54 protein-coding genes (2 of these 54 cut by a window edge) are annotated in these 57,671 nt (G+C 47.5%); 36 read left to right on the forward strand and 18 right to left on the reverse strand.

Features of this window, described 5'->3' with window-relative positions; all coding sequences use genetic code 11:
* The 11 genes from fabD to IYN85_RS05900 form a co-directional block, all read left to right on the forward strand.
* Positions 1–176, forward strand: the 3' portion of a protein-coding gene (gene fabD / locus IYN85_RS05850) for an ACP S-malonyltransferase (RefSeq protein ID WP_370592161.1). 754 nt of this gene lie to the left of the window's left edge; the window shows 176 of its 930 coding nt (coding positions 755–930); its start codon lies off the left edge, out of view; its stop codon occupies positions 174–176.
* 3 nt (positions 177–179) lie between these two features.
* Positions 180–923, forward strand: coding sequence for a 3-oxoacyl-ACP reductase FabG (gene fabG / locus IYN85_RS05855; protein WP_196157882.1), 744 nt, complete (start codon positions 180–182; stop codon positions 921–923).
* 102 nt (positions 924–1,025) lie between these two features.
* The gene (gene acpP / locus IYN85_RS05860; protein ID WP_008043529.1) at positions 1,026–1,262 is read left to right on the forward strand and encodes an acyl carrier protein; all 237 of its coding nucleotides are present in this window, start codon (positions 1,026–1,028) and stop codon (positions 1,260–1,262) included.
* Positions 1,263–1,362: 100 nt separating this feature from the next.
* The gene (gene fabF, locus IYN85_RS05865; RefSeq protein WP_196158499.1) at positions 1,363–2,601 is read left to right on the forward strand and encodes a beta-ketoacyl-ACP synthase II; all 1,239 of its coding nucleotides are present in this window, start codon (positions 1,363–1,365) and stop codon (positions 2,599–2,601) included.
* 35 nt (positions 2,602–2,636) lie between these two features.
* A complete protein-coding gene (gene pabC / locus IYN85_RS05870; protein ID WP_196157883.1) occupies positions 2,637–3,443 on the forward strand; it encodes an aminodeoxychorismate lyase in 807 nt (268 codons plus the stop codon).
* On the forward strand, positions 3,437–4,489 hold the full coding sequence (gene mltG, locus IYN85_RS05875) for an endolytic transglycosylase MltG (RefSeq protein ID WP_196157884.1): 1,053 nt from the start codon (positions 3,437–3,439) through the stop codon (positions 4,487–4,489). Before pabC ends, mltG begins: the two co-directional genes overlap by 7 nt.
* Complete coding sequence (gene tmk, locus IYN85_RS05880) at positions 4,486–5,106, forward strand: dTMP kinase (RefSeq protein WP_196157885.1); 621 nt, start codon at positions 4,486–4,488, stop codon at positions 5,104–5,106. The genes mltG and tmk overlap by 4 nt, the downstream gene beginning before the upstream one ends.
* Complete coding sequence (gene holB / locus IYN85_RS05885; RefSeq protein ID WP_196157886.1) at positions 5,099–6,058, forward strand: DNA polymerase III subunit delta'; 960 nt, start codon at positions 5,099–5,101, stop codon at positions 6,056–6,058. The genes tmk and holB overlap by 8 nt, the downstream gene beginning before the upstream one ends.
* The gene (locus IYN85_RS05890; RefSeq protein ID WP_196157887.1) at positions 6,055–6,408 is read left to right on the forward strand and encodes a PilZ domain-containing protein; all 354 of its coding nucleotides are present in this window, start codon (positions 6,055–6,057) and stop codon (positions 6,406–6,408) included. The genes holB and IYN85_RS05890 overlap by 4 nt, the downstream gene beginning before the upstream one ends.
* Before the next feature lie 53 nt (positions 6,409–6,461).
* Complete coding sequence (locus IYN85_RS05895) at positions 6,462–7,076, forward strand: TetR/AcrR family transcriptional regulator (RefSeq protein WP_196157888.1); 615 nt, start codon at positions 6,462–6,464, stop codon at positions 7,074–7,076.
* Positions 7,076–7,600 carry a DUF1285 domain-containing protein gene (locus IYN85_RS05900; RefSeq protein WP_196157889.1) on the forward strand — a complete coding sequence of 175 codons (525 nt, stop codon included), beginning with the start codon at positions 7,076–7,078 and terminating at the stop codon, positions 7,598–7,600. Before IYN85_RS05895 ends, IYN85_RS05900 begins: the two co-directional genes overlap by 1 nt.
* Before the next feature lie 42 nt (positions 7,601–7,642).
* Here the strand turns inward: IYN85_RS05900 and IYN85_RS05905 are convergent, their stop codons facing one another.
* Positions 7,643–9,298, reverse strand: coding sequence for an electron transfer flavoprotein-ubiquinone oxidoreductase (locus IYN85_RS05905; protein WP_196157890.1), 1,656 nt, complete (start codon positions 9,296–9,298; stop codon positions 7,643–7,645).
* Between the two features lie 354 nt (positions 9,299–9,652).
* On the opposite strand from IYN85_RS05905, the gene IYN85_RS05910 reads away from it, so the two are divergent.
* Both IYN85_RS05910 and IYN85_RS05915 read left to right on the forward strand, forming a co-directional pair.
* On the forward strand, positions 9,653–10,405 hold the full coding sequence (locus tag IYN85_RS05910) for an electron transfer flavoprotein subunit beta/FixA family protein (RefSeq protein ID WP_196157891.1): 753 nt from the start codon (positions 9,653–9,655) through the stop codon (positions 10,403–10,405).
* Entirely contained in the window at positions 10,402–11,328 is a 927-nt protein-coding gene (locus tag IYN85_RS05915) for an electron transfer flavoprotein subunit alpha/FixB family protein (protein WP_196157892.1), read from the forward strand. The genes IYN85_RS05910 and IYN85_RS05915 overlap by 4 nt, the downstream gene beginning before the upstream one ends.
* A gap of 81 nt (positions 11,329–11,409) precedes the next feature.
* Here IYN85_RS05915 and IYN85_RS26120 read toward each other — a convergent pair whose 3' ends face one another.
* Positions 11,410–11,724: a LysR family transcriptional regulator gene (locus IYN85_RS26120; protein WP_196157893.1), complete on the reverse strand. Its 315-nt coding sequence runs from the start codon at positions 11,722–11,724 to the stop codon at positions 11,410–11,412.
* 86 nt (positions 11,725–11,810) lie between these two features.
* Positions 11,811–13,145, reverse strand: a complete 1,335-nt coding sequence (locus tag IYN85_RS05925; RefSeq protein ID WP_196157894.1) for a substrate-binding domain-containing protein — start codon at positions 13,143–13,145, stop codon at positions 11,811–11,813.
* Positions 13,146–13,406: 261 nt separating this feature from the next.
* On the opposite strand from IYN85_RS05925, the gene IYN85_RS05930 reads away from it, so the two are divergent.
* From IYN85_RS05930 to gorA, 12 genes are all read left to right on the forward strand, one after another.
* Entirely contained in the window at positions 13,407–15,563 is a 2,157-nt protein-coding gene (locus tag IYN85_RS05930) for a response regulator (protein ID WP_196157895.1), read from the forward strand.
* A gap of 313 nt (positions 15,564–15,876) precedes the next feature.
* Positions 15,877–17,346, forward strand: coding sequence for a type II secretion system ATPase GspE (gene gspE / locus IYN85_RS05935; RefSeq protein WP_196157896.1), 1,470 nt, complete (start codon positions 15,877–15,879; stop codon positions 17,344–17,346).
* 4 nt (positions 17,347–17,350) lie between these two features.
* Positions 17,351–18,568, forward strand: a complete 1,218-nt coding sequence (gspF, locus tag IYN85_RS05940) for a type II secretion system inner membrane protein GspF (RefSeq protein WP_196157897.1) — start codon at positions 17,351–17,353, stop codon at positions 18,566–18,568.
* Positions 18,569–18,587: 19 nt separating this feature from the next.
* Positions 18,588–19,004 carry a type II secretion system major pseudopilin GspG gene (gspG, locus tag IYN85_RS05945; RefSeq protein WP_196157898.1) on the forward strand — a complete coding sequence of 139 codons (417 nt, stop codon included), beginning with the start codon at positions 18,588–18,590 and terminating at the stop codon, positions 19,002–19,004.
* A 17-nt stretch (positions 19,005–19,021) separates the two neighbouring features.
* Positions 19,022–19,564: a prepilin-type N-terminal cleavage/methylation domain-containing protein gene (locus IYN85_RS05950; protein WP_255533663.1), complete on the forward strand. Its 543-nt coding sequence runs from the start codon at positions 19,022–19,024 to the stop codon at positions 19,562–19,564.
* Entirely contained in the window at positions 19,551–19,937 is a 387-nt protein-coding gene (gene gspI, locus IYN85_RS05955) for a type II secretion system minor pseudopilin GspI (RefSeq protein WP_196157900.1), read from the forward strand. The genes IYN85_RS05950 and gspI overlap by 14 nt, the downstream gene beginning before the upstream one ends.
* A complete protein-coding gene (locus IYN85_RS05960; RefSeq protein ID WP_196157901.1) occupies positions 19,934–20,638 on the forward strand; it encodes a type II secretion system protein GspJ in 705 nt (234 codons plus the stop codon). Before gspI ends, IYN85_RS05960 begins: the two co-directional genes overlap by 4 nt.
* Before the next feature lie 2 nt (positions 20,639–20,640).
* Positions 20,641–21,645, forward strand: coding sequence for a type II secretion system minor pseudopilin GspK (gspK, locus tag IYN85_RS05965; RefSeq protein ID WP_196157902.1), 1,005 nt, complete (start codon positions 20,641–20,643; stop codon positions 21,643–21,645).
* Complete coding sequence (gene gspL, locus IYN85_RS05970; protein ID WP_196157903.1) at positions 21,642–22,898, forward strand: type II secretion system protein GspL; 1,257 nt, start codon at positions 21,642–21,644, stop codon at positions 22,896–22,898. The genes gspK and gspL overlap by 4 nt, the downstream gene beginning before the upstream one ends.
* Positions 22,898–23,386: a type II secretion system protein GspM gene (gspM, locus tag IYN85_RS05975; RefSeq protein WP_196157904.1), complete on the forward strand. Its 489-nt coding sequence runs from the start codon at positions 22,898–22,900 to the stop codon at positions 23,384–23,386. The genes gspL and gspM overlap by 1 nt, the downstream gene beginning before the upstream one ends.
* Positions 23,387–23,496: 110 nt before the next feature.
* Positions 23,497–24,150, forward strand: a complete 654-nt coding sequence (locus IYN85_RS05980) for an N-acetyltransferase (RefSeq protein WP_196157905.1) — start codon at positions 23,497–23,499, stop codon at positions 24,148–24,150.
* A 153-nt stretch (positions 24,151–24,303) separates the two neighbouring features.
* Positions 24,304–25,689 (forward strand): glutathione-disulfide reductase, encoded by a 1,386-nt coding sequence (gorA, locus tag IYN85_RS05985; RefSeq protein WP_196157906.1) that lies wholly within the window; start codon positions 24,304–24,306, stop codon positions 25,687–25,689.
* A gap of 18 nt (positions 25,690–25,707) precedes the next feature.
* Here gorA and IYN85_RS05990 read toward each other — a convergent pair whose 3' ends face one another.
* Positions 25,708–26,970 (reverse strand): site-specific integrase, encoded by a 1,263-nt coding sequence (locus IYN85_RS05990; RefSeq protein ID WP_196157907.1) that lies wholly within the window; start codon positions 26,968–26,970, stop codon positions 25,708–25,710.
* 31 nt (positions 26,971–27,001) lie between these two features.
* A complete protein-coding gene (locus tag IYN85_RS05995) occupies positions 27,002–27,697 on the reverse strand; it encodes a metallophosphoesterase (RefSeq protein ID WP_196157908.1) in 696 nt (231 codons plus the stop codon).
* Between the two features lie 106 nt (positions 27,698–27,803).
* Between IYN85_RS05995 and IYN85_RS06000 the strand changes: the two genes are divergently transcribed.
* The 4 genes from IYN85_RS06000 (at position 27,804) to IYN85_RS06015 (ending at position 31,310) form a co-directional block, all read left to right on the forward strand.
* Entirely contained in the window at positions 27,804–28,955 is a 1,152-nt protein-coding gene (locus IYN85_RS06000; RefSeq protein ID WP_230390610.1) for a sensor histidine kinase, read from the forward strand.
* On the forward strand, positions 28,952–29,626 hold the full coding sequence (locus IYN85_RS06005) for a response regulator transcription factor (protein WP_196157910.1): 675 nt from the start codon (positions 28,952–28,954) through the stop codon (positions 29,624–29,626). The genes IYN85_RS06000 and IYN85_RS06005 overlap by 4 nt, the downstream gene beginning before the upstream one ends.
* A gap of 115 nt (positions 29,627–29,741) precedes the next feature.
* On the forward strand, positions 29,742–30,476 hold the full coding sequence (locus tag IYN85_RS06010) for a hypothetical protein (RefSeq protein ID WP_196157911.1): 735 nt from the start codon (positions 29,742–29,744) through the stop codon (positions 30,474–30,476).
* 90 nt (positions 30,477–30,566) lie between these two features.
* Positions 30,567–31,310, forward strand: coding sequence for an SDR family oxidoreductase (locus tag IYN85_RS06015; protein ID WP_196157912.1), 744 nt, complete (start codon positions 30,567–30,569; stop codon positions 31,308–31,310).
* Positions 31,311–31,329: 19 nt separating this feature from the next.
* On the opposite strand, the gene IYN85_RS06020 is transcribed toward IYN85_RS06015, so the two are convergent.
* The 3 genes from IYN85_RS06020 to putP all read right to left on the reverse strand — a co-directional run bounded on the left by IYN85_RS06020 (position 31,330) and on the right by putP (position 39,680).
* Entirely contained in the window at positions 31,330–34,128 is a 2,799-nt protein-coding gene (locus tag IYN85_RS06020; RefSeq protein WP_196157913.1) for a CHASE domain-containing protein, read from the reverse strand.
* Between the two features lie 161 nt (positions 34,129–34,289).
* Positions 34,290–37,937 carry a bifunctional proline dehydrogenase/L-glutamate gamma-semialdehyde dehydrogenase PutA gene (gene putA, locus IYN85_RS06025; protein ID WP_196157914.1) on the reverse strand — a complete coding sequence of 1,216 codons (3,648 nt, stop codon included), beginning with the start codon at positions 37,935–37,937 and terminating at the stop codon, positions 34,290–34,292.
* 276 nt (positions 37,938–38,213) lie between these two features.
* Positions 38,214–39,680 carry a sodium/proline symporter PutP gene (gene putP, locus IYN85_RS06030; protein ID WP_196157915.1) on the reverse strand — a complete coding sequence of 489 codons (1,467 nt, stop codon included), beginning with the start codon at positions 39,678–39,680 and terminating at the stop codon, positions 38,214–38,216.
* A gap of 422 nt (positions 39,681–40,102) precedes the next feature.
* On the opposite strand from putP, the gene IYN85_RS06035 reads away from it, so the two are divergent.
* From IYN85_RS06035 to IYN85_RS06045, 3 genes are all read left to right on the forward strand, one after another.
* Positions 40,103–40,579 carry an Lrp/AsnC family transcriptional regulator gene (locus tag IYN85_RS06035; protein ID WP_196157916.1) on the forward strand — a complete coding sequence of 159 codons (477 nt, stop codon included), beginning with the start codon at positions 40,103–40,105 and terminating at the stop codon, positions 40,577–40,579.
* A gap of 417 nt (positions 40,580–40,996) precedes the next feature.
* Positions 40,997–41,914 (forward strand): AEC family transporter, encoded by a 918-nt coding sequence (locus IYN85_RS06040; protein ID WP_196157917.1) that lies wholly within the window; start codon positions 40,997–40,999, stop codon positions 41,912–41,914.
* 153 nt (positions 41,915–42,067) lie between these two features.
* Complete coding sequence (locus IYN85_RS06045) at positions 42,068–42,580, forward strand: glycine cleavage system protein R (protein WP_196157918.1); 513 nt, start codon at positions 42,068–42,070, stop codon at positions 42,578–42,580.
* Positions 42,581–42,739: 159 nt separating this feature from the next.
* Here IYN85_RS06045 and IYN85_RS26125 read toward each other — a convergent pair whose 3' ends face one another.
* Complete coding sequence (locus IYN85_RS26125; RefSeq protein ID WP_255533666.1) at positions 42,740–42,862, reverse strand: hypothetical protein; 123 nt, start codon at positions 42,860–42,862, stop codon at positions 42,740–42,742.
* On the opposite strand from IYN85_RS26125, the gene IYN85_RS06050 reads away from it, so the two are divergent.
* Both IYN85_RS06050 and IYN85_RS06055 read left to right on the forward strand, forming a co-directional pair.
* Entirely contained in the window at positions 42,848–43,585 is a 738-nt protein-coding gene (locus IYN85_RS06050; RefSeq protein ID WP_196157919.1) for a metal ABC transporter ATP-binding protein, read from the forward strand. The two genes, IYN85_RS26125 and IYN85_RS06050, sit on opposite strands and share 15 nt — an antisense overlap.
* Positions 43,551–44,450 carry a metal ABC transporter permease gene (locus IYN85_RS06055; RefSeq protein WP_196157920.1) on the forward strand — a complete coding sequence of 300 codons (900 nt, stop codon included), beginning with the start codon at positions 43,551–43,553 and terminating at the stop codon, positions 44,448–44,450. Before IYN85_RS06050 ends, IYN85_RS06055 begins: the two co-directional genes overlap by 35 nt.
* Before the next feature lie 54 nt (positions 44,451–44,504).
* On the opposite strand, the gene IYN85_RS06060 is transcribed toward IYN85_RS06055, so the two are convergent.
* The 7 genes from IYN85_RS06060 to IYN85_RS06090 all read right to left on the reverse strand — a co-directional run bounded on the left by IYN85_RS06060 (position 44,505) and on the right by IYN85_RS06090 (position 51,162).
* Positions 44,505–45,539: an OmpA family protein gene (locus tag IYN85_RS06060; RefSeq protein WP_196157921.1), complete on the reverse strand. Its 1,035-nt coding sequence runs from the start codon at positions 45,537–45,539 to the stop codon at positions 44,505–44,507.
* 59 nt (positions 45,540–45,598) lie between these two features.
* The gene (locus tag IYN85_RS06065; protein WP_196157922.1) at positions 45,599–47,170 is read right to left on the reverse strand and encodes a choice-of-anchor L domain-containing protein; all 1,572 of its coding nucleotides are present in this window, start codon (positions 47,168–47,170) and stop codon (positions 45,599–45,601) included.
* Between the two features lie 221 nt (positions 47,171–47,391).
* On the reverse strand, positions 47,392–48,459 hold the full coding sequence (locus IYN85_RS06070; RefSeq protein ID WP_196157923.1) for a hypothetical protein: 1,068 nt from the start codon (positions 48,457–48,459) through the stop codon (positions 47,392–47,394).
* Positions 48,460–48,663: 204 nt separating this feature from the next.
* Positions 48,664–49,311 (reverse strand): hypothetical protein, encoded by a 648-nt coding sequence (locus tag IYN85_RS06075; protein ID WP_196157924.1) that lies wholly within the window; start codon positions 49,309–49,311, stop codon positions 48,664–48,666.
* 101 nt (positions 49,312–49,412) lie between these two features.
* The gene (locus IYN85_RS06080; protein WP_196157925.1) at positions 49,413–50,069 is read right to left on the reverse strand and encodes an RES family NAD+ phosphorylase; all 657 of its coding nucleotides are present in this window, start codon (positions 50,067–50,069) and stop codon (positions 49,413–49,415) included.
* The gene (locus IYN85_RS06085; RefSeq protein ID WP_196157926.1) at positions 50,053–50,511 is read right to left on the reverse strand and encodes a hypothetical protein; all 459 of its coding nucleotides are present in this window, start codon (positions 50,509–50,511) and stop codon (positions 50,053–50,055) included. The genes IYN85_RS06080 and IYN85_RS06085 overlap by 17 nt, the downstream gene beginning before the upstream one ends.
* A 78-nt stretch (positions 50,512–50,589) precedes the next feature.
* Positions 50,590–51,162: a thymidine kinase gene (locus IYN85_RS06090; protein WP_196157927.1), complete on the reverse strand. Its 573-nt coding sequence runs from the start codon at positions 51,160–51,162 to the stop codon at positions 50,590–50,592.
* 84 nt (positions 51,163–51,246) lie between these two features.
* On the opposite strand from IYN85_RS06090, the gene xthA reads away from it, so the two are divergent.
* Positions 51,247–52,071, forward strand: a complete 825-nt coding sequence (gene xthA, locus IYN85_RS06095; protein WP_196157928.1) for an exodeoxyribonuclease III — start codon at positions 51,247–51,249, stop codon at positions 52,069–52,071.
* Positions 52,072–52,113: 42 nt separating this feature from the next.
* Here the strand turns inward: xthA and IYN85_RS06100 are convergent, their stop codons facing one another.
* Entirely contained in the window at positions 52,114–54,156 is a 2,043-nt protein-coding gene (locus tag IYN85_RS06100; RefSeq protein ID WP_196157929.1) for a glycoside hydrolase family 3 protein, read from the reverse strand.
* 159 nt (positions 54,157–54,315) lie between these two features.
* Positions 54,316–57,243 (reverse strand): insulinase family protein, encoded by a 2,928-nt coding sequence (locus IYN85_RS06105; protein ID WP_196157930.1) that lies wholly within the window; start codon positions 57,241–57,243, stop codon positions 54,316–54,318.
* Between the two features lie 176 nt (positions 57,244–57,419).
* Between IYN85_RS06105 and IYN85_RS06110 the strand changes: the two genes are divergently transcribed.
* Positions 57,420–57,671, forward strand: partial view of a helicase-related protein gene (locus tag IYN85_RS06110; RefSeq protein ID WP_196157931.1) — the start only. 2,397 nt of this gene lie beyond the right edge of the window; only the first 252 of its 2,649 coding nucleotides appear in the window; its start codon is at positions 57,420–57,422; the stop codon falls past the right edge of the window.

Raw genomic sequence — 57,671 nt, forward strand, 5'->3', positions numbered from 1 at the left:
TTTATATGCCGGTATTATGGACTCGCTCTGTTGCTGCGATGTCGGAAGCTGGTATCAATGAAATTATCGAGTGCGGTCCAGGAAAAGTCTTGACCGGACTTAACAAGCGAATTGCAACTGAAGTCACCCATACAGCTATTGGCGATCTGGCTTCTTTTGAGAAACGAATAGGGTAAATTATGACGGATGCAAAAAAAGTTGCGTTGGTAACAGGGGCCAGCAGAGGCATTGGTGCAGCCATCGCAGACAAGTTAGGCTGCGAAGGCTATGTGGTTGTTGGTACGGCAACGTCTGACTCTGGCGCTGATAAGATTTCAGCCCGTTTCTCTGAAAAAGGGATAGAGGGCAAGGGGTATTGTCTTAATGTGACCGATGCTGAATCTATTAAAGCCGTTATGGCTCAAATCAAAGAAGATTTTGCTGATCCTGCTATTTTGGTCAACAATGCGGGCATAACTCAGGACAACCTGTTTTTACGTATGAAAGATGATGAGTGGCATTCGGTATTGGATACCAATCTGACGTCGGTTTTCAGTATGAGTAAAGCAGTTATCAAATCCATGACTCGTGCCCGTTTTGGGCGGATCGTCAATATTTCATCCGTTGTCGGGTCAATGGGCAATGCCGGTCAGGCAAATTACTGCGCCGCTAAAGCCGGTGTTGAGGGCTTTACCAGGTCTTTGGCGCGTGAAATTGGCAGTCGCAATATCACGGTCAACTCAGTGGCGCCCGGTTTCATTCAAACGGATATGACACACGAACTACCGGAAACCGTGAAAGAAACTCTATTGAAGCAGGTGCCATTGGCGCGCTTAGGTGATCCGGATGAAATTGCTCATGCGGTCGCATTTTTAGTCAGTGATGGCGCTTCTTACATCACTGGAGAAACACTTCACGTCAATGGTGGTATGTACATGGGCTAATTCCGCAAGGTAAATAGTCTTTTCACTTGCCCAATTGAATAACGTTTATATACACTAGCCGGCACATTAAACGGTGCTAAATACTTTTAGGGAGTTCTCATAATGAGCAGCATTGAAGATCGCGTAAAGAAAATTGTTTGTGAGCAGTTAGGCGCTAAAGAAGAAGACGTTACACCTCAAGCATCGTTTATCGATGATTTAGGTGCCGACTCTTTGGACACTGTAAACTTGGTTATGGCTCTTGAAGAAGAGTTCGAAACTGAAATTCCTGATGAAGAATCAGAAAAATTGTCTACAGTACAGGACGCGATCGACTACGTTAACACTCACCTGGGTTAATTGATCAAGTCAGTTTAAAAGAGCCGTATTGACGTTAAGGCAATACGGCTTTTTTTATGGTTTTAAACCGCTTTTATGTTGGCGGATGTGGAGGTATTCAATGTCTAAGCGACGTGTGGTCGTTACTGGATTGGGCTGTATCAGTCCTCTTGGAAATTCTGTCGAAACAACCTGGGAAGGCATTTTGGCTGGAAAGAGTGGCGTAAACTTGATTGAGAATTTTGATACAGAAAAATTCACAACAAAGTTTGCTGCACAGGTCAAAGATTTTGACCCTGCACAATATATGAACCCAAAAGACACCAAAAAAATGGATGGTTTTATCCAATATGGGTATGCAGCAGCGGTTGAAGCCATTCGGGATTCTGGTATAGAAGCCACCGAACAGAATGCTTCCCGTATCGGCGTTGCAGTGGGTTCTGGAATTGGTGGTCTCGATACAATTGAGAAAAATTTTGCAGCCATGTTGAAAGGCGGACCACGTCGCGTGTCACCGTTTTTTGTTCCAGCGGCCATTATTAATATGATTTCCGGTAACCTGTCGATTGAATATGGCTTTAAAGGTCCGAATATTGCGATAACCACCGCTTGCACCACTGGCACCCATAATATTGGCTATGCAGCGCGCACAATAGCCTATGGCGATGCTGATGCGATGATTGCCGGCGGCGCTGAGATGGCGTCTGGTCAGCTTGGTATGGGTGGCTTTGGTGCCGCGCGTGCGTTGTCTACCCGGAATGATGATCCTACCCGTGCAAGTCGTCCATGGGACAAAGACCGGGATGGTTTTGTGCTGGGTGATGGTGCTGGCGTTATTGTTTTAGAAGAGTACGAGCACGCGAAAGCTCGCGGCGCCAAGATTTATGCAGAACTGACCGGTTTCGGTATGAGTGGCGATGCCTATCATATGACTTCTCCACCAGCAGATGGTGCAGGTGCGGCAGCGGCCATGAAAAATGCTATGAACGATGCCGGCTTGAACCCAGTCGATGTGAACTACATAAACGCACATGGGACCTCTACACCTGCTGGTGATGTGGCTGAATCAAAAGCCGCTAAATCTGTTTATGGCGCTGATGCGGATAAAATTGTCGTCAGTTCGACCAAGTCCATGATCGGTCATTTGTTAGGTGCAGCAGGGGCGGTAGAAGCTATCTTCAGTATTCTCGCTATCCGTGATCAAGTCGCTCCACCGACCATCAATTTGGAAAACCCCGATCCTGAATGTGATTTGGACTATGTGGCTCATACAGCTCGTCAAATGACCATTAACCACGCGTTGAGCAACTCTTTTGGCTTTGGCGGGACAAATGGATCGCTGATTTTCAGTAAAATCTGATACTATCCGGGGCTATCTCTAGCCCCGAACTCTTTATGGAAATATGTTTAGTTAATGGCCAACCCGGTCATATCTCACCTGACCACCGGGCGTTGGCCTACGGTGATGGTTTGTTTGAAACCATTCTTTACCATTCTGGACATCTTGAGTTCCTTGACGATCATTTAGCGCGTCTCATGCATGGTTGTGCTGCGTTGAAATTACATTGGTCGGTAGTTGATCAGACTAGGCTGATTGCGCAACTGACCGAATTAACCGCAGGGTTATGGGAACCACATGTCATTAAAATTATGGCTTTGCGGCGCTATCCGGGAAGGGGCTATGGGTTTGATAAACTGGCTCAGTCAACCGATCTCATTATTCAGATAAAGCCATATCAAAAGCCTGATTGGTGTTTTGCGTTGGCAAGGGTTTGTTTGGCTTCAACGAAGATTTCGGTAAATCCTTCGTTAGCAGGCATGAAACATTTAAATCGACTCGATTCAGTCTTGGCCCGTGCTGAATATGAAAGCTCTCAATTTGATGAAGTTCTGCTATGTGATACTGAAGGCTTTGTGATGGAAGGCAGTATGAGTAATCTGTTTCTTCGGGTGCACGGTCAATGGATGACACCCGATTTATCGCAATGCGGGGTCGCTGGCATTATCCGTAAGCAGCTTCTGGATAAATTTTCTGAAATTCAGGTGGCCAAGTGTCATGTAGATAGTCTTCGAGACGTTGATGCTGCCTTTGTTTGTAACAGCCTTATCGGCGTTGTCCCTGTTGGGCGTTTAAACCAGCGTGACCTATCCGTCGCGGCAGAGATAAATCTATTTAGAGAAAATATAGGTATCCCGTGTTAAAGAAAATATTAATTGGGTTGTTTTTCCTCTCCATAGCGATTGGAGCTGCATTGACCAGCTATTTACTGAAGGAAGTTCAAAAACCAATGCGCTTCAGTGATACAGAAACCAGTTATGTCGTGGAGCGGGGCGCTTCACTAAAGCGGGTTTTGAATGACTTTGCCGTCAGAGGGTGGATAACCATGCCGCGGGTGCATGAAGTTTGGTTACGCTATAACGAACTAACTAAGTTGCAGCGTGGCGAATACATATTGACGTCCGATATGTCATCGACTGAGGCGGTGAAGAAGATTATTGCGGGTGAAAAACTACTTCGGTCCATTCAATTTATTGAAGGAAAAACATTTGCCGATAATCTTCAGGTGTTAAGCAGGAATTCGTTTGTTTTGCATACTATTGGCGATGCCCATCAAGAAGAAATCATGGCTCAAATATCATCAGATATTCAACATCCTGAAGGTTGGTTTTTCCCAGATACCTATTTTTTTGAAACGGGCACAACCGATATCGAAATTCTCAAGTTGGCGTACCAGAGAACGCAAAAAGTTCTCGCCGAAGAATGGGGGAAAAAATCGGCAGAGGCTGAAGTGTCGACGCCCTATGAAGCTCTGATATTGGCATCGATTATTGAGAAAGAAACCGGCGCCGCTTTTGAAAGACCGATGATTTCAGGTGTCTTTACCCGACGTTTAAAGCAGGGAATGCGGTTACAGACCGATCCGACCGTTATCTATGGGCTGGGACCGGATTTTAATGGTAACTTAACCCGCAGTCATTTGCGTGCGGATACGCCTTACAATACATACACGCGCAAAGGCTTGCCACCAACGCCAATCGCAAATGCCGGGCGCGAAGCCATTGCGGCGGCGTTGAATCCTGCAGATGGCAATACCCTGTTTTTTGTCGCCAAAGGCGATGGTACCCATCATTTTTCCGTGACTTTAGATGAACACAACCAAGCTGTCCGGCAGTATCAGCGCTTCGGACGCCGGTCCGACTATCAGTCAGCTCCAACAACCGCCACCAGCGGAGATGAACCTCAATGAACGCGCAATTTATCACCATAGAAGGTTTGGAAGGGGTTGGAAAAACCACGCAAGCAGAAGTGCTTTGTCACTGGTTGGAATCTCGCTCGATACCCTATATACGAACAAGAGAGCCTGGCGGGACAGAAATCGCAGAACACATCCGTACGGTTGTTTTGTCGCATCACGAAGAAAAAATGGATCCAATGACCGAATTGCTATTGGTTTTCGCTGCTCGGCAGCAGCATGTTGAAACCAAAATCAAACCGGCTCTCAGAGCGGGAAAGTGGGTTGTTTCCGATCGTTTTACGGATGCAACTTATGCCTATCAAGGTGGCGGTCGACAGCTCGACAAAGCCATAATCCGTGAGTTGGAGTTATTTGTATTGAAGGACTTTCAGCCCGATCTGACTCTTTGGTTTGACTGTGATGCAGAGCTTGGGTTGTCCCGCGCGCGCGCGCGCGGAGAACTGGACCGAATTGAAACGGAGGCCATTGATTTCTTTAATCGTTGCCGTTCAGCCTATACCGAAAGACAAGCAGAAAACGCTCTGCGCTTTATCCGTTTGGATGCGTCTGCAACAATCAATGACGTTTCAAAGCAGCTGATAAGCGAGTTGGAGAAACGTTATGGATAATCTGCCTGTTTGGTTGAAGACCTCCTTTGACGCCATATGTCAGCAGTATCGTCAGCAAAAGTTACCGCATGGAATGCTGATTGTTGGCCATAAAGGTGATGGTGCTGGCTTGTTCATGCAGCATCTGGTTAATTATTTACTGTGCCTGAACCCAAGCAGCACGGCCTGTGGACACTGCAAATCCTGTCAGCTACAACAAAGCGGTCATCACCCAGACTACTTGGTAATTGAACCAGAAGGTAAGAGTATGACCATTAAGGTCGATGCTATTCGCGGGATGAACAAAAAAGTCTCCGAAACGGCGCAGCAGGGGGGTAATAAGGTTGTTTATATTGAATCTGCCCAAAAGATGAACGCGAATGCCGCTAATGCGCTTCTCAAGGTACTTGAAGAGCCGACCCAAAACACCTTTATTCTCTTGGAAACGGATCAGCTGGGTCAGACGCTACCGACGATCCGTTCTCGTTGCAGGATTGTTCAGCTGGATAAGCCCAGTATCGAACAATCTCTCGACTACCTGGCTACAAAAGGCTTGGCATCAGACCCTTACTCCGCCTTAAGTGTTGCTTTTTTGCGCCCGTTGGAAGCGTTGACGATAGAAAAGGAGCAGCTTGATCGATGGTACGAAGCCGAAAGTAAATTCCTTTCAAATCAAAGTTTTACCGAGTTAAGCCAATACATTTTCACGACCAATATCGATGATTTATACAGACAAATTCTGGTTTGGGTCGATTCTGCGGTCCGGCTGCAACAAAATGCAAAAATAGAGCTTGCGCCGGTTTCAGAAGGGTTGTTAAAGTCACTGCAAAGTCAGAATAGCGTTTCGTTATTCCGTTTTCGTGACTATATTGTAGAAAAAATGACGGCGATGAAGCGGCAATCAAATTTGAATGCCCAACTGTTAGCCGAAGACTTGGCATCCCGTTGGTTGGAAATGAGAGGAATACAATGAACCCTAAATTAGGCGGCGCCCGTAGTGGTATTTTGTCCATTACTATGAAAGACAAAGCCGTTTTATATGCAGCCTACATGCCGTTTGTTAAAAATGGGGGGTTGTTTATTGCAACGAATAAACGTTTCAATATTGGTGACGACGTTTTCCTGCTACTAACCCTGATGGATGAACCAGAAAAAATACCGGTTGCTGGCAAAGTTATCTGGATCACACCCAGAGGTGCGCAGGGAAACCGAGCAACGGGTATTGGAGTGCAGTTTTCTAAGAAGAATGAACTGGCTAAAGACAAGATCGAAACATATTTAGCAGGGGCTTTGAATTCAGACAAGCCAACACACACGATGTAATTTGTTGAGCAATTGCAGAGCCATAATGCTCTGCACACCACAGTTGAATTCCTATGCTCGAAGATCAGTTTACCATTGCCGAACAGAGTCCCTCCGAACGAGCCGTTATTACCTCGGCCCTTAATCTGTTCATTATCCATCATGAAAACACCATTAATGTGGCACAGCTCATGAAAGCGGTGGGTGTGAGCAAAGCTACCTTTTATAAATATTTTGCCAATAAAGAAGATGTCTACGCCGCCATATTGTTGACCGATGAAATGGCATTAACGTCTATGTTAAAAGATTTGCGCGTGTACGGAACTGTTTCGGATTTGCTTGAGCAGTATTTGAAGTTTCGCATTCAGCACGTTGAAAAATATCGGGTACTGGTTCGTCTGGAAAAGTACTTGCTGGAAAAAAAATGCGAATTACCGAGATTTACACAATGGCAGCTTCTTCGACGCCAACATGTCGATGAGTTTTCGTCGATAGTTGAATCGAAACTGTCCCGAATGAAGCCTATTGATAAAGAAAATGTTCGTTTCTACTACGGTCTGGTGTGGTCTATCGCTAATGGTGTTGCGAACTTGTCAGAGTCCGATTTCTTTCATGAACTCATTCTGGATAGGCGAGGTTTTACCCGATTTTTATTGGAATCTGTCAGTTCAATCGGGGAGGGCAAATAGTGCAACGACTAGATGAGTTGTTAAAACAAATATCCGCCCAATCGTCACCTCCAGTAGAGTTGTGGAACCCTGCACATTGTGCCGATATGGACTTGGTTATTCGTCACGATGGTCAATGGGTTCACGAGGGCAGTGTTATAGAGCGCGCACCTCTGATTAAATTATTTGCCTCTATTTTGAAGTACGAAACGGGAGAATATTATCTCGTTACGCCAGTTGAAAAAGTACGCATTACAGTCGAGAACACACCTTTTATCGTTAGTCGTGCCGAGCACATCAACGATCGTTGGTTTATGACGAACAATCTGGGGGAAGTGAAAGAGTTAACGAATGAGGCACACTTAAATGTCAGTGACGATCAGAATCCTGTTATTTTTTGGCGGTCAAATTTAACGGCTCGGATTAATCAGAGTGTAATGTATCAGTGGCAGACATATGCACTGGATCATGAAGGTTTGCAAGATTCGAAGCTATGGTTACACAGTGGTGAAGATTTAATTCTATTGGCAACCGTGGAAGAATAAAAGCCAACTGCAGGGCAGTTGGCTGGTTTGGCAAACAAGCGTTTACATGTTTGGATAGTTTGGCCCACCGCCACCTTCTGGTGTGACCCAGGTGATATTTTGGGCAGGGTCTTTAATGTCGCACGTTTTACAGTGAACACAGTTCTGAGCGTTGATTTGGAAGCGCTGTCCACCCTCGTCCGACGCCACCACTTCATAAACACCAGCGGGGCAGTAACGTTGCGCTGGTTCTGCAAATTTAGGCAAGTTATCCCGAATCGGCAGCTCGGTATCTTTCAGCTGTAAATGCACAGGCTGATCTTCTTCATGGTTAGTGTTGGACATGAACACTGAACTTAACTTATCGAACGTCAATTCTCCATCGTACTTTGGATACTGAATGGGCTGATATGCAGAGGCTGGTTTTAACTGAGCATAATCTGCCACGGGATCTTTCAATGTCCAAGGCAGTTTGCCGCGGAAAATATTCATGTCGATGAAACAGTAAGCTGAGCCTAAAATATTGCCCCACTTATGTTGAGCAGGGCCAAAGTTGCGTTGGAAGTTGAGTTCCTCAGCAACACTACTCTGAGCGAAACGAACAGCGTAATCGCTTAAGTCTTGGCCATAGTCATAACCCTTATCCATTTGCGCCAGAATGGTGTCCGCCGCGATCATGCCGGAACGCATTGCAGTGTGTGTACCTTTGATTTTGGCGCCATTGAGCGTGCCAGCATCGCAGCCAATCAGTAAACCACCAGGGAAGTGCATTTTTGGTAGGCACTGAGGTCCACCTTTGTTTATCGCTCGGGCACCGTATGACAAGCGTTTGCCACCCTTGAGGTATTTGGCAAACAAAGGATGCTTCTTCATGCGTTGAAATTCATCGAACGGTGAGATGTAAGGGTTTTTGTAGCCTAAATCAGTGATCAAACCAATTGAAACCTGATTGTTTTCATCGTGGTACATAAAGGCACCACCGGCGGCTCCGTGTTCTTCTAATGGCCATCCTGCCGTATGAACCACGAGGCCCTGCTCATGTTGTTCAGCTGGAATTTCCCACAGTTCTTTAATGCCAATGCCGAAATGCTGTGCATCTTTACCTGCGGCCAGGTCAAATTTTTCTATAACACGCTTACCCAGATGCCCGCGCACGCCCTCAGCAAACAGAGTCGTTTTGGCATGCAATTCCATGCCAGGCATAAAGCCTTCCTTTTCCGAACCGTCGGCGGCAACACCCATATCCCCGGTGATAATCCCTTTGACAGAACCATCTTCCGCGAATAATACGTCTGCAGCAGAAAATCCAGGGAAAATTTCCACGCCAAGCCCTTCGGCCTGCTCTGCCAGCCAACGGCAAAGGTTACCAAGGCTGATGATGTAATTACCGTCGTTATTCATGGTGGTTGGGACAAACAGGTGCGGTACCCGTATATTTGAAGTCTCCGACCGTAACACATGAATTTCATCGCGCTGAACGGGAGAGTTGAGAGGGGCGCCAAGTTCTTTCCAATTTGGAATCAACTCATTCAATGCGCTGGGTTCCAGTACAGCCCCGGACAGAATATGGGCGCCAACTTCGGAGCCTTTTTCCACAACACAAACCGTTATTTCTTTTCCTGCGTTTTGAGCGCCTTGCATTAACCGGATAGCCGCAGACAGCCCTGATGGACCTGCTCCAACGATTACAACATCAAATTCCATGGATTCACGTTCCATAGAAACCTCCTGAATAGCCACATAACAGATAGCAATAGATGGGAATAAACTGCTACTTGTGAGTTTTTGTTATTAACAACAGTCTTTTACACTGAAAACTGCGCTTTCACCCGGAGTTTAACCCTATCAAACAAAAAATTAAAACAACTGTTTGAAATTTGCGTTTAAAACGGCTTAAATGCTTCTTGTCTCTGACGAGGAGGCCGTTCCATTGACGCAAATAATGCGTTTATCCAATAGTCACGAGTGTTCTGCGAACCTCAGACTGTACTGCGCAATGGAGCCAATCAGGTTCAGAATTCGTTTCCCGATTTTCAATCGTTGCCGGAAATCACAAGAATTATTGAGGACACTATGAAAATTTTGGTACCCGTAAAACGCGTTGTTGATTACAACGTTAAGGTCCGAGTGAAGGCAGATCATTCTGATGTTGATCTGACTAACGTCAAAATGGACATTAACCCTTTCTGCGATATCGCTGTTGAAGAAGCAGTGCGTTTAAAGGAGCAGGGCGTTGCCACTGAAGTGGTGGTCGTCTCTATTGGTGAAGCAAAAGCAGAAGAGCAGATTCGCCGATCCATGGCGATTGGTGCCGACCGCGGAATTTTGATCACCACTGAACAGGCTGCGAGCTCACTGACCGTGGCAAAGCTGTTGAAAGCGGTCGTTGAACAAGAGCAGCCAGGTCTGGTTATTTTAGGTAAACAGTCTATTGATACCGACAATAATCAGACTGGTCAGATGTTGGCCGCATTAACGGGTATGGCCCAAGGTACCTGTGCAAGTAAAGTGACCGTTGAAGGTGATTCTGTCCAGGTGGTCCGCGAAATTGACGGCGGCCTGCAAACGGTGGGTCTGAAGTTGCCTGCAATCGTTACCACCGATTTACGCCTTAATGAACCAAGATACGTTAAGTTACCTGACATCATGAAGGCGAAACGCAAGCCTTTGGATAAAAAAACACCAGCAGATTTTTCTGTCGAAGTGAAAAACACGGTATCGACGTTAAAAGTTGAGCCACCAGCACAACGCGAAGCCGGCATTAAAGTAGGTTCAGTTGCTGAACTTATCGACAAACTGAAAAACGAAGCGAAGGTGTTGTCATGAGCATATTAGTCATTGCGGAACACAATAATAGTGAGTTGGCCCCAGTAACCGCCTCTGTTGTCGCTGCGGCGGCTCAGATTGGTGGTGAAATTACAGTACTTATTGCCGGTAAAAACACGGCTTCAGTCGCGGAATCCGCGGCAAAACTAACCGGTGTGAATAAGGTTTTACATTGCTCTGCGGATCAGTATGAGCATGCGCTGGCCGAAAATGTGGCCGCGTTAGTTGTTAGTGCGGCAAGCGGATATACCCATATTCTGGCCGCTGCGACAACTTCCGGTAAAAACTTCATGCCACGTGTGGCAGCCATTCTGGATGTTGAGCAGATTTCTGAAATTATCTCGGTAGAGAGTGCAGATACATTTAAACGTCCTATCTACGCAGGTAACGCAATTGCAACGGTTCAGTCAAATGACAGTGTTAAGGTTTTAACCGTTCGTGGCACGTCATTTGATGCGGTTGGCAATGAAGGTAGTGCAACCATAGAAGAACTGGCAAGCGTTGCTGATGCTGGTGTCAGCCAGTTTATCAGTGAAGAGTTGGCTGTGTCGGATCGTCCAGAGCTTACTTCAGCCGGTATCGTTGTGTCTGGTGGACGCGGAATGCAGAATGGCGATAATTTTGAGCTTTTGTACAAGGTTGCAGACAAGTTGGGAGCCGCAGTTGGGGCTTCTCGCGCTGCAGTCGATGAAGGCTTTGTGCCAAACGATATGCAGGTTGGTCAGACTGGTAAAATTGTTGCCCCTGAACTTTATATTGCCGTCGGTATATCGGGTCAAATTCAGCATTTGGCGGGTATGAAAGACAGTAAGGTGATTGTGGCGATCAATAAAGACGAAGAAGCTCCGATTTTTCAGGTAGCTGATTATGGCTTGGTCGCCGATTTGTTCGATGCATTGCCTGAGTTGGAAGCTGCGCTTTAAGTCCGGAATGCTATATAACCAAGGCCCGGTTTTTACCGGGCTTTTTTTGTCCCCAAAAAATCAGTTGCTCAGAGTACCGGGTTAGGCGGAATAATTTGAGGTTGAGTAAAGATTGGCCTGGTTGTCGGGCGTATTGGGTTTTTGCATGGTCGAAGACAATAAATCCAGAGCAATTATGACTTGCGGGATTATCTGTTCTGTTTTGTAGGTTGGTCTCATGCGGGTGCCAGAGCGCACAAATAATGGGTCATCGTACAACTTCCGCAAACGGGACAACGCATTACTGACCGCGGGCTGAGTTACCCCAAGGGCTTGCCCCGCTTTGGTTAAGTTACCCGAGACATAGATGGTATGTAAAACGCGGTAAAGATTTAAATCTGACGCCAGATTAGACATGAAGACTACGACCTGTGTTGTTTTTATTTTATAGGTCGATAGCTTAAGAATAACGAGGCAAATTGGAAGAGCAGGAAATCAACCCTCTAGCGTATCCAAACCTCTACCCGTTGATTGCGCAACGCGTATTTAATATCTGCATTTGAGGCGATCGGGTTGATTTGACCGTAGCCGGTCAATGCTGAAGAAACCACACCCAAATTATCCAGCTCGCGCTTAACGGAAATAACCCGGGATTCAGACAATAATCTGGCTTTAAACTCATCCTTCTGCTGGTTTGAAAAACCGATAAGAATCAGCTTCCGATTTTGATTTTCTGGGCGCTTCATGTAATCCGCCAGTCGACCCAGATCGTCTAACGCCTTGTTGTCCAGTTTTTTAGTACCGGGAACAAACCTGAAATTGGTGGTTATACGTTTGGATTTTTCGGTAATCAACGCGTATCCCGCAGGTATTTCCCCTTGGACGGTCATGGGCAACTCTTCAAGATTAAGTGAAATAAACCCAAGCTCCCCAACGGAACTCTGGCCTGCGACGCTTTTTGCGAATTCTAGAAAATCTCTGGCAAATGGGTTGCTGGTGTTGACCTGATACAAATACAGTCGGCGCGCCAAAGGGTAATCTTCGGTCGCAATAGTGGTATGTGTCGGTGCCATTGCGATTCCCTCGCCATCCGCGATTCTCAGTGCTTTCGAGGCACCAAGAGTGGCCACCGATGTAAACCCGATTGCGCCGGGTAAAGAAGCAACCATATTCGCAAGCTCCTGATTTGATTCGTAACGGCTCGCTTCACCAGACAATTGGTAGCCTCGTTTTAACACCAGAGTATTAAAGGTATCAAAAGTTCCAGATTTATCGTCTCGGGCGTGGACACTGATACGCAGGTTTTTACCGCCGAGTTCAGACCAATTGCTTATTTCTCCGGCAAAAATCTGTCCTATCTGATCTATCGTCAGTGAGCCAATACCGTTCCCGGGATGCACGATCACGGATATACCGTCGATTGCAACCACGGTCTCGTGTTCAAAATCGCTGATATCGGTGTTCGGAAATAGGGCATTTTCACTGTCTTTTGCCGGTCTTGATGCTGCGGCAATATCGGCTGTGCCCTGTTTGATTTGAGCAAAGCCCGTTCCTGAGCCATGTGCCGCGATAAAGATTGAAACAGAGCCGATACCTGGTTTTGTCGCGCTGAGTAACTGTTCGTTTTCAGCCAGCGTCGAGCGTTGAATGTCGGTGAACTCATGGTATTGCAACCAGCGCGCCAATAGAGTCGGAGCAAGCTCTGCGCCAATGGTGTTAGAACCATGTATTTCAAATAGAAAGCCTCGCTCATTTGGGGTAGCCGGGTTTTGGTCAAAGACATCCGCATAAGAAAGAATCGGAAGGGTTAGAAACAGGTAGATGAGAATTTTTTTCATGTCACAGGCCGTTTTAAAAGTCGCCGGAAAAATATGATATTTTGATGACGGTTTTATGACAGTCCTGTCGCAATGCTATACCAAGGGAATGGTTTTTTAGGACTGATGTTAGTGTCTTTGTTTAACTGTCCGTCATGGTGATTGTTCTGTTTTCTCTGCAAGTTTGTGAAAGCTTTGTTGATCCGAACACCATAAGTTTTGTACTTGGGTCTCCCAAGATATCGGCGTATAGTGGCGGTTTTACAATTCTGAATAGATGTTATGAGCCTTTTTTTCCGACCTCTGCACAAAGCTCAAAAAGATAGAGCCATTCTGAAGCGAATAGATCAAACCCTCAGTCGACAAGGGCTGCCAAGTGCCTTACTGCACTTTGGGTTGTTTATTATTATTGAGTGGTATTTGGTCGATAAAGTTGGAAGCCCCAAGCTGGTTTATGTATTTGGTTTGGCACTGGTTGTAATGGCTGCTTGGCGGTTCATTATGATTGCTCAATTTGAGAGCTGGTATGCCAAAGGTCCTGCGGCCTGGAGAGACCTGTTCATCCTTTCTGGTTTCTTTCATGCGGCTATTTGGTCTTCATATCTGAGTTATCGCCTTACGACGGTACCTGAGAGCCCCATACTGTTGTTAGGTATTCTATACACGGCGGCCATCGCAGCCGGCGGCACCTTTGTTTATTCACTTTATGGAAAAACCGTACGGGTCTATTTACTGGTGCTGTTGGCGCCATTGTCGATCTATTACTTTTTCTGGGGTCAGACTATCGTCGATACCATCATGGCAGTCGGGTTCATTGCCATGTATCTGTACCTGGTAAGTACCGCGCATCGGGTTGCGGATCTGGTGTGGAGTTTTCTGGCTTCAAATCATGAGTACAAGCTGAGATTGTCTGCTTTGGAGCAGGCCCGCGAAGCAAATACGGTCGAGAGTAAGTCCAACCGGCGCTTTATTCAGCAGATTCTGCAGCGGGTAAAAAATCCGTTGAGTGGATTGCTTGGTGTGTTGGGTATGCTGACAGTTGGTGAGCAGGACAGTGAAAACCAAGGGATGTTAAATATTGCGAGGCGATCCGGTTATTCCATGTTGGATCTGATTAACGACCTTGAAGCCTTTATAGAACAGAGGGATCAAATACGTGTCCCACAGTCCATTGTTTTCAATCTTCGAAAAACGCTCGAACACGCGTTGGCCGATATGGGGGCCAAAGCGCACGAGAATGGCCGTGAGTTGTCCTACTTGTATCATCCTGATGTGCCAGAGCGTGTTGAAGCTGATCCGCAATGGCTGTCGAACGCGTTTCGGCGACTTTTGGATTTCACCCTGGATATGGCTGACAGTGGTGAAATAACCGTCCGGGTGGGCATGGCGACCGAGCGAGGTAAGGATTGCCTGCAGCTGACCTTCTATTTTGTTAATAATGAGATCAGCGAAAGCGATTTAACGTCCGCATTGGAACGGCAATTGGACATATTGCCAGAAGATGAAGACGTTGCTGATCAGTTAACACTGATGGTCGCTACAGCGCAGTTCAAAGCGATGGGCGCGACCATGAAAGCTGGAGCTAAAGGGGATCTGAAAAAAATCTCGGTTATGCTCCCCGTGATTACAACCTCCCAGCAAGCCAGCTCATTCCGCCCAACGAAATACATGGCCGGTCGCTCGATTCTATTGGTTGATTTGAGTCCATTGAATGAACGGTCCTTAACCGCCGAATTTATGAGCTGGAACATGAATGTAGCCGTTTGGACACTGGATCGACTGGTAGAACAGGATGACCTAATTGAGAATGACTTTGTGTTTATCAATGTGCCGGTTGATGATCAAAAAGCGCTGGTTCAATTGCAGAAGATCCAGAGTTTGATGGGGCAGTTTAAAGGGCAAACAAAAGTTATTCTGTATTCCTCTGAATTACAGCGAAATTTGTTTAAGAATATCGAAGACAAATACATCTTTGTTGAGAAGCCGGTCGCCCGTGATCAGCTACTGACAGCGCTGCGAGATGCCACTGAGCATACCAGTGCGGAGGTCGAAGAGGCTTTTCAGTGTAACAACACACGAATATTAATCGCTGAAGATAATTTGTTGAATCAGAAAGTCGTATTAAGGTTGCTGGAAGAAACTGGCGCCGTAGCTGAAACCTGCGTGAATGGTCGAGAAGCCATCGAAATGATGCAGGCAAATGAATATCAGTTGGTGCTGATGGATTGCTATATGCCGAGAGTGGATGGTCTGGAGGCAACACGTGTTATTCGTAACTCTGAGATAGAAACGGGCAGCCATATCCCAATTGTTGCCATGACGTCTGAACAGACGCCCGAGTTAGAGCGGGAATGCCTTGCCGCGGGTATGGATGACTTTTTAGGCAAGCCTATACAAAAAGACCAGCTGATGGCTGTTATTCAACGATGGACGGCCTGATTCTGCTCTACATAGCCAAAGGCTGATGTCACTCCTGAGCCAAAGCAGCTTGCCGGGCTTCGCACAACGGAACCCTGGCGGCCTGGTGGTTGGTGTAAAGGAGACGTGAATCCTCTGGTTAATCAATATCTTAGGCGTTAAGGTTCGAGGGTTATATTACGTCAGTTGCGGAAGCTTTTGCCTGTAAGCTCGCCGATGCATGGTGGATAATGACGAGTATTCAGTTTTCAAACTGGTCTATCCACTGGCTAATGGCATAGTTGGCTGTGAATGGCGCTCATAAATTCAATTAATTAACTGGTTATAACACAACATGGAAAGACAGTTACCTTTTGCATTTGCCAAGAAGCACGGTGTGGTTATCGATTACCATCATGCTGACGGGGTCCGATTACTGTACCGGACAGATGCGAACCTGACCGCGATGCAGGAAGCTCAACGAATAACAGAAACCGTGTTACCGCTGGAGCCGGTTAATGAAGCTGAATTTTCTGAGGCCTTGAATAAGGCCTATCAAACCGATTCTGATGAAACCATGCAAATGGTCGAGGGGTTGGGTGAAACCATGGATCTCAGTTCGTTGGCCGATTCTGTGCCGGAAACTGAAGATCTGATGGAGCAGGTTGATGATGCACCAATCATTCGCTTGATCAATGCTATTCTGACCGAAGCCGTTCGTGAAGGCGCTTCCGATATTCACATTGAAACCTTTGAAAAACGACTATCGATTCGATTCCGGGTTGACGGTGTTTTACGCGAAGTCGTGCAACCTAAACGCGCCCTGGCTCCCTTGTTGGTTTCTCGAATCAAGGTGATGGCCAGATTGGACATTGCTGAAAAGCGACTGCCTCAGGATGGTCGAATTAGTCTGAGGGTTGCCGGGCGGGAAGTGGATTTGCGTGTTTCGACGATCCCGTCAAACCATGGTGAGCGGGTTGTACTCCGATTGTTGGATAAACAGGCAGGTCGACTTGATCTGGCGCATCTCGGCCTTCGTCAGGATGATTTCGATAAGTTCAAAGACCTCATTTTAAGGCCACATGGCATCATCCTGGTCACGGGACCTACCGGTTCCGGTAAAACCACATCACTTTATGCCGCGTTGCAATCCCTAAACAGCCAGGTCCGTAACATAATGACGGTTGAAGACCCCATAGAATACGGCTTGCCCGGTATTGGGCAAACGCAAGTGAATACCAAGGTTGATATGACCTTTGCCAGAGGCTTGCGAGCAATATTGCGCCAAGACCCTGATGTCGTGATGATCGGGGAAATTCGCGACCTGGAAACCGCAGAAATTGCAGTACAGGCCAGTTTAACGGGCCACCTTGTATTAAGTACACTGCACACGAATTCCGCGGTGGGTGCGGTAACTCGTCTTCAGGATATGGGTATTGAGCCGTTTTTATTGGCTTCCAGTTTGATAGGTTTGGTATCGCAACGTTTGGTGCGAACACTCTGCAATGACTGCAAGGTCGAACATCAACCGGATGACAGTGAGCGAGAATTGCTTGGCCTTGCGCCCGACGATCCAACTGTTGTTTATCATGCGAATGGTTGTCCGTCCTGCAAAAACACTGGCTTCAAAGGTCGAATTGGCGTTTATGAATTACTCCGTGTCGACGATGGCATGAGGCAACTCATTCATAAGCAGGCGGGCGATATTGAACTGGAACAATATGCGCGAGTCTCTGCGCATTCCATTCTGGACGATGGCTTCCATAAGGTGCTGCAAGGCGTAACAACCATTGAAGAAGTGTTGCGGGTCAATCGGAGTTACTAGTTAAATGGCAGCTTATGATTTCGTCGCATACGACGAGCGCGGTAAGAAGAAAAAAGGCATACTTGAAGCTGATAGTGCACGGCAGATTCGCCAGCAATTACGCGACAAAGGATGGTTTGTTGAATCGGTCGACGTGTCACAAAAACAGCGTAGCAAAAACACGTCTTCTGGTGGTTTCTTTTCTCCATCATTGAGTGTCGCTGATTTGGCCTTGGTGACTCGTCAGTTGGCAACGCTGGTTGGTTCAGGTATGCCTTTGGAGGAATGTTTGAAGGCCGCAGCCGATCAGTCCGAGAAAAGTAAAGTTCGCAGTCTGATACTCAGCGTCCGTTCTAAGGTCTTGGAAGGCTTTAGTTTGGCCGCCGCGTTGAAAGAATTTCCTCGAGCCTTTCCGGTGCTTTATCAGGCCACGGTGAATGCTGGGGAACACAGCGGTCATCTGGATCAGGTCATGAACCGGTTAGCCGACTACATGGAGGATCAGCAACAAATTCGGAAAAAGGTCCAGATTGCCAGCATATACCCCACAATACTGATTTTGGTTGCGGTGGGTATAATAGTATTTTTGCTTAAATCCGTAGTGCCACAAATTGTCACGGCAATCACCTCAAACGGTACCGAGCTTCCCGGTCCGACTAAGGTGTTGCTCGCCTCCAGTGAATGGGTTCAGAATTATTGGGCACATTCACTCATTGTTGTCATATTGCTCTTCATTGCCGGCCATCTGTTCAATCGGGCCAAAGAACGCCGAATACGAACCCATCGTCTGTTGTTGCGATTACCGTTGATTGGGCGAATTTCGCGCGGCTTCAACACGGCACGTTATGTCGGTACTGTGGCTATGTTGACCGGTAGTGGCGTGCCGTTGGTCGAAGCGATGAAAATAGCCGGACAAGTGGTTTCGAATCTAGAAATACAGGGCCGTGTTGCCCGTGCTGCGGTGTCGGTGAGTGAGGGCGGCTCTTTACACAAAGCTTTGACCGAGGCTGGTTACTTCCGGCCAATGATGTTGCATATGATAGGCAGCGGAGAATTGAGCGGCGAGCTGGACGCGATGCTGCAAAAGACCGCGGACGCAGAAGATAGGCAGGTCCAGGATCTGATATCGACCTTGCTGGGTCTGCTTGAACCATTAATGCTGATCGTCATGGGCGGCATCGTGCTGGTAATCGTTTTAGCTATTGTGCTGCCGATCATGCAGATGAACTCAATGGCACTTTAAGGATTTTGAGGTTTATAGAATGAAAAAACAGGCTGGTTTTACACTGATTGAATTGATGGTCGTATTGGTTATTTTGGGCATTATTATGGGGTTAGTAGTACCAAACGTGATTGGACGAGGCGATGAAGCAAGGGTTACCGCCGCGGAAACCGATATTCAAACCATCGGTCAGGCGCTGGAAATGTATCGTCTGCACAACTCTCATTACCCATCCACTGATCAGGGCCTAGAGGCGCTCGTGTCAAAGCCCAGTGGCAGTCCCGAACCTAAAAACTGGCGGGGCCCTTATCTTCCAAAGACACCTAAAGATCCTTGGGACAACCCATATGGCTATATCAACGATGGCGGCTCACCTGAAGTCATTTCGTATGGCGCCGACAATTCTGAAGGTGGCGAAGGGTTGAATCAGGACATTTCTACTGCAACTATCGATTGATGCCGACACTCTCAGCTATGCGCCAAAAGGGATTTTCGCTACTCGAGATCATGATTGTCATCGTTATTATCGGCGTCGGTGCCGCCACTATTCGACTGGCGATCGTCAAACAAGACCCATTAGACGAAGTTGTTAAAACGGCTAATGCGTTTTCTTTTTGGTTTGGCAACCAATTGGATGAATCCCTCTTGACGAATTCTGAGGTGGGTCTTTATTTCACTGAATCTGGTGTGGCCTTGCTGACATGGCGAGAAGGTGACGTCGATAATGGTGAAGAAGAAATTGTTTGGGAAGTAGTGTCCGAAGTCGATTACGCAACTGGTTTTGATGAGCTGAAGGTTGAACTGTTGCTCGATATTGAATCTCAGCAATGGATTCAGCTGGAGCAAGTACTGCCTGAGGATACAGCTGAGATTGCGGCACATATTCTTTTGTTTCCGTCCGAGGATTATCAACCTTCGTTTATTCTTATTTTTTCACATCGAGATTACGCCGATGAGTCTGTTCATGTAATGGGCGATGGCTTTAACCGTTTGGTGGTGACACGTGAAACGATTTGAGTCGGGCTTTACGCTCATCGAAGTCATGATCGCTATCCTGATTTTCGGGCTTACCGCCAGCGCGATTGCCTTGTCTAATGCTCAAGCAGTCAGCAGCGCAAGGCTCATTCAGGAGCAAACAGAAGCTCGGTGGGTGGCACAGAATTATTTAACACAGATGCGCCTGGAGCACCAGCTGCCTTCGGCGGGTAAAAAAAGTGAACGCGTTACCCTTAACAATAAAACCTGGGTAGTCGAAGTAGAAACGTCGAATGTCGAGATGGAACTGTTCGGGCCTTTTTTAAGACGCATTCAAATTAGAACCAAGCTTGAAAACGAAGAGAACTTTGCTGACGTACTCGAGGCGGTGTTAGGCGAGAGTGGCACACCATGAACGTTAACCGTGGTTTTACACTCATTGAATTGCTGTTGGCTCTATCGATTGCCGCATTGATCTCCATGGGAACATTGTTTCTGTTTCAAACCAGTTTGAATTCCAAGAATGTCATTGAAGAACAGGCGGAGTCGATGGCAAAAATAGGACGCGCCATGCGTGTCATCGAGCAGGACATTATTCAATTGTCACCTTACCGATCCGTTCGTGACCCCTTCGGTGATTTTCGTCCGGCTATAGAAGTCACGTTTGATGGACTTTACATGACGCGCAATGGCTGGGCGATCAGTCAGTTTTCCAGCTATCAACGATCCAGCCAGCAGCGTGTTCATTACCGACTTGCCGAACCGGGCAGTGAATTATGTCCTTGGTCCGAAGACGAAGAAATCAATGATGCCGGCGGGTGCTTGATTCGCAGTTTTCAATTGCAGTTGGACGATGATGGATCGCTAGCCTGGCAACACCAACCCTTGTTGCGTCCAGTGAAAACAATGAATTGGCAATTCTTAATTGATGATCCCGAGTCCGGCTCTATGGATTTCAGAAATGAACTGCCTCAAGAAGATCCGCGAGATGGTGCCACAAAAAGCCGTTTGATTGGTGTGCAAGTTGAATTGGAGACAGGACAGGGACAATCCTTGAAGCGTTTATTCAGTACACCAACTCTGCCGGTGTATGTTGAACCGGAACAAGGGTCGTGATTATGAAGCGTGAACGCGGTTATGTACTGTTACAGGTTATGTTTGTTTTCGCGATTCTGATGGTGATTGTGTCACAGGTGGCCTACAAACAACGAATTCAGGTGGAGCGAACCCGGCACAGTTTGTTTTTAAGTCAAGCGCAAGCCTACGCTGAAAGCGCAGAAGCGATTGCCAAAGTAGGTTTAACCCTGGATCAGCAGAATTCTGAAACGGATCATCTCTACGAATTATGGAATACGTCGGAAGGAATGTTTCCTTTGGATGAAGGCGGCCTAATACAGTTGCAGCTGGATGATTTGCAAGGGCGCTTTAATGTAAATTGGCTGGCGCCATCCAGTGGCAACGCCGATTCTGCGCTCGAAGCCCTTAAGAAATTACTGTTTGCTATCGATTCACAGCCGGAGATCGCCGATGAACTCAGTCAATGGTTCAATTCTGACTCAGGCATTGACTTTAATTATACCGATGAAACACCAGCCTATAGCCCTGCGTTCCGAGAAATGTCCGATCTGTCGGAATTGTTATTGCTCAAGTCCGTTGAGCCTGAGGAATATCAGCGAATTCGACCTTATTTAAGTGCTTTGCCGTCAAATACCGCTTTGAATATCAATACTGCACCCGTAGAAGTGTTGCAGTCCATTGCGGTCTTTATAACCCAGGACATTGCTGAAAAAGCAGTGACGGATCGAGGCGAAACCGGTTTCACTGCGGTGTCGGATTTTAAGAACCAAAAAGTGTTCAAAGAAAATGAAGACAAAGGAATCTACTTAGGCGAGTTAAGCGTTACCTCTGAATGGTTTGAGTTATATACTGCCGTCACTTTGGATGAGAAGACATTAACCCAACGTACCCAACTGCACAGGGATGAATCTGGTACTGTGACTTTGACGATGCGAGACCGGTCGGCCAAAGAGGCAAATCCAATGCCTGGTGATCCGGTTAAAGGGTTGGCCACCGGTAATCCAAGCCCGAACGCGTTACCCGATAATGGAACGGAGCAAAAATGAGTACCCAACTGAGTCTGTATTGGCAGGCACCTGATAAACTGCAATGGTATTGGTCGGGCGAAGCCGACGTTTACACTGGTTCACTTGAAGAACTGCAAGACCAGAAGAAACTGAAAAACCTGGAAACGTGCTTGGTGCGGTTATTTTTACCGGCCAGCTGGTTTTCCAGCATTGAATTGATGTTGCCGGTTAAAAGTCGTCGTTTGAGCCCTGCGGCGTTGAAGTTTGCCGCAGAAGAATTTTTGGCCCAAGATATTGACACCGTCCATTTGGTAGAAAAGGGCAGGACTAACAACGGATGTACCACCGTTGAAGTCACCGAAATTGATCGGCTGCGTTTTATTTTACAGACCTTATCCGGTTTGGGGTTTGTTGTTAACGAAGCATTTAATACACAATGGTTCAGTTTGCCAGAAGACCAGACAGATGATGTTGTTATTCAAGTTCAACAAGAAAGTATTGTTCTAAGTGCCAATAATCAGGTTTTTAACCTGCACACCAAAGGTTTTGCGCAATGGTTTGAGTTATGGGCAAAACAGAATGATATTGCGGAAAATGCGACCATTAAATTGATAAGCGATTCTGCTGAGGGGCCTTCTAAGGTGTTGGCAACCGAGTTCGAAGCTAGCGGTTTCGAAGTCAATTGGGTCGTGCAAAACGCCAAAAAACTCATCGATTGGCATGAAGAAGCGGAACGTAAAAAAATTCCCGGCAATCTAATTTCTGGAATATTCAGTCAGCGCAGCGGTAACAAGTACGTGGAATATTGGATGCCCGCTCTGGTGGCTTCTGTCGCCGCGCTAATCCTCTGGAGCACATTGAATATTTTTCAGAATCACCGAATGTCGGAAAAGATTGAACAAACCTGGGAAGCCAGTGAAAAGGTTTTTCTGCAAGTATTTGGCAGCAACAAACGAATCCAACGTCCACTTATGGTGCGGGAAATGCGAGCTTTAGCCAGTAACAGTGATGCAGCCAATTCTGACCAAAAAGTAAACGCCCTACAATTTTTGAGCGATATATCAGCCGCTTCGTCGACCTTTGTTCTTGAAGACTTCCGCTTCAGTCGCGATCGTGGTGAAGCGACGTTCACTCTAGTACAGCCGGTAGACATGTCTGGCGATGCCTATAACTTATTCGAAGCGTTAAAAAACGATATGTCAGCCAAAAACTACAGTGTTGAATACTCTGCAAATCAAGATAAAGACGCCTTTCGGGCGCGGTTTAAGGCGACTTACGGAGGGCAGGGCTAATGTTGGATTCTTTACTAGAACCTATTCGTGAAAAATGGATGACGCTGGGTAAGCGAGATCAAAATTCAGTCTTGGCACTCGCCGTCGCTCTTGTCCTTGCCATTGTTGTGTTTGGCATCATTATTCCGATTCGCCAGTCCGGTCTTTCTTTACGTACAGATTTAGACTCAGCACAACAGGTTTATAACGAGTTACTCACACTGGCTCCACAGGCAATGGCGACTGGCGGCAGTACGAACACGTTAAACGCCAGTTCCATTAATACGGAAGTTCGTCGACAGGCGGCCCGATACGGCATCGAGATTCAACGCTTTGAGCCCGATGGTGACTTTCTAAAAGTATGGCTTGATGAAGCTCGATACCCTTCCGTCGTGCAATGGCTGGGTGGACTAGAAACCATTGGCATTGGACATACCGAATTGACCATGGAAGATCGACCAAAACCTGGTTTCGTTTCTGTCAGGGTCACCTTTGGTGTGGTTCAGTAATGGTCTGATTGTTTCATGACCTATTTGGATGTGGATTTGCGTCTTGAGCCAATCACATTAGTTTGGAATACTGTTTGTGTTGAAGAAATAAGAACAATAAAAGGTGATCTATGCCACAAGTGAAGTTGGATGAAGTTGAAGTTGTTAGAATTGACGAGCGGTTCAGTCGTCAGGCGCGGTCTTTACTTTATCATTCTTACAAAGATGAGCCCACATTCAAGTTTTTGTTGGATGCTCATCGTCCAGGCTACAAGCAACGTATCCGGGCAACGATCCGCGAGCTCATCCGCTTGCACATTGATCGAGGAGAATTCATTTTTGGTGTTATCCACAAGAAGCAAGAACGTCTGCTGGGCGTGGCTTTTTTCAGTGATCTTGAACTCAAAGTCGACATTTCTAAGCAATTTTTGTGGCGCATGAAAATGATTTTGACGGCTGGCTTTGAAGGTACCCGTCGTTTTGTTCAGTATTTCAATGAAGTTCAAGAGAGTCTGCCCGCTAAAAATCATCGAATGGTCAGCTTAATCGGTATACACCCGGACTTTCAGAAGCAGGGGCTGGGTAAGTTGTTGTTGGAATCCATTCATGAACTGACGGATAAAGATCAAAACTCCATCGGCCTGTTTCTCGATACTGGCAATAACCGCTATCTCGAGTTTTATAAAAGCCTGAATTATGAGATTTTTACCGAGTTACCGTTGGGCAATTTAAAAGAATTTGTTCTGTTTCGCCCAAACCCTAACTATACGGAGCGGGCAGCTTAATCCGGTTTGGTTCGACAGTCTATGCAGTCGAACCCGAAGAAGTACGCTTTGTTCTAAAAACGTCAGCCCTCAGTTGAACTTTTCGACTATTACCCAATCTATGTCAACGGAGCCTTTGGCTCCGTTTCTATTTCAGCCAGCCAGGAGTTCTGCATGAAGTTTGATTATGACTTGCTTGTTATTGGTGCCGGTTCCGGTGGGGTGCGGGCGGCTCGAATGTCAGCACAAATGGGGGCAAAAGTTGCGGTCATTGAATCCAGATATCTGGGCGGCACCTGTGTAAATGTCGGATGTGTCCCCAAAAAACTGTTCGTTTATGCGTCGCAATTTAGTCAGGAATTCAAGGATTCGGTAGGTTTTGGCTACACTGTAGATAAAACGTCAGATTTTGACTGGGCAACCCTTCGAGATAACAAAACAGCTGAAATAGAACGGTTGAATGGTGTTTACCGGGGGTTATTGGACGGCGCTGGCGTCACGATTATTGAGGGCCATGGGGAATTCGTTTCTGATCATGAAGTTAAAGTAAATGATGAAGTTATCAGTGCAAAGAACATTTTAATTGCCACAGGCAGTTGGCCAGTAAAGGCTTCGATTCCAGGACATGAGCATACCTATACCTCGAACGAATTCTTTTATATGGATCAATTCCCGTCCAAAGCAATAGTGGTTGGAGCCGGCTACATTGCCGTGGAATTTGCGGGCATTTTGAATGGGCTGGGTTGCGATACGCATATCGTTTATCGAGGGGAGCCGGTACTGCGCGGGTTCGATGATGATATCCGGGCGTTTGTGTCTGAAGAGTTGCAACAGGCTGGTATTCAGCTGCATTACCACACGACAATCGAGAAGATCGAGAAGCTCGACTCCGGTGAGCTGGTAGCCACCTTTAACGATGGCTCCACTTGCCAAGTAGATGCCATTATTAATGCAACAGGACGTAAGGCGCTCGTTGAACCTCTGAACCTGGCGGCGGCGGGTGTCACCATTGCACACCATGGAAATCTCGACGTCAACGAGCACTATCAGACCAATGTTCCACATATTTACGCTGTGGGGGATGTAATAGGGCGTGTGCAACTGACACCGGTTGCGTTGGCCGAGGGCATGTATGTGGCGCATCACCTTTTTTCTTCAACATCACCTCGGAAAGTAAACTACGATCTGATTCCCACCGCCGTTTTCTGTCAACCAAATCTGGGAACGGTTGGCCTGACAGAACGTCAGGCGATTGAGCAGTACGACCAAGTAGATGTGTTTGAAAGCAAATTCCGGCCCATGAAAAACACCTTGTCTGGTAATCCACAACGAATGTTTATGAAGCTATTGGTAGATGTTGCGACAGACAAGGTCATTGGTTGCCATATGGTCGGTCAAGATGCCGGTGAAATCATTCAGGGTCTTGGTGTTGCAATGCAAGCCGGTGCTACAAAAGCGGACTTCGACAGTACTATTGGTATCCATCCGACCGCTGCCGAGGAGTTCGTCACTATGCGCACTGCGGCACGAAGAATAGGGCGCAATGAATCTGGGGCCTGACTTCGGTTGGGCATGCCGTCAGTCTGACTCAACGGGATTGATTTTCTTTGATTTGGCGCTGGCATGGCGTGCCTGTCGTTCGACATCGATGTAACGGTCGGTGATGGCACTGGAGCCATGCCCGGCGTCATCGCGCACATGCTCGCGAGGTCTGAGCTTCACATCTTCGGAAATCCCGGTATGCCGCAACCAGTGAACCGTCGCCATTTCCAGCGCGGCGGCTTCCTCCGTTTCTCCTTGTGCTTTCAGCCGTTCAGTCGCTAAGTCAAAACATTCTTGCACAATAAACCGGATCTGACGTGTGCTTGCAATGCCGCCTTTGCCCCTTGTTTTGGGAATCAGCGGTGTATTTTCGCCTGGCATTGGGTATGCCGTAAGCCCCAGAAAGTGCCTGTAGCGCTTTAACGCAGCCAGCATATCGTCGGACACAGAAATATCCCGCTCTTTGTTACCTTTACCGACCGTGGTGAACCACCAGCTGCCATGTGCATCCTTATGAAAATCAGTCATCTTGGGCTGCCAGCGTTCAGATTCCGCCAATTCTGAGATCCGTAAATACATGCCAAATAAACAGCTGATGATGAATAGGGCGCGTTCCCATTTTTCAGGGTCTTCTTCAAGTATGTGCGAGACGGCATTTAGTACTTCATGCCACTGGGCCTCAGAAAGTCGCCGGATCGTGGCGATGCCCTGGCGTTTACGCAAGAACTTTCCTTTTTGGCGTATTTGCGCAACAGGATTCAATGCCACAATTTCTTCTTGTATCAGATAGTTAAAAAACGTGCTTAACACAGAAAAAATAGCCTGAAGGGCTGACTGACTGAGTTCATAGTCCTTGGGATTGGCGTCTGCACCGTGTTTACGGTCTCGCTTGGTGACTTTAACGACAAAAGGGCGCCATTGAGGATTGACGACCCTTAACCCGTCTTTGCTGGTAAATCTCTGTACCGATTTTACGCCAATCCAACTTTTCGGCGGTGATTGGCAAAATTGAATAAACGCTTCAATGTGATGTCGCCGAACGTCGTTCAGCGATAGGCCTTCAACAAACCAGCACCATTGCAAAAATCGTTCTATTTCCCGCCGGTAGGAAGCAAAGGTGTCGGCGCTGCCGCGATAGGTATACAAAAACTGAGCCGCGCAAACGGCGTTCTGCTGCAATACAGAGCTATTGAGTGTGGAGTTAACCAGGACTTCCGGTGCTAGGTCGAAGGAGTGCCGAAACGGGTTTTCAAGGTGGCTGAGATTATCAAATATAGGGACTAGGGTCGTTTTGGGCACGGCTTAACACTCATATAGACGAAAGAAGAGTTTAACGCCCGATCAGCCAATGCTGAAGATCAATGATCGTCAATGGATTGTCTAAATAAGCGCCACGTTCGATAAAAACGGAATTACCGAGTGTTTTGACATCGGATACAATGGTGTGGCCGGAAAAAACCCAGTCGACACCATTGACCGGTTGGTTGTTGTGAGATTTAAGACGGGTACGTCCCCAAAGGTAGCTAATCGTTGCGTCATCATCCGCCTTGTGACGATCGCCCCAATGAGTGCCTGTGTATTCAGCGTGACAGATCCCCACCTGGTAGTCTTGGCAAGGCAGTGTGATGGTGATAGGCAAATACTTTAATTGTTCTGCCCAATTCTTAACCGCTATATCGGGTTGTTGAAGGACCCAACTGCCGCCGTTCATCAACCATCGACTCCATAGCGCATCGGTTTGTGCAGCTTCTGTTTCAATCAGCATTTGTTCGTGGTTACCACGTACTGCCCAAAACCAGGGTTCCTGCAGTAAATCGAGACAACCCGGACTGTCAGGGCCACGATCAATAAGATCACCCACAGAGATCAGTCGATCCTGCTGTGGAGAAAACTTGAGTTTTTTTAACGCCGTTTCGAGCCGTTCACGATGCCCATGCAGGTCAGAGACGATGAAATCCCTGCCAGCCTTGTTTTCGGGCAACAGTAAATGAGGCTGATATTTTGATAATTGATGATTTGTGGCCATGGCTCCAATATGATCATGGCTTCGCTTGAATAGCAACCGTGACCTTAGTCACTGTGCGAAAGGTCACACTTAGCCTTAGAATCGCAGGGATATCCGATTGAAAAGAATGATTACGACTGTGTATCAGAATTCACTGGCTCAAAATCTGGAAGGCATGACGGGCTATCTCGCCTGGGCCATCGTTTGTTACCTGACACTCAGCTCCCAGCCCACTGACACCTTATCTGGCCAACTCAAGCTATTGACCATCGTGTTCTGCTTACTACTGTTCATCATTGGTTTTTACTTTACGACGCGAGAAAAACCCTTTAACCGAATGGATACCAGTATTCGTCAGCTCTCCGTCATTGGTCAGTTAATTGCTGTTGTGCTGATACACATTCTCATCAATTCCGGCGTCGTGGCTATTTTAGGCGTCGCACTGGCAGCGCAATTGCCCATTCGATTCAATCGCCTGGCTGCTTACTTTGGTGTCCTTGGTTTGATTGCCCTAGATTACTACTTCAACGCCTTTTATTGGGCTATAGAAGACTCCTTGGTATGGACGGCCCTAGCGGGTGCCTTTAATCTGTTTGCATTCCGCATGAGCCAGCGAGTTATGCAGGAGCAGGACGCCCGAGACGAAATTACCATGTTGAATCGCGAGCTGATTGCCACACAGGCACTGTTGCAGGAATCGACCAAGCAAAGTGAGCGGCTGCGCATATCCCGAGATCTTCATGATGGATTAGGGCATCACCTCACAGCCCTGATCCTTAAGCTGCAATATTTGACGTACACCACAGAAGGTGAAAACAAAGCGCACGTGGTTGAGGCGCACGTTATGGCGAAGCAGTTATTGACCGACGTACGGGAAACGGTACATGAGATGCGGGAAGGCTCCAATATAGGTCTGAAAGACGCACTGGATGCACTGATATCCCAAATTCCCCGCTTGAAAGTCCATCTGGATTTGCAACCAGAATTACATCTGCCCGATGCAAAAACCGCCGATACGTTGTTTCGTTGCGTCCAAGAAGCCATTACCAATACTTTGAAACACGGTAACGCTTCGGAAATGCATATTCGTCTGTATCAGAATGGTGATGCGTTTGAATTGCAGGTTATTGACAACGGACATTGCTCATTGCATTTACATGAAGGCAGTGGCTTAAAAGGAATGCGTGAGCGCGTAGAACAGTTGCGCGGTCAATTAGAAATTACAACGACAAAAGGGTTTGGGTTAAATATCCGAATACCAAACATGGAGGCGTTATGAACGACGTAAGTCAATCCACCGTTAAAGTTATGCTGGTTGATGACCAGAACTTAGTGCGAGAGGGGATCAAATCACTGTTAAATCTGGCAGGCCATATCGAAATCGTAGGCGAAGCCGGGGATGGTGAAGAAGCACTGGAACTGATCGGCGGTTTTGCTCCCGATGTGGTCCTCATGGACATCCGGATGCCCAAACTCGATGGCATATCCACACTGCGTAAGATGAAAGAAACTGGTATTCATACACCTGTCATTATTTTAACCACCTTTGATGACCACGAGCTCGTGCTTAATGGTATTCGAGCTGGGGCACGCGGGTTCCTGCTCAAAGATGTGTCGCTGGAGTCACTCGTGGAAGCGATCGACACCGTGCACAGAGGAGAAACTTTGATTCAACCGGCTGTAACGGAAAGAGTCATCAAAGGATTCACGGAACTGCAGAAAGATGGTGATAGTAAGGTCGAAAAAGATCCTGTGCAGGACCCTTTGACTCAGCGTGAAATAGAAATTCTGAGGCTGATGGCGGGTGGCTATTCGAATAAGGAAATCTCCCGCGCGATCTTTAAATCTGAAGGAACGATTAAAAACCACGTTTCCAATATCTTGGCTAAGCTGGGTGTCAGAGACCGTACCCGGGCTGTGTTGAAGGCTCTTGAAATTGGTGTTATTTGATCTAAGTTTCTAACAAATGTCTACAAGGTAGACATTTCATTGGAGTCTGACTATGCTCTTGAAGCCCTCTGTGTGTGGGCTTTCTATTTTCATGTTATGACTACCGTGTAGATTTATGGCAAGACCAAGATATCAGATTAACCCTCAGGATTGGTACGATTGCCTCGATTGGCTTGATCATCAATTGGCGCAACCGACCTGGCTGGCCGAACGAGATCATCCGGTTCACAGTATCGGCCTGTCAACGTTGAAAGACTGCCTGAATCAATGGCGGGATGTGGATCGCCCTACGTTAGATTTATGTCAGTCTGTGCAGGACATCCTCGTTAGTTCGCTAACGATGGAGGATTGGGGGCGATTGCGAAAATCTCTGTCCGCGCGCAAGCGCAGAAGACGAGAAACCCGATTGGCAGAAAAGCCAATCAATATCACGTTAACGCCATCTGCGCATCAGATGCTCGTCGAGTATCGGGATCTATCTGCCACCGGCACTCTCAGCGAAGCTGTTGAAACCGCTATTCAGCAGGCTTTAGTGGAACTAAGAGAGGGTCGAGAACGTGATCTGGAACGCGAATTACTTGAGTTTCTCAGACATTTCAAAGCATCGGTCCTGATTCAGGTCGTGCAGACCTATCTGGAGTTAACCACGACACGGCGTAGCCTAGCCAACTCCTGCAAGATTGCCCATCAACTGTTCTTAAAACGACCAGATCGCAACAGTTTACGTTTGGTCCGTGATCGATTTGTTGAAGATCTGGTTTGGAATGAGACGCATCTGAAGGTTCCATACGCTTCATTAAACCTGTTTCCTGACGATCTGACGTTGAACAACCCTCCAGCCGTTGAATAAGGAATTTAGCCGCTGGCTCTAAAGAATGAGTGCATTGTGAGGATCATGACGCATGATGGACGGAAAACGACAACGAAGGATGATACACGAATGAATGACGTAGTACTCATAACCGGCGCGGGACGCGGTATAGGAGCGGCCACTGCTGTACGATTTGCACAGTGTGGATACGACGTTGTGGTTAATTATCGAACAGACAAGGGTTCGGCGGAACAAACTGCTCGCGACATTGAACGTCTTGGACGTCGAGCATTGGTGGTGCAGGCTGACGTCTCCCGTCAGGGCGATGTCATCGGCATGTTTGCGCAAATTCGGCAGTTTGGCGATTTGCGGATACTGGTCAACAACGCAGGAATATTGGATCGGCAATCGGCGTTGGTGAATATGACAGTTGAACGAATGCAACGCATCTTGGCGACCAATGTCATGGGGACACTGTTGTGTTGCCAACAAGCCATTTTACTCATGGGCACTGCGCACGGTGGGAAAGGGGGCGCTATTATCAATGTATCCTCTGGCGCCGCCAGAACTGGCTCTCCAAATGAATATGTTGATTACGCTGCTTCGAAAGGAGCCGTTGACAGTTTGACCATTGGTCTGGCGACAGAGCTGGCCAATGAAGGAATTCGGGTCAATGCAGTCAGACCCGGCCTTATTTATACCGATATGCATAAGGATGGCGGGGAGCCAGGACGAGTTGACCGGCTGAAACATAACCTTCCTCTCAAGCGTGGCGGCACCGCAGAGGAAGTAGCCGCCGCCATCTGTTTTCTGGCATCAAAGGATTCAGCTTATACAACCGGAGCGTTTCTGGACGTAACCGGAGGGCGTTAAACATCCCAAAGAGACGGACTCAGTGCTTGTTTTGCAGGGTATCCAATATTTTTGCGACTGCGTCTGACACGTTAAGCGGTTTGCCAATGTGGCCGTTCATGCCAGCTGCGTAACATCGCTCAATGTCCTCTGACATGACGTTGGCGGTCATCGCGAGAATAGGGATGTTGGCCCATTGTTCGCCCTTTGCCCTGATGCGTCGGGCAACTTCATAACCGTCCATTTCGGGCATTTGAATATCCAATAACACCATGTCTATGGTGGAACTGCGTTCTAACACGTTCAATGCATAGGGACCACTTGGTGCAACAATCACAGTAGCGCCCAGACCAGAGAACGTTTCCTTTGCCACGAGCTGGTTAATCTCATTGTCTTCAACCACCAGAATCGTCAGATTCTCCAGTGGAAGTATTGTTTCAAGGTTATTCGATACGAGGTCTGAATTCGTTGCGTTTTCGGTTGAAAGTGGTGGTGACATCGGACTGGAAAGCTCATCCGGTGACAAAAACCGACTTTCATTGGCTAACGGCAGTGGAAGTCGAATGGTGAACTCACTGCCTTTTTCTGGTTGGCTATGCAAGCTAATGTCACCGCCCATCAGTTCAATCAGTTGCTTGGAAATGGCCAATCCCAAACCCGTTCCCCCATATTTCCGTGTGGTTGTTGAGTCTGCTTGCCGAAATGACTCAAACAAGTGTGCTTGATGATCCCTAGGAATCCCGATACCTGTATCCGACACCGCGACCTGCAATTGCACGGTCGTGTTCGTTACTTTTTTGCATTTAACGTCGATCGTGACCCGACCTTGTGAGGTAAATTTAAACGCATTGCTGCATAGGTTCAGCAATACCTGTTCCAGTCGCAACGGGTCCCCAATGACTTTATCAGGCATTTGAGCGGGTAAATTTATCTTGAATTCGACGTTTTTTTGACTGGCTTGAACGGAAAAAACAGCCTCGATTTTATGTAGTACATCGATTATTGAAAAATCTATCTGTTCCACGTCAAGTTTGCCAGATTCGATTTTGGCGTAGTCTAATGTATGGCTGATCAACGCTAGCAACGTTTCTGACGCCAATTTGGTTTTATGTAGATAATCGGTCTGTTTCGCGTTAAGAGGCGTTTTCAGGTTGAGATCTGTTAAACCAATAATCGCGTTTAAGGGTGTTCTGAACTCATGACTCATGTTGGCAAGAAAGTTAGATTTCGCCACATTAGCAGATTCAGCAGCCTGTTTTGCCGCGAGTAAATCCCGTGTCTTGAGGGCGACCTCCTTGCGAATACTCTCATAGGTACCGTTTATGATCAGGACCAAGGAATTCAATAACGCCGCGATCAAAAAACCACTGGTTAGCACAATCCAGCTGGACCAGTCCTTACCAATGAGCGCGGACTGGTCGCTGATAAATACGTCCATCTGATACCGGCGACCACCGAGATTGAACTCTTGCCGAAGTGGTTCAAATTTCTCTACGGGATTTAAAGTCGTACTTATTAACGGAAGAGTAGAAATTGGCGAGGTTATGTCGGATATGTCTATACCGAAGCCAGAGCTTTCAGCTTGTTTAACAATTGCACCGACCATCCCTTCTACTAAGAAAACGCCACTTATGTACCCTAAAAAGGATCGCGAGGCGTCTTTTTCATTGAATACAGGCACGTATAATATGATGCCAATTTGTTCACCTTCACTCTGGACCAATTTGATGGGGGGCGTCGCAATGCTTCGTTTGGTTTCCTGAGCACGAATTAAGGTGTTCAGGCGATTTGACTCTGCACCTAAATTTAGACCAAAGGCTCTTTTATTGGTTTCCATTGGATAAATATAAAGCACCGGGTAATAGGTGGCTCGGGATTGAGCTGGTTGAAGCACGCCATTAGCATCCGGTTCCGTAAAGGTATAGTTCTCATAGCCCAAGTCTCGAAAGTGTTGCTCAAACTCAGGCCGCTGATCATCTGTGACGATTTCCGTCCAGCCGATGCCCTGAAATGCATCATCGTTATCGATGAGTGTTTCTGAAAACTGGTTAAAGTCATCCATGGTCACGCTTGCAGAGGATTGAAAGAAACCTTGATAAGCACGTAATTTACTTTCTGCAACGATGATTTGCTCATGTACAGCTCCGAAGTACGCGGTTGCATTTTCGTTCAGAGATTCCTGCTGCGCTTGTTGCCTAGCATTCAATGAACCGATAAAAAGAGCAAATGTGGCCGCGAAAATAAACAAAGTTGGCATCATCAGCTGAAATTTTTGGCGTAAAGTGGTTGTTGACGGTTTCTTAAATAAGCTAAGTACCATTGGTGTAAAGACGATGACCCCGATCGTGTCACCTATCCACCAAGTGAGCCACGTAAAACTGAAGTTGAACGTTTCGATATAGCCCGCGGCCATGAGCCCGCTGGCACCATTGGTCGCCGCGATGAGGCACCCGGCAGGGCCTATTATGGTAAAAAACAGGATGATGTCTCGAGGTGTATCGAGCTGAGACAAAGAGCCTATCAACCGGAAGTAAAGATACCCACTCCAGACGGTTTGAAGCGCTCCACCCAGACCTATGCCCATGGCTAACCAGAACCCGACTGAATCAAAACCGTTATTTACCCAGGAAACAAGGTTTGCATTAACCAGAAACGAACCTAATAGGACGCCAACCACCACAGCGGTTCGATTCAACAAGATGTAACAAGCGAGCGCGATGCCAGATGCTGGCCAGATAGCGCTGGCAAAGCCAGGAGGAATGGCGAGTAACAGACCAAATTTGCCAGCGAGGAAGTAGGCAAACGCTGTGATCAGAACGTGCTTGCTAAATTGGGTCATGTTAACCGATGGATGTGGACTTTTTAAAAGTGTAGATGAGCGTTGAATTAACGCCAGAGTCCGTTCTTGTAACATACCGGTCAGGCGAACCTAACCGGTATGAAATTCGTCTCGTGATTAATTTGTGACGCTAAGAGCGTAAACTTATGCGCTCTGATAGGTTATTCCGCCGCGGCAATCAAGCTCGCATTACCGCCGGCGGCGGTCGTATCGATGCACAGATGGCGTTCCAGTCGATAACGTTCCACTTGCAGATATTCGGTGACAAATGGAATGAGTTCGCCGTCCCGTTTTGCCAATGCGATACGGAAAGCCCGACCGTTCCGTGCATTTGGGTGTGAGATAACGGCTTTTATTCCTTCGCAGTCCTCGAGTAACTCGGGGGCGAGAGCACCAAGCAGAACCTGAACGGGCCAATGTTGACGTTCAATCCGTTCGGCTATTGGACTCAATTCAGGGGTAACCAGAATGACTTTATTGCCGGTTGCCAGTCCCATACAGGCCTGCTGGATACCAATGTCTGCGGAATCCGCAATGCATAGTATTGTGCCGCGCGACACCCTGGATAATCGATTGAGTTCGCCAGTTGGCCCCGGCAAATCTGTCACAGTTTCATTCGACTCAGGCAGCTTTAGCCCAAGACTTTTAAACAGGTCTGCAAGGATTACTCTGTCTTCATTGCCAGAGGAGATTGGTGCGATGTCGACCAGTTTGTCAATCGAATCGGCCAGATCGGCACCACTAATTTGTTGGGCGGGGAGGGGAGTGAGTTCGATTTCCGACCACGTCGGTTGGAAAAACCTTTTTACGTAGGCTGGCCCTCCCGCTTTGGGACCAGTTCCTGATAATCCCTCACCACCAAAGGGCTGTGAGCCCACAATGGCACCAATTTGGTTACGATTCACATAGGTATTGCCGACATGTATTTGCGCTGAAACTTCAGCGAGGCGGGTATCCATCCGAGAATGCAAACCAAAGGTTAAGCCATAGTTTTTGCTGTTGATGCTCTCAATGACGGCTTCAACCTGGTCTGCTTTGTAGGTGGCGACATGTAAAACTGGCCCGAAGATTTCTTCTTCCAGATCGTCTATGCCCAACACTTTAATAACGGTAGGCGCGACAAACCGCCCATGTTCAGGTGCCACCAAGCTTTTTAACACCTGTCCTTTATTGGCAAATTTCTGGCAGTGTCGTTCAATTTTTTGTTGGGCGGTTTGATCAATCACCGGCCCGATGTCTGTTGACAAGTACCAGGGGTCGCCTAACGATAATTCGTCCATGGCACCGAACAGCATGGCTAGAAGATTGTCTGCGATGTCTTCTTGCACATAAAGGATACGAAGCGCGGAGCACCGTTGACCGGCACTTTGAAACGCCGACGCGACGACGTCCCGAACAACCTGTTCAGGCAAAGCTGTGGAGTCAACCAACATGGCATTTAGGCCGCCGGTTTCCGCAATAAGGGGGGTATGCGGCGCGAGATTTTTTGCCATCGCTCGGTTAATGGTTTGAGCCGTCTGGGTGGAGCCGGTAAAGCAAACACCATTAATTCGGGGGTCTGAGGTGAGTCGTGCGCCAACGGTCGCACCTGTCCCCGGAAGCAATTGAATGATTGCTTTGGGTATGCCGGCTTCGTGCATCAACTCGACGGCTCTGGCAGCGATTAACGGCGACTGTTCCGCCGGTTTGGCCAACACGGCGTTTCCGGCGGCGATCGCGGCAAGGATCTGGCCAGTAAAAATGGCTAACGGAAAATTCCAGGGCGAGATGCACGTGATGACACCACGGGATTGCAACTCTGTTAAATGTCCGTTGGCGCTCAGTTGTCGTATTTGTTGAGCATAGTAGCGGGCAAAATCGACCGCTTCGCGCACCTCACCGACGGCGTCAGCCAATGTTTTACCCGCTTCCCGGGTGGCCAGTACAAAGAACTCGGCAGCATGGTGCTCATATAGGTCGGCGACCTTCTCTAATGCACTGGCACGAGTTTCGACGTCGGTAACCGCCCAGGATGGAAAGTTCTCGACTGCGTCAGTAATGGCTTGATCGACATCGATGTCTGTCGCCCAGGTGACCTGACCCACAATATCGTTTGGGTCTGCTGGATTGGTGACTGTGTGGTTTTCATTTCCCGAGTAGTAGGGTTGAGCCAACAATGGGGTGGCTTGCCAGTGTTTGTTCTTCAGCTCATTCCTTTGTTTTTCAAGGTCGGCCACGACGAGAGGGTCGGTTAAATCCCATCCTTTGGCATTGCAGCGATGGGCGCCAAACAAATCTTTTGGTTTCACAATGACCTGGCTTTCTTTAACGCCACCCAGACGTTTCACTTCCACAAAAGGGTCTTTGGCTATTTGTTCGGGTGAAATTGAGGTATCCACAATCTGATTCACAAATGAACTGTTGGCCCCATTTTCCAGCAAACGACGCACCAAATATGCGAGTAAGTCTTGATGTTGGCCCACCGGTGCATAAATTCTACATCGGGTTTCTCCCATTCCATGCACGATATCATGTAACGATTCGCCCATGCCGTGTAAGCGCTGAAATTCGAAGCTGTCGCTGCGCAAACCCTTCGCCAGGGTCATGACCGCGGCAACCGAATAGGCATTGTGGGTCGCAAATTGTGGATAGATCCGATCTGTTTTCGACAATAGGTTTTTGGCACAACACAGAAACGACACATCGGAGTGCACTTTTCGGGTGTATACCGGAAACCCTTCCAGTCCCAGTGTTTGCGCGCGTTTGATCTCGGCATCCCAATAGGCGCCTTTAACCAGGCGAACCATTATTTTGCGATCCAATTGGTTGGCTAATGCATAAAGCCATTCGATAACAAACGACGCACGCTGACCAAAGGCTTGGACCACAACACCAAACCCTTGCCATCCTTCGAGTTCTGGAGAGCGCAAGACGGATTCAATAATATCCAGAGAGAGATCCAGCCGATCGGCTTCTTCGGCATCAATGTTGAACCCCATATTGGCTTCAGCCGCCATAATGGCCAGGCGACGGGTACGATCAACCAGTTCGGTTTTAACCCGTTCTTGCTTGGCGAATTCGTATCTTGGGTGTAGGGCGGATAATTTAACCGAAATGCCAGGGTTTTCGGCAACTTGCGCGTGGGTGCACAAGGGCGCCAGTGTCGCAATGGCTTGTTTATAGTCATTAAAATGCTTAAGAGCGTCATGCTCTGTACGTGCTGCTTCCCCGAGCATGTCGTAAGAGTAGGTATAGCCTCGGTCTTCCAGTTTAGCTGCTCGTTTTAAAGCTTCATGGATATCTTGACCCAATACAAATTGTCGGCCGAGCTCTTTCATGGCTTGCGCAACGGCGACACGAACGACAGGTTCGCCAAGTCGTTTAATGACGCCTTTAATGGTTGAATTAAGGCCCGGGTCGGTAGCAGGGGATATCAGTTTTCCGGTTAACATCAATGCCCAGGTGGAACTGTTTACGAGTCCGGACGTTGATTTTCCGATGTGATCCCGCCACTGACCAAAAGCGACTTTGTCTTCAATGAGCTTATCAATGGTATGGGCATCCGGTACGCGTAAGAGTGCTTCTGCGAGACACATCAGGGCGACGCCTTCTTTCGTCGATAAACCGTATTCAGCCAAAAAGTTTTCCATTAGCGTTGGTTTGCTGGACGCTCTGACCTGACGCACCAGATCGGCGGCACTGTTCGACGCTTGTGTTCTTTCTGTTTCAGATATCCCCGAGCCTTCGATTAGTTGGGTCAAGGTTGCTGATTCATCAGCGAGGTAGTGAGCTCGGATTGCGCTGCGCAGTTTTGTTATTGTCATGTCCATGTTTTCTCTCCGGTGGATGAAAACCTAAGTTCATCCCTTTGTCTTATCATGAGTACTTTTATTGATAATCATTCTACGAAGGAGTTACGGTCATACTTCCCGATTTCAGTAAAAATCTAGTGAAATATAGCGTTTTTAAGTGGCTTTGTAGGGATAATGCTTTGCGTTGTTAGGCTGTTTAAGAGAATTTTTGACGAGGCGATGCGTTAAACTCATCTAAGAACAACCAGCGGCTGACATTTTACCGTTCATACCGCTGGCGAGTTGAGCTGTTAATTACTGTTGCAGTTCCCGTTCAACAGAATCAAAGCGCGCATTAATCGACGCAGAAGGTTCTTTGGTGGCTAACGATACGACAAACACGGCAATCGTCGCCAGAATGACCCCAGGAATGATTTCGTATAAATCAAACCAACCACCTTCGAGTTGCTTCCATATCACCACTGTCAAGCCACCCACGGCAATACCAGCAACAGCGCCCCAGCGATTCATCCGTTTCCAATAAAGACTGATGATTAACGCCGGGCCAAATGCAGCACCGAAGCCCGCCCATGCGTAGGATACAAGCGACAATACGCCCGAGTTCTCATCCAGGGCCAGTAAGGTGGCGATCACTGCGATACATATGACGGCGAGACGTCCAACCTTTACCAGGTGTTCTTGGGTCGCATCCTTCTTAACGATCGCTTTGTAGAAATCTTCAGCCAACACAGACGATGACACCAATAACTGTGAGTCCGCGGTACTCATGATTGCTGCCAAAATCGCCGCGAGTAATACGCCTGCAACGGCAGGGTGGAACAAGGCATCGACCATCACCATAAACACGGTTTCGGTATCGCCCAAGCCTTCTTTGAAATAGGCAATGGCGAACATGCCCACCAGTACCGAGCCCAGCATAGACATACCGGTCCACACAACGGCAATGCGGCGCGCAGCGGGAACGGCGTCTTTACTGCTGATTCCTTTGAAGCGGGCTAGAATGTGGGGTTGTCCAAAGTAACCCAGACCCCAACCCAGCAGCGAAAGGGTACCAATCAGGGTGATTTGAGAACCATCTGCTTCGGTAAACATGTTGAGAAACTCGGGGTTAATATCGGAAATTGTCTGGAAGGTTTGACCAATACCGCCTAATTGCGTTAAAGCGATGACAGGAACCAGAATTAAGGCTCCGACCATTAACAGCCCCTGAATGACATCGGTCCAGGACACGGCCAGGTATCCTCCAAAAAGAGTGTAAGAAATCACGGCCACCGCACCAAAGATGACCGCGAACTGGTAGTCTAGTCCGAATACGGTTTCGAACAATTTACCACCTGCCACCAAGCCCGAACTGGTATAAAACAGGAAAAAAACCAACACAAAAAATGCGGCAACAACGCGGATTGCGTGACTGTTGTCTTCGAAGCGCTTCTCAAAGAAGGCTGGTAGGGTGAGGGCGTCTTCGGCTTTATAGGAATACACCCGCAATCTCCGTGCAACAATCAGCCAATTCAACCAGGTACCAATCAATAAGCCGCCAGCTAACCAGAACGCATTAAAGCCTGCTGCCATGGCGTAGCCTGGTAGCCCCAACAATAGCCACCCACTCATGTCGGATGCGCCGGCGCTCAGCGCGCTTGGAAAAGGTCCTAGATTACGTCCCCCTAAAACGTAATCCGATAAATTTTGTGTGCGCCGGTAAGCGACCACGCCAATGGCTAACATGGCCGCGAGATAGACAATAAAAGTCAACGTAATCATTTTTTCCTCTCTTGTTATATTTTTAATCATCACTTGCGAGCAAGTGTGCGTCGTTCCTGACGGTGGGAAGGTTGTTGAGGCTAAAGAGCTCTATTCTTATTTGAATGATCTTGTAGCGCCTCACCAATAGTGCCAAAGAGAACCTGATCAAGATTAAAACAAAATGCTTGGGCGATTCTCCTAAGATTATCTCTCTGTTAGGAAATATTCTCATTTTCATGTCGCGTAATAGAGATTCCACTTTATGGGTTGCAAAACAGAGTTCGGTGCTCAACACGGACTAAAAAAAGCCTGTTCAGCCCTCTTTTTTCGTAACTGGATTCGATGCGAATGTCTATCAATTCGTTGACAATAGTCGATTTGTGCTGTTTTCTGTAAATATATTTACTTTAAAACCATTTGAGTCTGGGTGAGTAGTGATTATGGAACAGCTGGATAAGCTTGATTTGGCCATTCTTCAGGAGTTGCAAACCAATGGCCGTATTACCGTAACTGAGTTGGCTTCTCGTGTTGGATTGTCGAAAACACCTTGCCAAATCCGTATGAGGAAGCTTGAAGAGCAAGGCTACATATTGGGTTATGTGGCGTTGGTGGATCAGAAGAAGATTGGCATTAAGTACGTTGCCTTTGTGCAGGTGTCGTTGTCCGATACGAGAACCAGAGCACTCAATGCGTTCAACGAAGCCGTTAGAACGGTTCCTGAAATTGAGCAGTGCTACATGATTGCCGCCAGCTTTGATTACCTGCTCAAGGTTAGGACCTCGGATATGGACAATTACCGACGTATACTTGGTGAAAAAATTTCCTCCTTGCCATATGTCACCCAAACCAGCACGTTTGTGGTAATGGAAGAGGTCAAAGATATAGAGTCACGCTTTACCCAAGCATCAGGTAACTAAATCAATCGAATGCTATGTGCGGGTTAGCGCGGGTTATAAATTTGAGTGTCCTGAACTTATATCAGCATAAGAAGCTGCGAGGTTTAGGTTTGGTAGATTGAATCATCGACACATAGGTCATCACTTATTTGGTGAACTGAACTTGGAAACTTTGTACTGAAAAGCAGATTCAAACAACGAAATCGAACACTCATCCCTATTTCCTGTAATCTTTATTACAGGAAATAGGGATGAGTGTTTATAGACCCTCCTTTAGGCCCCATTTCCAAACACCTCGCGTGAAATAATTACCAACGCTTTCGTTTTCGATAAGCAACTCTTTGTTTACCAGTAAACCCCTTACTCCTGCGAAGATCCTATAGTTCATTTGCCACAGCTCCTTTAGACTGAAGATAAATTCCCGGAATCACTGTCTCTATGTTGCCGTTCATTCAAGCGCTCATTCCCATCATCGTGCTCATAGTCATCGGTTACGTTTTAAAACGCGTCACCTTTTTAGCGGATGATATTTGGGCTGGCATTGAAAAACTTACCTATTACGTGATGTTTCCAGCTTTACTGATCTATACGCTGGCCCGTCAGGATATTCATGGCACTCCCTGGCCACTGATGTTATTTGTCACTGGTGTTTCACTGCTGGGTGCCGCTGCGGTGCTAATCGCTTGGTTTCACTGGCGCCACTCAACGTCAGCAGCGACCTTTACGTCTATCTTTCAAGGTGGTGTTCGGTTTAATACCTACATCGCGCTGTCCGTCTCCGGTGCTTTTTACGGTGAGCAAGGTTTAGCGCTGGCGTCACTGTGCGCTGGTTTTATGATTGTCATTATCAATCTTCTGTGTGTCAGCGTGTTTGCCCTATATGGCGATAAACAGCGACCTTCAGCGAAGACCTACCTGAAACAGATTGCTTACAATCCACTCATTGTCGGGTGTGCTATTGGCTGGCTCCTGAGCCTCACCGGTATTGGACTGCCTGGCGTCAGTATGGATGTCTTTGAAATAATTGGTCGGGCGGCATTGCCCATCGGGTTATTGGCCGTGGGTGCAGCGCTTAAGCCAAGGTTGATTCCTGGTCATTTAAAGTCAATTTCAGTCGCCAGCGTAGTTCAGTTTCTGATAAAGCCAGCTCTGGTATTCTCGCTGGCATCCTTGATTGGTTTGCCCACATTGTCGTTTGACGTCATTCTTATTGCCTTTATTTCGCCAACGGCCTCTTCAGCCTATATTTTGGCCCGTCAACTTGGTGGTGATCTTGAGACCATGGCGTCGATCATAACCCTGCAAACCATCCTAGCCTTTGGTGTAATGCCTCTGTGGGCAGTATTTCTTGCTTAGACAAATGCGATGTTAAATATCGGCATTGGCCTACCGTTTTCCACTGAATTTCTGGACTGACCAAATCCAGATCAATAGTTTCGGCAGTTTTGTCTGCGTTGTCGCATGAGAGGCCCTATACTGCGCGTAATATTCAATTGCATGGAACTTCAAATGAAAAAAACCTTAATCATATCCGTGGCGGGAAAAGACCAGGATGGTTTCATCAATACCTTGACCGTGAAGACGAAGGCATTGGGTGGCAAGTGGCTGGCGAATAAACTGGCCCATCTTGACGGCCATATCGCCGGTTTATTGAAAATGGAAATAGACGCGGAACAGATTGATGCCTTTAAAACCATGATGACTGAGTTTGATCATATTGAGGCAACCTATTATGACTCGACAGATATGGACTACCGTCATGAAACAAACTCAGTTCAATTGACGATTGAAGGCGAAGATCGCAGTGGGTTGACCAGCGATATTACGCGTTTGTTATTTGATCAAGATGTAAAAGTTGAACATTTTGAGAGTCAGCGATATCCGGTTATTGGTCTCGGTACCGGTGTCTTCGAAGCTCATCTGGAAGTGCGCCTACCCGCTTCGGTAACCGTTGACACTCTAAAAGACAGCTTGGAAACCCTGGGTGGCGGTCTGCGGGTTTTTCTATCTGAAACCGCCTGATGATCTGCTCCCCTTTTCTGGAAATATGAGCTTCTGAGCCCCGCCAACCGGGGCTTTATTATTTCTAATCAGATTGAATTGTCGTGAACGATACGCAAAAGTGCGAAAACCGCTTACTATTACAAATTGATATACTGTATCATTTGCGACAATTTACGCTTACGCCTCTTTTTTATGCCATTCTTTAATGCCAGTTTGCTGACTAGACTCTGTTTCATGACGGTTTTCATCGCCCTGTTGGGTCTGCTCTTGTGGAGCGTCATTTAGATGCTTGATTTTCATAACCTGACCTTGGGATATAACCGCCACCCGGCTGTGCATCATTTGACTGCATCGATTAATTCCGGTGATTTTGTGGCGTTAGTCGGTCCCAACGGGGCCGGTAAATCGACGTTGATGAAGTCGATTTTGGGCCATGTTTCACCGATGGAAGGTGAGATTCAGTTTCGTGGAATCACGCGGGAAGATGTCAGCTATCTGCCTCAGGCCAGTGCTGTTGATCGTCAGTTTCCATTGACGGTTGAACAATTTGTTGCCAGCGGGTTATGGCAGGAAAAACGCACTCACAAGGCTTATCGTAAGGTCGATTTTGACACCGTTAAGGATGCGTTGGTGAAAGTCGGTCTGGCCGGATTCGAAAAACGGACTCTGGATGCCCTCTCCGGTGGGCAGTTTCAACGCCTGTTATTTGCGCGAAAACTGATGCAGCAGGCAAAATTGTTATTGCTCGATGAGCCATTTACCGGTGTAGATGAGCAAACAATTGATGACCTCATGGTCTTGCTGACCAAGCTACATGGTCAGGGGGCAACAATCGTAGCGGTCATTCATAATCTGAATCTCGTGCGACGTTATTTCCCGAAGACTTTGTTATTGTCGCGTGAATTAATTGCCATCGGTGAAACCCAAACGGTTCTGTCGCCTGAAAATCTGTTGCGTGCCAGTACCATCGGATTTGGCGATCACGTTCATGCAGAAGTATGCGAGGTGCCTGAGCGTGTTTGATACCCTCATTCAACCGTTTGTTGAGTTCGCATTTATGCGTCGTGCGCTGGTTGGTATGTTCCTGTTGTCGGTTTCAACTGCCCCTGTCGGCGTTTTTTTGATGTTACGGAGAATGAGCTTAACCGGTGATGCCATGTCACACGCCATATTGCCCGGAGCTGCAATTGGTTTTCTGTTTGCAGGGCTTTCAGTTACAGCGATGACCATTGGTGGCCTGATCGCAGGCAGCTTGGTGGTCTTGCTTTCCGGCTTTACCGCCCGTAAAACCGGCACCGGTGAAGACAGTAATCTAGCGGCATATTATCTAACGTCATTGGCCGCGGGTGTTATGATTATTTCTATGAGCGGCAGCAATGTTGATCTAATGCACGTGTTGTTCGGTTCTGCATTGGGCCTGGACAACACAGCCCTGATTTTACTCTACATCATCAGTGCAATTACTCTAGTTTGCTTGACCCTGATCTATCGGCCGTTGGTCTTGGAATGTGTGGACCCCGATTATCTTAAATCTATCAGTCGATTGGGCTCGGTGGCTCACTATGGATTCCTGATATTGGTCGTGTTGAATTTGGTCAGTGGCTTTCACGCCATGGGAACATTAATGTCTGTCGGGTTGATGGTGCTGCCTGCCGCGATTTCCCGCTTTTGGGTGAAGCAGCTTGAGCCAATGATCGTTCTTTCCGTGCTGATTGCCTTCAGTGCATGCTTGACCGGTTTGTTACTGTCTTTCTACTTCAATATTCCAACCAGTCCTATGATTATCACAACGTTGGGCGCAACCTATTTTCTATCCATTTTTGTCGGCCTTAACAATGGCATAGCAACCCGTTTTTTGATGAAAAAACAAAAGCATCTGTCTGCCTGAATATCCTGATAACAGCCCCCATTAGAAAGCAGTCTGTAGGGGCTGACAAAACCATCATTCACATACAGTTGAATCGATAATTTTAAACTCAACCCGACGGTTAAGGCTTCGACCCACCTCTGTCTCATTAGTGGCGCGTGGCTGAGTCTCGCCAAAGCCCTTCGCGATCAAACGCTCTGGTGCTATGCCCTGTTCTTGCAAATACGATTTGATACGATCGGCCCGTCGATTAGACAGGTCTAAGTTGTACTCTTCTGATGCGGTGCTGTCGGTGTGGGCTTGTATTTCTATGGCAATTGCAGGGTGCGCCATCAATTGCTTTGCGGTTTCATTCAGTGCAGTTTCGCTTTCCGGTGTAAGATCGGCGGAATCGACCTGGAACTGGATGGCGTCTATTGCCCCATTGAAAATCTGACAAGTCTGTTCTGGAACCGGGTCTGGTATTGGTTCTGGTTCAGGTTGAATAACAACAGGGGCTTCCACCGTTTTTGGAATACGATGGGTGTCATGAATGGGGAAATATCGAGCGAGTGAAACGCCGATAAAACTCGCATCGTTGTCGAAACTGTCGTACTCCGCACGTACAAACCAGTTTGGCGCAAAACGCCATTGCAGGCCAACACCAACATTCAATTGAGCAAAGGTTTGTTTTTCATAGCTGATGCGGCTGTCCGAAACCGTGTTGATAATCGAAGACAGCCCAACTCTGGCGAACATATCAATATCATTCTTAGGTCCCCAGAGGTGGAAACTGCCAGAAACGGTGGGGATTTTATAGCTGATTGTTGCATCTGGGATAAGTGCTTCAATACTGGGGTTTGTGTTTCCCAACCCGGCTTCACCGGTATCAACAAACGAAAGCTCACCACTCCAATGCGGAAATATTCGTTGGCCGATGAAGATTTTGTAGCCCCAGTCGCGGTCGTCTTTTACGTACCAGCCACCTGAAGTCCCCTCCGGTGCCACTTCGGTGGAGCCCACACCTGCTCCTGCGTACCAGCCGGACTTAAATTTCAGGTTGCGGCGGTTTAGTTCACCATGAACGTCGGGGTCGTAAAGTTGCCAGACCGTAAGCTCATTCGGTACCACGTAGCGCGCTGCAATAGCCTCGTGTGCTTGAACAATGGCAGGAAATGCTGCGGTAACAGTTAAAAAAAAACCTTAGGTGAAACGCGGCATCGGGCGGTTTTTCGCAAAAGTAGTAGAACAGGGATTAACATAAGCCATTCTCCCCCACCACTTCCCACACCAGAGACGGCCGTTTTGAGCCCTTCCATTTTCTGGAGCCGATCATTAATCCCGTCTTTATCGAAATCTCCATTTTCAATATCGTCGTTAAATCCATCACCGTCGGTATCAACGTCGCGGTAATTATACAGTCCATCACTGTCGGTATCGGTAATGAACAAAGGCGTCCCTGCTGGCTTACCGGCAATCGCTATAACCGGATCGACAACATCAAACAAACCATCTCCGTCTAAATCGACAGTGTTATCCAAGATGCCGTTTTGGTCCGTATCGAGGTCGATAATTGTTTTCCCGATAGGTAATGATTCCAACAGATCAGACAGATTATCATTATCGCTGTCCAGATCCAGATAATCGGCGATGCCATCGTTATCTGTATCTACTGGGTTTTGTAAACTGACGACTGTATTGGAATTATCAAGGAAGCCATCCTGGTTCGTGTCGTTAGCCAGGCTGCCCTGGTATTCAACGCTGTCTGGGATACCGTCATTGTCACTGTCTAAATCCAGATAGTTAGGAATACCGTCGTTATCTGAGTCCAATTCGATACCACCAGGGGCTTCAAGCACGTCGGCTATCCCGTCGTTGTCGGAGTCTTGTTCGATTGTCGGCCGGTCATCATTTTCATGCGTTGAAAACAGACTTTGAGCGCGGAAAAATGCCCATGAGTCCAAGCGGGCGTCGCCTTTGTCGACGATACCAATAATGAGTGTGTTTTCTTCATTGGGAATCACCGACGCCTGACAACGGATCAGCTTGGTAAAACCATCCATTTGCGTGGCATAGTTGGCAACAGAACGTTCAAAACGGCCGTCTTCTTCATCCATTCCAGGATCATTGTTAATGTAAAGCTCTGGATTTGAAGATTCACCATGTTCGCCATGGACAGGAGGAAAGTTAGCGCGGTCGTTAACTGTATTAATGCTGAATATCTGGCCATCCGGTGTTTTTGCGCAATTGACCCCATTCACCAGCAATTCAAGTTTGTCATTGTATTTGGAGTGAACGTACTCGTTATATTCTTCTGACCCAAAAATGAAATCTAAGGTTAAGGTATTGAAGGTCGGTACAAAGGTAAAACTGAGCTTTGCGGGGTCGTAAACGTCTTTGCCGAGGTCGATATCTTCAACAGCATTTTCGTTGAACACAGTCGTTGTGTTGTCAACTTCATTTTTAGCACTGACGACGCTGGTGACTTTGCCCGTACTGAGGATAATACCGTTAGCGAACGACGGTCCAAATAATGAACTGTAATCACTGAACAAGCCAATCTGATCATGCTCGCCGGTAAATTCGACACTAGTAACAGACAGGCCGGATCCAACAAGTGTATCGGCAATGCCATTTAAGGAGACTTCTACATTATCTTTGGCGATGACAATGTCCGCATTGGCAATATTGATACTTGAGAGAATTGAAAAGATAACAACGGCTGTAACGCGGTTGGCAGAAGAGGTACATCGCCCATCCATAGGAAACTTCCACTAAATTAAAAGAAAACGGGGCTCAGCATAAAGCGAATGCCAGACTTCGGCTATATTCTTATTAACAAAATGAGACATAGAACTCATTAATTTTGAGATCTTTGACGGAAAAATTAAAAAGTGCGTCAAATTCAGTATTGAAGAAGCGCTTTCTTGCACAAATTTACCGCTGCACGGAAACGTGCAGCGGCCTTGTGTTATGTCGGATTTTATTGCCGATTGATAAGAGTGAAGCCGGTTGGCACTTCGAAGACACTTGAGTGCACGTCCTCTAAAGTCGCCGACTTGATTTCATAAACGTATCTGACCAGGGGTTCTTTCTTCCAGTTTTCAAGCAGCTTGTCGCCGCCTTTCTTGGCAAGATTGCTCAGCAATTGCTTGCCTACACCTTCAATACCATTGGTCATGTCCAAACTATTATTCGCAATGGCGCTCTTCTCTTGCTGACAAGCTTCCGATTTGCGTGCCCATTCCAGTTTGATTGAAATGGGGTAGCCCTTGATGGTTGCCAGTTTACGACCGATTTCGCCGTCAAACTGGAATTGTTGGTTGTCCAGATCACCAGTGAAAGCCGCTAACGCTTTGTAACCGTTTTCGCCCAGGAGGCCAACCAGTGGGTCGGAGGCTGCTTTTTTTGCGATTCCGTCTTGAAACTCGCCATGTACCTTCCAGAGCTCATTGAGCTTCTGATTGACATCGGTCGTCCAAAAATCAAAACTGATTTCATTCAGGTCTTTATTTCCGGTTTGGTCCTGAAACTCCACACGCCACATTACTAAGTACTGTTGTACGTCGAAACCGTTCAGCTTTCGGGTTTGTCCAGTTTTAGTTACGTCAAAATCATTGGCGACCATATCAACGCGACAACCCAGTTCGTCATAATTCTGGTAATCGTCTTCGGTCTCCGCCCCTTCTTCTTGTTTGAACTGGTCAAAAAACGAAACTTCAGTACACCCGTCCAGTGGGCATTCCGAATATTTTTCGCCTTTATAGTTCACTTTGTAGGCTTTGTTTAAATCAATTCGAGCGATATCAGCCTCGTCTGAATTTGCCCACCGCATAACGAAGCTGTCGAATTTAATCGTATCGCGAATGGATCGCTTATCGGCTACCGTGTAGGCAATTTGATTGCCTGTAAAATCCGGTAGTATTTGCCCATTGACACTAAACTCCGCTTTTACAACGGCGCTGTTTACTTTGGGGGAGCTATCGATGGTTTGGCTGGCACAGCCCAGAATGACAGCCGTTGACAGTGGCAAAATGATTGAATTTTTCATGCAAAGTCCTTGTTTTTGCAGGGTGTATTACCTTGAACGCCCTAACCTTCAGGTTTTTCCTGTTTTGTTGGAGTGATTATGTTGTTATATGTTGCTTGCTAAAAAGCTGGCAGAGGTTAGCAAATGCAGAATAGGAAGTATTAGAGCGTCATTTCGAATTTGGGAGGTTGGTCACAATTTGGTGTAACCCACGAGAAATATGAATTACAGGGTTACTTTTCGTTGTTGATATAAAGCCTTTAGCTCCGCCACCTGCGTTTCAAAACCTAATGTCCGGGGTTTCGACGTTTTAGGGTCTGGATGCAATAATTCAAACTCACCCGTTTGATTAAACCATTTCATGCCTTCCTGATTGAGCCAATAGTAAATGCCCCAATGCGTGAAGTCCCACTCTGCCAGGTAGTCATTGATCTCAAAATCTATGTAGTAAGCAATACCGTTTCGGAATACAAAGTTGGTTGGAAAATAATCAATATTGAGGTCTTCGGCGCGCATCACTTCGGATATATGGAAGACACCCAACAACATGTCAGTTGAAATATCACCACAGGCAATGAGATCTGAGGCCAGATCACCTTCGATGTATTCTTTAATTAAGTACTCTTGTTCTTTATTGATTTCCAACAAACGGGGAATATGAATATCAAGCTTTTCCAAGCGTTTATAGGCGTTTACCTCCGCACCAAATTTATCATCTCCAAAATCATAAAAATCACTGGGTTCATGATGAATCTTTTTGGCTACGTATTGTCGGGTTCCGTCGGTTACCAGGTAAGAATACCCTCCCTTGCCTTTGCCAAGTAATCGGACGAAATCCAGCGGCTTATTCTGATATCGAATCGTGTCATTCATGGTTGAGGGTGCTCAAAAAACAGTCGACAAAGCATACGAATAAAAAATTGGAAAGCGATGATATAGCGCAAGCTCGTTATTGGACAGAAACTTTTCTCGCACTAAATCGCATGATAATCGCTCAATTGTGCGTATTGCGTGAATTGTTGCCCATTCCATTGAATCGTGAAATGGGCACTCTGACGCACTGGCGTTGTTGCCTTCGGCCGGAATAAACCGGTACAGAGTCCACCTTCATGACGCACAGAACGATATAAAATGCCTGAATGCTGTTGTCGAATATCTCTGGCCAAACGTTGAGGAATATCGTAACGGTCGGTGTGCAAGTCCGGTATGTCGCGCACATCGATAAGTGATTCGGTAAAGGACCCGACATAGGACCGAACTGTTGCATCGGCCTGGTCGGTAAATCCGTGTTCAAGCCAAAATTTGCCTGCATGGTATGTCCATTCGGCGATGGCGGTGTGCACGCTGTCTGAGCAGTAATAAACACCAAAGGTGTCATCATTAAACCGACCTGGCGAAAAATGGCAAAATGACGCCATAACGGCGCCCCATCCCGGCCCGGATCGAAAATCCTCGGCAGGCAGCCAACATCGCCAATTGGTCAGTCGATCGTTTGTTGCACTTTCAAGTTCAGCCAATAGCAGCTGGTCCCGTGCATCGACCGAATCAAACACATTGGTAGGCGGAAAACGGGAATGAATTACCCGGTAATGACGCCATTCCGGCTTGATTAACCTAACCTCTTGCAGCATCGAGATAGCGCCTGACCATGTAGAGAGCGTTCATCGTTCCTTGCTCGAGCAAATACTGTTTGACCGACTTGCCCTGAAAGATCGGGTTATCATTGGGAACCTGAAACCATTGCCCTGCTATTTCCGGGCGATTGGGCGGCGTAACCAATTTATAAGCTTTGTAGATGCCAATGAGCAAGCTCAGACGTTCCATGACATCACGAGACAGATCCACATCTTCACCGGAGAGCGCTTTTTTCTTCCAAGATTGCAAAGTGCGCTTGGCGACACCGCCCAATAACTCACATTGATCATCAACCGACAGGTTCCATTCATGACTGTGTCGCATGGTTTCGAACCAGCGTAGAGCAGCCGCTGCGTGACGATCGGACTGCAGGACATTAAAGACCTGTCCGTCCGATGACCACTGGGTGTGGGGATAGCTTGCCTGTGTACTCACCATAACCGTGACTCAATTATATATGTTCAATGTCATTCTAGTGCAATATTGCGCGATTTCCACAAAAATATGCAATTCGGCTTATTTGGGGCGCAATGCCTCATAATAATGTTGGCGACACATCGATACATAGCGTTCGTTTCCGCCAATCTGGACTTGTGCGCCTTCAGCCAAGGCATTGCCATGTTCATCCATTCGGACCACCATGATCGCTTTGCGGCCGCAATGGCAAACTGTTTTCAGTTCCGTCAACTTGTCTGCAATGGCCAGCAACCGCTCTGAGCCAGTGAAAAGCTCTCCCTGAAAATCAGTGCGTATACCGTAGCAAAGTACCGGCACATTTTTTTCGTCAACAATGACGGCCAGGTCGTCTACCTGCTTGCGGGTCAGAAATTGAGCTTCGTCGATCAGAATGCAATTTACATCGGGAGATTGTTCAAACCATCTGATCAGATCGGTATCTTCGTTAAAGGTATCCGCGAGCTTTTCCAGGCCGATACGAGACGCGATACGACCCTCACCGAAGCGATTGTCCAACTGAGCGGTTAACAGCCGGGTTTTCATGCCCCGTTCATGATAGTTGTAATCTGATTGTAGCAATGCCGTCGATTTGCCTGCATTCATTGCTGAGTAATAAAAGTACAGTTGGGCCATATGATCTTCACTTCGGTTTTCATTTGTCGGTTGGTCAGGAATAATACCGGGCTAAAATGAAAAGCTACAATGGTAAACAACCGAATGAAGATAATTTCTTTTAATATCAACGGTATCCGCGCAAGACTTCATCAATTGGAAGAGATCAAAGCGACTCACAATCCGGATATTCTCGGGTTGCAGGAAATCAAAGTTCATAGTGATCTTTACCCGCATGCTGACGTTAGTGCAGCATCCGGCCTGGTGTCTCAGGTATTTGGACAGAAGGCGCATCATGGGGTGGCCACCTTATCCCGTTCACCGGTTGCCCATGAATGTGGCTTCCCCGATGATTCAGAAGACGACCAACGGCGCGTAATTATTACCCGTCATCCGACGACAGATGGCCGTGAACTGGTGGTCATCAACGGGTATTTCCCGCAAGGGGAAAGCAATAAACACGAAACGAAGTGGCCCGCGAAACGAAGATTCTATGCGGATTTGTACCGTTGGTTGACGGAAAATGCTTCTCCCTCGGATTTAATTGTCGTATTGGGTGACTTTAATATTGCCCCCGTCGACGAGGACATCGGTATAGGTGAAAAGAATGCTAAGCGTTGGCTGAAAGAGGGAAAATCGGCCTTTTTGCCAGAAGAACGTGAGTGGTTTGAGAAAATTCGGGGTTGGGGGCTGACCGATTCCTATCGCCACCAATACCCAAACATAAATGATCGATTCAGCTGGTTTGATTACCGTTCCAAAGGGTTTGACGATGAACCCAAGCGTGGACTGAGAATCGATCACCTGATGGTTACGGCACCTTTGATTCCTTTAATTAAGGATACCGGCATCGATTATCATATCCGCGGCATGGATAGACCCAGTGACCACGCGCCTGCGTGGCTAGACCTCGATTTAAATCTGCTCTAATGCATCAATCAGCGCCCTCTTAATAACGCTCCAGGGCGCTGATTATCTCATACGGTGTAACACCTGATTCTGCCAAATACACTGAAATGCCAGCCCTTTGTCGCCCAAAGTCAAAGATGAACGCGATGGCAACGTATTTTTGATATTGAGATCGTCGTCGAAGGTCAGCCCGTAACCCAGGGGAAATAATGCGCTTGCTTTATTAGCGGGTGCGCCACTGCAATCTCCTCGAGGCCAATTAACCGGCAAAGTGCCCTTGATTGGCCAAATACCAAACAGACCATCGGCAACACCTGCGCCTTGTGTGCCGGGTAACCAGGCGACCACAAAAGCGTCACTTTGATTAAGCTGAGGGTTAAGCCAAAGAGGCCGACCGCCCTGATAAACGGTGACAATCGGAACCCCGGAATATTTTTGCTTTATGGCATTCAAAACCTCTATGCCAAAGAAGGTTTTTGGGCTGTTTCCGGGTGTTAAGCCCACCCAACTGGGGTAGTCGCCCATTGTTTCGGCACAGGACGGCTCGGAAATCACCACGATGATGGCATCAACCGATTCTTCCAAACGGTCAGCGAGTTTTAGCTCAGTTACGTGTCCGCCGCCGGCAATCACAGCTTCCAGGACACCATCTAAGATCGTTGTCGCATCCGGGAAATATGTCTTTGCATGGTGAGCCCCGCCTTGCCAGGTGAGCGACCAACCTCCGTTTTGCCGAGCTAAGGCATCGTAATCGCCCGCAATCAGGTAATTTCCGGATGGTTTCAGTGGCAGTAGTTGATGGTTGTTCTTCAGCAGAACCAATGATTCTCGCACCGCTTGGCGCGCTAATTGATTCAACTGGACCGAATTCAATAACCTGTTGTTACCCGCCAGAAGTCGTTGCGAGGGCATTGGTTTTTCAAACAAACCGGCCCGGATCTTAACTCTGAGGATACGCCGAACAGCGTCGTCAATTCTGGACATGGGTATTTCTCCCCTCTCCACCGCGGCCACAGTAGCGTCAATAAACCCTTTCCATTGGTGGGGCACCATGACCATATCGATCCCGGCATTGATGGCTTTCGCGCAAGTGTGTTGGTACCGACACCCCTCAACTTTCGACAATGCGTCCCAGTCTGAGATAACGAATCCATCAAACCCCATCTTGGTTTTGAGCACATCGGTTAATAAATAGGCGTGCGCGTGCATGGCCAAACCTTTCCAACTGCTAAAACTCGCCATCACAATCTGCGCGCCAGCTTCCAGAGCACCGTAATACCCTTGAGCGTGCAGATTCATCAACGCGCGTTCGGAAACCCGACTGTTTCCCTGGTCACGACCATTAGTTGTCGCACCGTCAGCAATAAAATGCTTGGCTGTGGCCAGAATACCTTTCTTCAGGTCGCGACTTTGATACCCAAGCACAGCTGCGTGCGCATACTGATACATGGCGCCTGGTTGCTGACCGAAACTCTCATAGAAACGACCCCAACGAGGGTTTTGTGCAATGGCAACCGTTGGTGCAAATGTCCAGTCGAGACCGGTTGCCATAACCTGCTCGGCGGTCGCCTGCGCAATGCTCTGTATCAGATCAGGGTTATTCGTGGCACCGAGACCTATGTTGTGAGGAAACAGTGTTGCACCGCGGACATTGTTGTGACCATGCACGGCATCCGTTCCCCATAAAACAGGAATGCCTAATGGTGTTTGCTGGCTGGCCAGCCAATATTGATCCGCTATTGATAACCAAGCCTTTGTGCCGGCTTCAGGGTAATTGCCGGGCCAAGAGCCTCCTCCGTTCAGAATGGCACCCAAGGCGTAGGTTGTAACGTCTTCCGGTGAGGTCGATGCAATTTCACCTTGAGTCATCTGCCCTACTTTTTCAGCTAACGACATGGCGTCTAACAACGCATCTATCTGTTGCTCCGTAACCGGGTCGAGCGCTGGTCTTTTTAACGAAGGCCAGTTATCTAAATCTGAATAAGGCGTTGAAAGGGTCGGTCGATTCTTTTGGGTTGCCGAGAATTGAATACCGGGCCAAACCAGAAAAATAATTAAGGCAACTAAGAAGGAAGTAAAGACGACTCGTTTGTATCGTATGACCATGTGGCCTTCCTGAGGGACTAAATCTAAATTACATGCTTCTGGTTACAACACGAAGGATCGGGTTCTATCAACCGGATCCTGTTATTTGCCTAATGGCTCGTTCAGACGGAGCAAGCCCGTTTTAAAAACGGGCGTATTCTCATCTTGCGTCCAATGAACTTATATTTTTTGCCAGTCAAAGCCTGCATCGACCAGGGATTCTGCCTGTTTTGCATCGGTGATCACTGCCTGCGAACGGTTTTCTTCCGTTAGGTAGCGATCGGCCATCGCAATAAGTTTAGATTTTGTTACCGCTAAAATATTTTCACGGTACTGCTTTCGATAATCATCGGTGCGGTTAAATAAATGGTTCTGATAGGCACCCTTTACTTCGCCAGCCGGAGAGCCGGGTTTGTCAAGCGAACCAACCACACCAAGTATTGCCTGTTCAACTTGCTCATCTGTTACGACGCCGCTTTTCAGCCACTCAACAGAGCCGGAAAAATCTTGCAGGGTTTCTGCCAAACGAGGATCGCGGTAGGAGTAAAAGCGGAATACGCCGTTACTGTTGTCATGACTTGCACCACCACCGTAGGCACCACCCTGCTCGCGGATCTTGGTGTGCAGGTAGTTGTTGCGCAATACACCACCCAACACCGTCAATGCGGCGGAATCTTCATGATCAGGAGCGACAGTTTTATAGGCCGCCGCACAGAAGTTCACTTGTGTATCCGTACTCCAGACGATCTTTTTCGCGTTGAATCGCTGCAAGGACTGTTCAGGTGCAGGCGACTGCTCGCCGAATAAGATGCCATTGTCGATCATCTGACGCTCATAGTCCGCCAGTCGTTGATCTTCTCCGACCAACAACGCATGAGCAGGCTGTGCCTGAAATTTGTGATGCAGATTAATCAGGTTTTCTAACCAGGTTTCTAACTCAGCACGATCATGTTTCCAACTTTGAACCCAGTTTTTCAGTCGTCGAATGGCCGGAATACCTGTTACATCGTATATGAGCGCACTGCCGTTGCTTTGACTGGCCGCGGCGGTTTGCATCGCCAGGCCATGACCGTTCCCGGTAATACCCTGCATGCGGCGCGAACTCATCAGGTTCAGATAGTCAGAAATTCGCTCTAACTCGTCGAACCGGGCATTTTCCCAATGGTCTTTCATGATGGCGGTTAGATCGCCAAAGTTACGATCCAACGATTTACCGGTCAGGACCAGATAGCCACTGAGTTCATCAACATTGGAGATGGATGGCTTATAAAGATTGTATAAATTCACATTGCCGGTTTTGGCGGCTTGTCGCTGTTGGGTTTCCAAATAATTCAGTGAACCCGCGCCGAGCTCGGGCAGTAAAGCTGCATAAAGCGGTAAGATTCGCCGCTCTGATTCGTTTAGCGGCGGAATCGGCCAATACCATTGCTGATACGCGATACCGTTTGTCCCTGCCCCATACTGAATCACCGGAGTCCATGTTTTGGGTTGATGTCGCTTCACATCGGGTTTTACGTCCGTAAGCGATACTTTAGGCAACAGTTCTCCGTCATCCTGCATTTCCTGGCGCTCTTTCAGTGCCAATGCCTGCGCGACAATTTGCTCCTTTTCTTTATCGCTTAATGACGCTTGAATCCGGTCAAGGCGAGCCCGTTCATTTGCCTGTTGCCGAGACACCATGCTGGTATCCGGTTTCATGGTCATGGTGACTTGATGAACATTATTCAGCAGCAACGATTCGACTAAGCTCGAAATGTATCCGGGCGTTTTGGTTTTTTCGCGCAGTTTCTGCAGCGCATTGTCGAGATCAAGTGACTCCATGACGGAGCCTCCGTGTGTAGCGGCACCGGTGACTGAAAAAATCAGCTGCAAGCCGTATGGATAACTGTCGCCGGTGACTTCTCGCTGGGACAATTCCAATTGATGCAACATGGCTTCAATATCTTCTTCGGCGACGCCATCTTTAGCCACTTGCTGCAGCGTTTCGATCACCAAGCGCTCAAACTCGTCGACTTTCTCAGGTTCGCTGCCTTCAATACCGCACATGAATAGCATTTCTCGGTTTGAGTCATCCAAACCGCACAGTGGTGACGGGTTGGTCCCGAGGTCACTGGTTTCAATAGCTTTTCGCAACGGCGAGGAGCTGTTATCCAAAAGCAAATCACTTAATAAATGCGCTTCGAGCTGGGCAAACAAATCTGTGCTTTCGCCGAGTAACCAACCTAATGTCAAATAGGTTTTTCCGTTCGTGTCGCCATCTGCTGGGTAGGCCTCTTCGACTTTTAAGCGTCGACTGAAGCGTTTTTCCAACGGCACACTGAGTTTATGAGGCAGCGGTTCAAACTTCTGCAGGGCCTGTTCTTCTATCTGCTGTTGAATATTGTCTGCCGGGCGGTTGCCAAAAGTAAAAAACGTCGCATTAGACGGATGGTAATGCGTTTTGTAAAACTGTTTTAACTGTTCATAGGTTAAATCTGGAATGTGTTCCGGGTCACCACCACTGTTGTAGTGATAAGTATTGCTGGGAAACAAATAACTTTTGAAGGATTGGTATAAATGAGATACCGGTGAACTCATCGCACCTTTCATTTCATTGAACACCACACCTTTGAACTGCAGTGGCGATTCCGGGTTGGTCATATCTTCAAATTCAAGTCGATGACCTTCCTGCAAGAAATCCAGTTCGTCCAGACGTGAAAAAAAGACGGCATCCAGATAAACCGAAAGCAGGTTTTCATAATCTTTAGCATTTTCACTGGCAAACGGGTACGCAGTCCAGTCGCTGCTGGTCATGGCATTCATGAACGTATTCAGCGATCGGCGTGTCATCATGAAAAAGGGATCACGAACCGGGTATTTTTCAGAACCACACAAAGCCGTGTGCTCTAAAATGTGTGCGACGCCTGACGAATCCTGAGGCATGGTCCGTAGAGAGACCATAAACACGTTTTCGTCGCTGTCCGCAGCGAGATGGAAATGTTCGGCACCGGTGTGTTTGTGTCGATAATGCTCCAGGCGCACGTTCAGCGAATCGATATAACGAATATCAATACGTTCGAAGGCGGGGTGAACGGCTACCTGGGTCGATTTCAATTCTGATTGGGTCATAAATCCTCTTTGCCCGCATCACTCATTCGAGAACAGTAATTTGGTCTATGTTTTAAATTGGCTCTAGCTTAGGTCGGTAAGGGTGGAACATGCAAGCCGAAACGCCCTATTAAGGCCCTTTCATCCTGAGCCGAAATACGTAGAATACCCGCCCCTAATCAAAATCAGAGGTGCATATGACGGAGTTTGTTCAAGGGCAGCGTTGGCTGGTGGATAGTGAACCTGAACTTGGCCTGGGTATGGTCCAGAGTGTCGATGGCCGGGCTGTTCTATTGTATTTCCCGGATTCTGACACCGAACGCCAATATGCCCTGCGCGAAGCTCCGTTGACTCGGTTGATTCTAGAAGTGGGCGACACATTGGAGCATCGAGATGGTGGTTCCATGGAAATCGCTAAAGTGCACCCGCTCAATGGGCTGGTCATCTAT

It is taken from the genome of Reinekea sp. G2M2-21 (genome assembly GCF_015687175.1).
In the GTDB taxonomy this organism is placed as follows: Bacteria; Pseudomonadota; Gammaproteobacteria; order Pseudomonadales; family Natronospirillaceae; genus Reinekea.

Coding starts and splice junctions, on each gene's coding strand:
- putA (WP_196157914.1), bottom strand. CDS start 37,937: ATGGACATGACAATAACAAAACTGCGCAGCGCAATCCGAGCTCACTAC.
- tmk (WP_196157885.1), top strand. CDS start 4,486: ATGAACGCGCAATTTATCACCATAGAAGGTTTGGAAGGGGTTGGAAAA.
- IYN85_RS06075 (WP_196157924.1), bottom strand. CDS start 49,311: ATGAATGACACGATTCGATATCAGAATAAGCCGCTGGATTTCGTCCGA.
- gspM (WP_196157904.1), top strand. CDS start 22,898: ATGTTGGATTCTTTACTAGAACCTATTCGTGAAAAATGGATGACGCTG.
- IYN85_RS06040 (WP_196157917.1), top strand. CDS start 40,997: ATGTTGCCGTTCATTCAAGCGCTCATTCCCATCATCGTGCTCATAGTC.
- IYN85_RS06045 (WP_196157918.1), top strand. CDS start 42,068: ATGAAAAAAACCTTAATCATATCCGTGGCGGGAAAAGACCAGGATGGT.
- IYN85_RS05930 (WP_196157895.1), top strand. CDS start 13,407: ATGAGCCTTTTTTTCCGACCTCTGCACAAAGCTCAAAAAGATAGAGCC.
- IYN85_RS05910 (WP_196157891.1), top strand. CDS start 9,653: ATGAAAATTTTGGTACCCGTAAAACGCGTTGTTGATTACAACGTTAAG.
- IYN85_RS06000 (WP_230390610.1), top strand. CDS start 27,804: ATGATTACGACTGTGTATCAGAATTCACTGGCTCAAAATCTGGAAGGC.
- IYN85_RS06070 (WP_196157923.1), bottom strand. CDS start 48,459: ATGAAAAATTCAATCATTTTGCCACTGTCAACGGCTGTCATTCTGGGC.
- IYN85_RS05895 (WP_196157888.1), top strand. CDS start 6,462: ATGCTCGAAGATCAGTTTACCATTGCCGAACAGAGTCCCTCCGAACGA.
- fabF (WP_196158499.1), top strand. CDS start 1,363: ATGTCTAAGCGACGTGTGGTCGTTACTGGATTGGGCTGTATCAGTCCT.
- IYN85_RS06090 (WP_196157927.1), bottom strand. CDS start 51,162: ATGGCCCAACTGTACTTTTATTACTCAGCAATGAATGCAGGCAAATCG.
- IYN85_RS06035 (WP_196157916.1), top strand. CDS start 40,103: ATGGAACAGCTGGATAAGCTTGATTTGGCCATTCTTCAGGAGTTGCAA.
- IYN85_RS26120 (WP_196157893.1), bottom strand. CDS start 11,724: ATGTCTAATCTGGCGTCAGATTTAAATCTTTACCGCGTTTTACATACC.
- holB (WP_196157886.1), top strand. CDS start 5,099: ATGGATAATCTGCCTGTTTGGTTGAAGACCTCCTTTGACGCCATATGT.
- fabG (WP_196157882.1), top strand. CDS start 180: ATGACGGATGCAAAAAAAGTTGCGTTGGTAACAGGGGCCAGCAGAGGC.
- gspG (WP_196157898.1), top strand. CDS start 18,588: ATGAAAAAACAGGCTGGTTTTACACTGATTGAATTGATGGTCGTATTG.
- IYN85_RS06050 (WP_196157919.1), top strand. CDS start 42,848: ATGCTTGATTTTCATAACCTGACCTTGGGATATAACCGCCACCCGGCT.
- IYN85_RS06005 (WP_196157910.1), top strand. CDS start 28,952: ATGAACGACGTAAGTCAATCCACCGTTAAAGTTATGCTGGTTGATGAC.
- gspK (WP_196157902.1), top strand. CDS start 20,641: ATGAAGCGTGAACGCGGTTATGTACTGTTACAGGTTATGTTTGTTTTC.
- putP (WP_196157915.1), bottom strand. CDS start 39,680: ATGATTACGTTGACTTTTATTGTCTATCTCGCGGCCATGTTAGCCATT.
- IYN85_RS05905 (WP_196157890.1), bottom strand. CDS start 9,298: ATGGAACGTGAATCCATGGAATTTGATGTTGTAATCGTTGGAGCAGGT.
- IYN85_RS05960 (WP_196157901.1), top strand. CDS start 19,934: ATGAACGTTAACCGTGGTTTTACACTCATTGAATTGCTGTTGGCTCTA.
- gorA (WP_196157906.1), top strand. CDS start 24,304: ATGAAGTTTGATTATGACTTGCTTGTTATTGGTGCCGGTTCCGGTGGG.
- IYN85_RS05950 (WP_255533663.1), top strand. CDS start 19,022: ATGCGCCAAAAGGGATTTTCGCTACTCGAGATCATGATTGTCATCGTT.
- IYN85_RS05995 (WP_196157908.1), bottom strand. CDS start 27,697: ATGGCCACAAATCATCAATTATCAAAATATCAGCCTCATTTACTGTTG.
- xthA (WP_196157928.1), top strand. CDS start 51,247: ATGAAGATAATTTCTTTTAATATCAACGGTATCCGCGCAAGACTTCAT.
- gspL (WP_196157903.1), top strand. CDS start 21,642: ATGAGTACCCAACTGAGTCTGTATTGGCAGGCACCTGATAAACTGCAA.
- IYN85_RS05925 (WP_196157894.1), bottom strand. CDS start 13,145: ATGAAAAAAATTCTCATCTACCTGTTTCTAACCCTTCCGATTCTTTCT.
- acpP (WP_008043529.1), top strand. CDS start 1,026: ATGAGCAGCATTGAAGATCGCGTAAAGAAAATTGTTTGTGAGCAGTTA.
- IYN85_RS26125 (WP_255533666.1), bottom strand. CDS start 42,862: ATGAAAATCAAGCATCTAAATGACGCTCCACAAGAGCAGACCCAACAG.
- IYN85_RS06055 (WP_196157920.1), top strand. CDS start 43,551: ATGCAGAAGTATGCGAGGTGCCTGAGCGTGTTTGATACCCTCATTCAA.
- IYN85_RS06080 (WP_196157925.1), bottom strand. CDS start 50,069: ATGCTGCAAGAGGTTAGGTTAATCAAGCCGGAATGGCGTCATTACCGG.
- IYN85_RS06020 (WP_196157913.1), bottom strand. CDS start 34,128: ATGACCCAATTTAGCAAGCACGTTCTGATCACAGCGTTTGCCTACTTC.
- IYN85_RS06010 (WP_196157911.1), top strand. CDS start 29,742: ATGGCAAGACCAAGATATCAGATTAACCCTCAGGATTGGTACGATTGC.
- IYN85_RS05980 (WP_196157905.1), top strand. CDS start 23,497: ATGCCACAAGTGAAGTTGGATGAAGTTGAAGTTGTTAGAATTGACGAG.
- IYN85_RS06105 (WP_196157930.1), bottom strand. CDS start 57,243: ATGACCCAATCAGAATTGAAATCGACCCAGGTAGCCGTTCACCCCGCC.
- pabC (WP_196157883.1), top strand. CDS start 2,637: ATGGAAATATGTTTAGTTAATGGCCAACCCGGTCATATCTCACCTGAC.
- IYN85_RS06015 (WP_196157912.1), top strand. CDS start 30,567: ATGAATGACGTAGTACTCATAACCGGCGCGGGACGCGGTATAGGAGCG.
- IYN85_RS06100 (WP_196157929.1), bottom strand. CDS start 54,156: ATGGTCATACGATACAAACGAGTCGTCTTTACTTCCTTCTTAGTTGCC.
- gspF (WP_196157897.1), top strand. CDS start 17,351: ATGGCAGCTTATGATTTCGTCGCATACGACGAGCGCGGTAAGAAGAAA.
- IYN85_RS05915 (WP_196157892.1), top strand. CDS start 10,402: ATGAGCATATTAGTCATTGCGGAACACAATAATAGTGAGTTGGCCCCA.
- gspE (WP_196157896.1), top strand. CDS start 15,877: ATGGAAAGACAGTTACCTTTTGCATTTGCCAAGAAGCACGGTGTGGTT.
- IYN85_RS06085 (WP_196157926.1), bottom strand. CDS start 50,511: ATGGTGAGTACACAGGCAAGCTATCCCCACACCCAGTGGTCATCGGAC.
- IYN85_RS06065 (WP_196157922.1), bottom strand. CDS start 47,170: ATGGATGGGCGATGTACCTCTTCTGCCAACCGCGTTACAGCCGTTGTT.
- IYN85_RS05890 (WP_196157887.1), top strand. CDS start 6,055: ATGAACCCTAAATTAGGCGGCGCCCGTAGTGGTATTTTGTCCATTACT.